The sequence below is a fragment of the Martelella mediterranea DSM 17316 genome (assembly GCF_002043005.1).
In the GTDB taxonomy this organism is placed as follows: domain Bacteria; phylum Pseudomonadota; class Alphaproteobacteria; order Rhizobiales; family Rhizobiaceae; genus Martelella; species Martelella mediterranea.
Map to the genome: position 1 here is coordinate 2,998,518 of NZ_CP020330.1, position 55,372 is coordinate 3,053,889.

At 62.2% G+C, this 55,372-nt stretch carries 58 protein-coding genes and 1 other RNA gene (2 of these 59 only partly in view); 41 read left to right on the forward strand and 18 right to left on the reverse strand.

Annotation, left to right across the window (positions count from 1 at the left end):
* From Mame_RS13995 to cobU, 10 genes are all read left to right on the forward strand, one after another.
* Window positions 1-68: the end of an N-acyl homoserine lactonase family protein gene (locus tag Mame_RS13995; protein WP_018063102.1), read on the forward strand. 736 nt of this gene lie to the left of the window's left edge; only the last 68 of its 804 coding nucleotides appear in the window; the start codon falls outside the window, past its left edge; the stop codon is at window positions 66-68.
* 109 nt (window positions 69-177) lie between these two features.
* A complete protein-coding gene (locus tag Mame_RS14000) occupies window positions 178-504 on the forward strand; it encodes an NIPSNAP family protein (RefSeq protein ID WP_018063103.1) in 327 nt (108 codons plus the stop codon).
* A gap of 65 nt (window positions 505-569) precedes the next feature.
* Window positions 570-1,445: an NAD(P)-dependent oxidoreductase gene (locus Mame_RS14005; protein WP_018063104.1), complete on the forward strand. Its 876-nt coding sequence runs from the start codon at window positions 570-572 to the stop codon at window positions 1,443-1,445.
* A gap of 108 nt (window positions 1,446-1,553) precedes the next feature.
* On the forward strand, window positions 1,554-1,967 hold the full coding sequence (locus tag Mame_RS14010) for a carboxymuconolactone decarboxylase family protein (protein ID WP_026173186.1): 414 nt from the start codon (window positions 1,554-1,556) through the stop codon (window positions 1,965-1,967).
* A 33-nt stretch (window positions 1,968-2,000) separates the two neighbouring features.
* Complete coding sequence (locus Mame_RS14015; RefSeq protein WP_018063106.1) at window positions 2,001-2,957, forward strand: NAD(P)-dependent oxidoreductase; 957 nt, start codon at window positions 2,001-2,003, stop codon at window positions 2,955-2,957.
* Window positions 2,958-2,961: 4 nt separating this feature from the next.
* Window positions 2,962-3,351, forward strand: a complete 390-nt coding sequence (locus Mame_RS14020) for a cupin domain-containing protein (protein WP_018063107.1) — start codon at window positions 2,962-2,964, stop codon at window positions 3,349-3,351.
* 104 nt (window positions 3,352-3,455) lie between these two features.
* On the forward strand, window positions 3,456-4,145 hold the full coding sequence (locus Mame_RS14025; RefSeq protein ID WP_026173188.1) for a GntR family transcriptional regulator: 690 nt from the start codon (window positions 3,456-3,458) through the stop codon (window positions 4,143-4,145).
* A gap of 138 nt (window positions 4,146-4,283) precedes the next feature.
* A complete protein-coding gene (locus Mame_RS14030) occupies window positions 4,284-4,715 on the forward strand; it encodes a hypothetical protein (protein ID WP_018063109.1) in 432 nt (143 codons plus the stop codon).
* Between the two features lie 310 nt (window positions 4,716-5,025).
* Complete coding sequence (locus tag Mame_RS14035; protein ID WP_018063110.1) at window positions 5,026-6,027, forward strand: glycine betaine ABC transporter substrate-binding protein; 1,002 nt, start codon at window positions 5,026-5,028, stop codon at window positions 6,025-6,027.
* Between the two features lie 211 nt (window positions 6,028-6,238).
* The gene (gene cobU, locus Mame_RS14040; protein WP_018063111.1) at window positions 6,239-6,763 is read left to right on the forward strand and encodes a bifunctional adenosylcobinamide kinase/adenosylcobinamide-phosphate guanylyltransferase; all 525 of its coding nucleotides are present in this window, start codon (window positions 6,239-6,241) and stop codon (window positions 6,761-6,763) included.
* On the opposite strand, the gene Mame_RS14045 is transcribed toward cobU, so the two are convergent.
* The gene (locus Mame_RS14045; protein ID WP_026173189.1) at window positions 6,747-7,538 is read right to left on the reverse strand and encodes a TSUP family transporter; all 792 of its coding nucleotides are present in this window, start codon (window positions 7,536-7,538) and stop codon (window positions 6,747-6,749) included. The genes cobU and Mame_RS14045 overlap by 17 nt on opposite strands.
* Window positions 7,539-7,667: 129 nt before the next feature.
* Here Mame_RS14045 and Mame_RS14050 point away from each other — a divergent pair, with 129 nt between their 5' ends.
* Both Mame_RS14050 and Mame_RS14055 read left to right on the forward strand, forming a co-directional pair.
* Window positions 7,668-8,618, forward strand: coding sequence for a nucleoside hydrolase (locus Mame_RS14050; RefSeq protein ID WP_026173190.1), 951 nt, complete (start codon window positions 7,668-7,670; stop codon window positions 8,616-8,618).
* Window positions 8,619-8,734: 116 nt separating this feature from the next.
* On the forward strand, window positions 8,735-9,187 hold the full coding sequence (locus Mame_RS14055) for a L,D-transpeptidase (RefSeq protein WP_026173191.1): 453 nt from the start codon (window positions 8,735-8,737) through the stop codon (window positions 9,185-9,187).
* Between the two features lie 9 nt (window positions 9,188-9,196).
* Here the strand turns inward: Mame_RS14055 and Mame_RS14060 are convergent, their stop codons facing one another.
* A complete protein-coding gene (locus tag Mame_RS14060) occupies window positions 9,197-9,928 on the reverse strand; it encodes a Crp/Fnr family transcriptional regulator (RefSeq protein WP_018063115.1) in 732 nt (243 codons plus the stop codon).
* Window positions 9,929-10,122: 194 nt separating this feature from the next.
* Between Mame_RS14060 and hemN the strand changes: the two genes are divergently transcribed.
* From hemN to Mame_RS14095, 7 genes are all read left to right on the forward strand, one after another.
* Complete coding sequence (gene hemN / locus Mame_RS14065) at window positions 10,123-11,475, forward strand: oxygen-independent coproporphyrinogen III oxidase (protein WP_033409397.1); 1,353 nt, start codon at window positions 10,123-10,125, stop codon at window positions 11,473-11,475.
* Window positions 11,476-11,585: 110 nt separating this feature from the next.
* Window positions 11,586-11,873, forward strand: a complete 288-nt coding sequence (locus Mame_RS14070) for an acyl carrier protein (RefSeq protein ID WP_085986543.1) — start codon at window positions 11,586-11,588, stop codon at window positions 11,871-11,873.
* A 77-nt stretch (window positions 11,874-11,950) separates the two neighbouring features.
* Entirely contained in the window at window positions 11,951-12,436 is a 486-nt protein-coding gene (locus Mame_RS14075; protein ID WP_018063118.1) for a 3-hydroxyacyl-ACP dehydratase FabZ family protein, read from the forward strand.
* 1 nt (window position 12,437) lies between these two features.
* Window positions 12,438-13,640: a beta-ketoacyl-ACP synthase gene (locus tag Mame_RS14080; RefSeq protein ID WP_018063119.1), complete on the forward strand. Its 1,203-nt coding sequence runs from the start codon at window positions 12,438-12,440 to the stop codon at window positions 13,638-13,640.
* A 15-nt stretch (window positions 13,641-13,655) separates the two neighbouring features.
* A complete protein-coding gene (locus tag Mame_RS14085) occupies window positions 13,656-14,936 on the forward strand; it encodes a beta-ketoacyl-ACP synthase (RefSeq protein ID WP_018063120.1) in 1,281 nt (426 codons plus the stop codon).
* A gap of 65 nt (window positions 14,937-15,001) precedes the next feature.
* The gene (locus Mame_RS14090) at window positions 15,002-16,033 is read left to right on the forward strand and encodes a zinc-binding dehydrogenase (RefSeq protein WP_018063121.1); all 1,032 of its coding nucleotides are present in this window, start codon (window positions 15,002-15,004) and stop codon (window positions 16,031-16,033) included.
* An 85-nt stretch (window positions 16,034-16,118) separates the two neighbouring features.
* Entirely contained in the window at window positions 16,119-17,048 is a 930-nt protein-coding gene (locus tag Mame_RS14095) for a lipid A biosynthesis lauroyl acyltransferase (protein ID WP_018063122.1), read from the forward strand.
* A 5-nt stretch (window positions 17,049-17,053) separates the two neighbouring features.
* On the opposite strand, the gene Mame_RS14100 is transcribed toward Mame_RS14095, so the two are convergent.
* Window positions 17,054-17,497: a hemerythrin domain-containing protein gene (locus Mame_RS14100; protein ID WP_018063123.1), complete on the reverse strand. Its 444-nt coding sequence runs from the start codon at window positions 17,495-17,497 to the stop codon at window positions 17,054-17,056.
* 267 nt (window positions 17,498-17,764) lie between these two features.
* On the opposite strand from Mame_RS14100, the gene glmU reads away from it, so the two are divergent.
* Genes glmU through Mame_RS14115 form a run of 3 tightly spaced genes read left to right on the forward strand, consistent with a single transcriptional unit; the run spans window position 17,765 to window position 21,460 of the window.
* Window positions 17,765-19,132 carry a bifunctional UDP-N-acetylglucosamine diphosphorylase/glucosamine-1-phosphate N-acetyltransferase GlmU gene (gene glmU / locus Mame_RS14105; RefSeq protein WP_018063124.1) on the forward strand — a complete coding sequence of 456 codons (1,368 nt, stop codon included), beginning with the start codon at window positions 17,765-17,767 and terminating at the stop codon, window positions 19,130-19,132.
* Between the two features lie 4 nt (window positions 19,133-19,136).
* Complete coding sequence (glmS, locus tag Mame_RS14110) at window positions 19,137-20,963, forward strand: glutamine--fructose-6-phosphate transaminase (isomerizing) (RefSeq protein ID WP_026173193.1); 1,827 nt, start codon at window positions 19,137-19,139, stop codon at window positions 20,961-20,963.
* A complete protein-coding gene (locus Mame_RS14115; protein ID WP_018063126.1) occupies window positions 20,960-21,460 on the forward strand; it encodes a GNAT family N-acetyltransferase in 501 nt (166 codons plus the stop codon). Before glmS ends, Mame_RS14115 begins: the two co-directional genes overlap by 4 nt.
* 25 nt (window positions 21,461-21,485) lie before the next feature.
* On the opposite strand, the gene Mame_RS14120 is transcribed toward Mame_RS14115, so the two are convergent.
* From Mame_RS14120 to ssrA, 4 genes are all read right to left on the reverse strand, one after another.
* Entirely contained in the window at window positions 21,486-21,698 is a 213-nt protein-coding gene (locus tag Mame_RS14120; RefSeq protein WP_018063127.1) for a ribbon-helix-helix domain-containing protein, read from the reverse strand.
* Window positions 21,695-21,889, reverse strand: coding sequence for a DUF4169 family protein (locus Mame_RS14125; protein WP_018063128.1), 195 nt, complete (start codon window positions 21,887-21,889; stop codon window positions 21,695-21,697). The genes Mame_RS14120 and Mame_RS14125 overlap by 4 nt, the downstream gene beginning before the upstream one ends.
* A gap of 7 nt (window positions 21,890-21,896) precedes the next feature.
* Window positions 21,897-22,373, reverse strand: a complete 477-nt coding sequence (locus Mame_RS14130; RefSeq protein ID WP_018063129.1) for an SspB family protein — start codon at window positions 22,371-22,373, stop codon at window positions 21,897-21,899.
* A gap of 98 nt (window positions 22,374-22,471) precedes the next feature.
* Window positions 22,472-22,830, reverse strand: a transfer-messenger RNA (tmRNA) gene (gene ssrA / locus Mame_RS14135).
* A gap of 134 nt (window positions 22,831-22,964) precedes the next feature.
* On the opposite strand from ssrA, the gene thyA reads away from it, so the two are divergent.
* On the forward strand, window positions 22,965-23,891 hold the full coding sequence (gene thyA / locus Mame_RS14140; RefSeq protein WP_018063130.1) for a thymidylate synthase: 927 nt from the start codon (window positions 22,965-22,967) through the stop codon (window positions 23,889-23,891).
* Window positions 23,892-23,947: 56 nt separating this feature from the next.
* On the opposite strand, the gene Mame_RS14145 is transcribed toward thyA, so the two are convergent.
* From Mame_RS14145 to Mame_RS14155, 3 genes are all read right to left on the reverse strand, one after another.
* The gene (locus tag Mame_RS14145; protein ID WP_018063131.1) at window positions 23,948-25,318 is read right to left on the reverse strand and encodes an aspartate aminotransferase family protein; all 1,371 of its coding nucleotides are present in this window, start codon (window positions 25,316-25,318) and stop codon (window positions 23,948-23,950) included.
* 55 nt (window positions 25,319-25,373) lie between these two features.
* Window positions 25,374-26,864 carry an NAD-dependent succinate-semialdehyde dehydrogenase gene (locus Mame_RS14150; protein WP_018063132.1) on the reverse strand — a complete coding sequence of 497 codons (1,491 nt, stop codon included), beginning with the start codon at window positions 26,862-26,864 and terminating at the stop codon, window positions 25,374-25,376.
* 149 nt (window positions 26,865-27,013) lie between these two features.
* Complete coding sequence (locus Mame_RS14155) at window positions 27,014-27,502, reverse strand: Lrp/AsnC family transcriptional regulator (protein WP_018063133.1); 489 nt, start codon at window positions 27,500-27,502, stop codon at window positions 27,014-27,016.
* Window positions 27,503-27,565: 63 nt separating this feature from the next.
* On the opposite strand from Mame_RS14155, the gene ehuR reads away from it, so the two are divergent.
* The gene (ehuR, locus tag Mame_RS14160; protein WP_026173195.1) at window positions 27,566-28,954 is read left to right on the forward strand and encodes a MocR-like ectoine utilization transcription factor EhuR; all 1,389 of its coding nucleotides are present in this window, start codon (window positions 27,566-27,568) and stop codon (window positions 28,952-28,954) included.
* Window positions 28,955-29,121: 167 nt separating this feature from the next.
* On the opposite strand, the gene Mame_RS27530 is transcribed toward ehuR, so the two are convergent.
* The gene (locus Mame_RS27530; protein WP_018063135.1) at window positions 29,122-29,244 is read right to left on the reverse strand and encodes a hypothetical protein; all 123 of its coding nucleotides are present in this window, start codon (window positions 29,242-29,244) and stop codon (window positions 29,122-29,124) included.
* Between the two features lie 2 nt (window positions 29,245-29,246).
* On the opposite strand from Mame_RS27530, the gene Mame_RS14165 reads away from it, so the two are divergent.
* The 8 genes from Mame_RS14165 to doeA all read left to right on the forward strand — a co-directional run bounded on the left by Mame_RS14165 (window position 29,247) and on the right by doeA (window position 36,729).
* Window positions 29,247-30,269: a TRAP transporter substrate-binding protein gene (locus Mame_RS14165; protein ID WP_018063136.1), complete on the forward strand. Its 1,023-nt coding sequence runs from the start codon at window positions 29,247-29,249 to the stop codon at window positions 30,267-30,269.
* A gap of 84 nt (window positions 30,270-30,353) precedes the next feature.
* Window positions 30,354-30,935, forward strand: coding sequence for a TRAP transporter small permease (locus Mame_RS14170; RefSeq protein ID WP_018063137.1), 582 nt, complete (start codon window positions 30,354-30,356; stop codon window positions 30,933-30,935).
* 10 nt (window positions 30,936-30,945) lie between these two features.
* Complete coding sequence (locus tag Mame_RS14175) at window positions 30,946-32,229, forward strand: TRAP transporter large permease (RefSeq protein ID WP_018063138.1); 1,284 nt, start codon at window positions 30,946-30,948, stop codon at window positions 32,227-32,229.
* Between the two features lie 16 nt (window positions 32,230-32,245).
* Entirely contained in the window at window positions 32,246-32,683 is a 438-nt protein-coding gene (locus Mame_RS14180; RefSeq protein ID WP_018063139.1) for a universal stress protein, read from the forward strand.
* 36 nt (window positions 32,684-32,719) lie between these two features.
* Window positions 32,720-33,514, forward strand: coding sequence for an aspartate racemase/maleate isomerase family protein (locus Mame_RS14185; RefSeq protein WP_026173196.1), 795 nt, complete (start codon window positions 32,720-32,722; stop codon window positions 33,512-33,514).
* Window positions 33,511-34,509 carry a hydroxyectoine utilization dehydratase EutB gene (gene eutB / locus Mame_RS14190; RefSeq protein ID WP_018063141.1) on the forward strand — a complete coding sequence of 333 codons (999 nt, stop codon included), beginning with the start codon at window positions 33,511-33,513 and terminating at the stop codon, window positions 34,507-34,509. Before Mame_RS14185 ends, eutB begins: the two co-directional genes overlap by 4 nt.
* 1 nt (window position 34,510) lies before the next feature.
* Complete coding sequence (eutC, locus tag Mame_RS14195; RefSeq protein ID WP_018063142.1) at window positions 34,511-35,509, forward strand: ectoine utilization protein EutC; 999 nt, start codon at window positions 34,511-34,513, stop codon at window positions 35,507-35,509.
* A 32-nt stretch (window positions 35,510-35,541) separates the two neighbouring features.
* Window positions 35,542-36,729 carry an ectoine hydrolase DoeA gene (doeA, locus tag Mame_RS14200; RefSeq protein ID WP_018063143.1) on the forward strand — a complete coding sequence of 396 codons (1,188 nt, stop codon included), beginning with the start codon at window positions 35,542-35,544 and terminating at the stop codon, window positions 36,727-36,729.
* A gap of 74 nt (window positions 36,730-36,803) precedes the next feature.
* On the opposite strand, the gene Mame_RS14205 is transcribed toward doeA, so the two are convergent.
* The 4 genes from Mame_RS14205 to Mame_RS14220 all read right to left on the reverse strand — a co-directional run bounded on the left by Mame_RS14205 (window position 36,804) and on the right by Mame_RS14220 (window position 41,452).
* Window positions 36,804-37,841 (reverse strand): zinc-dependent alcohol dehydrogenase family protein, encoded by a 1,038-nt coding sequence (locus Mame_RS14205; RefSeq protein WP_018063144.1) that lies wholly within the window; start codon window positions 37,839-37,841, stop codon window positions 36,804-36,806.
* Between the two features lie 392 nt (window positions 37,842-38,233).
* Complete coding sequence (locus tag Mame_RS14210) at window positions 38,234-39,727, reverse strand: FGGY-family carbohydrate kinase (protein ID WP_018063145.1); 1,494 nt, start codon at window positions 39,725-39,727, stop codon at window positions 38,234-38,236.
* Window positions 39,728-39,745: 18 nt separating this feature from the next.
* A complete protein-coding gene (locus Mame_RS14215; protein ID WP_018063146.1) occupies window positions 39,746-40,546 on the reverse strand; it encodes a BtpA/SgcQ family protein in 801 nt (266 codons plus the stop codon).
* Window positions 40,547-40,600: 54 nt separating this feature from the next.
* Window positions 40,601-41,452, reverse strand: a complete 852-nt coding sequence (locus Mame_RS14220; RefSeq protein WP_026173197.1) for a DeoR/GlpR family DNA-binding transcription regulator — start codon at window positions 41,450-41,452, stop codon at window positions 40,601-40,603.
* 177 nt (window positions 41,453-41,629) lie between these two features.
* On the opposite strand from Mame_RS14220, the gene Mame_RS14225 reads away from it, so the two are divergent.
* The gene (locus Mame_RS14225; RefSeq protein ID WP_018063148.1) at window positions 41,630-42,409 is read left to right on the forward strand and encodes an SDR family NAD(P)-dependent oxidoreductase; all 780 of its coding nucleotides are present in this window, start codon (window positions 41,630-41,632) and stop codon (window positions 42,407-42,409) included.
* Window positions 42,410-42,462: 53 nt separating this feature from the next.
* Complete coding sequence (locus tag Mame_RS14230; protein ID WP_018063149.1) at window positions 42,463-43,632, forward strand: ABC transporter ATP-binding protein; 1,170 nt, start codon at window positions 42,463-42,465, stop codon at window positions 43,630-43,632.
* Window positions 43,633-43,708: 76 nt separating this feature from the next.
* Here Mame_RS14230 and Mame_RS14235 read toward each other — a convergent pair whose 3' ends face one another.
* From Mame_RS14235 to Mame_RS14245, 3 genes are all read right to left on the reverse strand, one after another.
* On the reverse strand, window positions 43,709-44,527 hold the full coding sequence (locus tag Mame_RS14235; protein ID WP_018063150.1) for a carbohydrate ABC transporter permease: 819 nt from the start codon (window positions 44,525-44,527) through the stop codon (window positions 43,709-43,711).
* A complete protein-coding gene (locus Mame_RS14240; protein ID WP_033409455.1) occupies window positions 44,524-45,417 on the reverse strand; it encodes a carbohydrate ABC transporter permease in 894 nt (297 codons plus the stop codon). Before Mame_RS14240 ends, Mame_RS14235 begins: the two co-directional genes overlap by 4 nt.
* A gap of 135 nt (window positions 45,418-45,552) precedes the next feature.
* A complete protein-coding gene (locus tag Mame_RS14245) occupies window positions 45,553-46,833 on the reverse strand; it encodes an ABC transporter substrate-binding protein (RefSeq protein ID WP_018063152.1) in 1,281 nt (426 codons plus the stop codon).
* 208 nt (window positions 46,834-47,041) lie between these two features.
* Between Mame_RS14245 and Mame_RS14250 the strand changes: the two genes are divergently transcribed.
* The 7 genes from Mame_RS14250 to Mame_RS14280 form a co-directional block, all read left to right on the forward strand.
* A complete protein-coding gene (locus tag Mame_RS14250; protein WP_018063153.1) occupies window positions 47,042-48,496 on the forward strand; it encodes an NAD(P)-binding domain-containing protein in 1,455 nt (484 codons plus the stop codon).
* An 18-nt stretch (window positions 48,497-48,514) separates the two neighbouring features.
* Window positions 48,515-49,546, forward strand: a complete 1,032-nt coding sequence (locus Mame_RS14255) for a questin oxidase family protein (RefSeq protein WP_018063154.1) — start codon at window positions 48,515-48,517, stop codon at window positions 49,544-49,546.
* Between the two features lie 9 nt (window positions 49,547-49,555).
* Window positions 49,556-50,746 (forward strand): amidohydrolase, encoded by a 1,191-nt coding sequence (locus tag Mame_RS14260; RefSeq protein ID WP_018063155.1) that lies wholly within the window; start codon window positions 49,556-49,558, stop codon window positions 50,744-50,746.
* Between the two features lie 4 nt (window positions 50,747-50,750).
* Entirely contained in the window at window positions 50,751-51,992 is a 1,242-nt protein-coding gene (locus Mame_RS14265; protein ID WP_018063156.1) for an amidohydrolase family protein, read from the forward strand.
* A gap of 81 nt (window positions 51,993-52,073) precedes the next feature.
* Window positions 52,074-53,072, forward strand: a complete 999-nt coding sequence (locus Mame_RS14270) for a LysR family transcriptional regulator (protein WP_018063157.1) — start codon at window positions 52,074-52,076, stop codon at window positions 53,070-53,072.
* A gap of 181 nt (window positions 53,073-53,253) precedes the next feature.
* Window positions 53,254-54,069, forward strand: coding sequence for a creatininase family protein (locus tag Mame_RS14275; RefSeq protein ID WP_018063158.1), 816 nt, complete (start codon window positions 53,254-53,256; stop codon window positions 54,067-54,069).
* Window positions 54,070-54,073: 4 nt separating this feature from the next.
* Window positions 54,074-55,372, forward strand: partial view of a CocE/NonD family hydrolase gene (locus tag Mame_RS14280; RefSeq protein ID WP_018063159.1) — the 5' portion only. 315 nt of this gene lie beyond the right edge of the window; 1,299 of the gene's 1,614 nt are visible here — the first part of the coding sequence; it begins with the start codon at window positions 54,074-54,076; the stop codon falls past the right edge of the window.

Genomic DNA, 55,372 nt, shown 5'->3' on the forward strand with positions numbered 1-55,372 from the left:
CATTCAGCGAGCAAACGGCCAGTTTCGCTGTCAGGCTTGATGAGGATGAACGTTTACCAGGCAGCTAGTTTCAGTCTGTGAAATGTGCCGACTTAACCGCGAAATCAATGATTGTATTATTGACATAATATCATAGCAAAAATAGACTCAAAACCGACCAAAAGAAGGAAATCTCGAATGATTGTGGAGCTCCGGATTTACTATTGCGCGCCGGGTCGCCTGCCGGCGCTTCTCGAGCGTTTCCGGTCAACGACGCTGGGCTTTTTCGACAAATACGGCATTGAGCAGATCGGCTTCTGGACGACTACTATCGGCCCCGACAACCATGCTCTGACCTATCTGCTGAAATGGGACAGCATGGCCGAGCGAGAAAAGCGCTGGAATGCATTCCAGGCGGATGCCGACTGGATCGCCGCGCGCGCCGAATCCGAACGCGAGGCGCCGATCGTCGCGCGGGTCGAAAACAGCTTTCTCGCGCCCACCGACTTTTCGGCATTGCGGTAAATCATCGCCACGGAGGGCGTATCGGGAATGGAATTCTGGTCCTTGAAACGCGAGGCGGCCAAGTTATGAACATACAAAAAGTCGGTTTCATCGGACTTGGCATGATGGGCGCGCCGATGTGCGCACGCATCGCGGGAGCCGGTCACACGCTGTATGTCGCGGATGCGGACCCGGCGCGCGTCGAGGAGATTTGCGGGAAACTCTCCGCCGCGCCGTTGACGGAGGCTGCGGCGAAAGACCTCGACGTTCTGACCACCATGCTCCCGAACTCATCCATCGTGGAATCCGTTCTGCTGGATGAGGGCTGGGCCGATCGGTTGACGCCTGGTGCCCTGGTGATCGACATGAGTTCTTCGGAACCGGTGCGTTCGCGCGAGCTTGCGGAGACGCTTGCCGGACGCGGGCTTCACTATCTCGATGCGCCGGTTTCCGGCGGCGTTAAACGGGCCGAAAACGGCACGCTGGCGATTCTTGTGGGTGGGGAGCAGGCGGAAATGGATGCCGCGCGGCCGCTCCTGGAAACCATGGGCCAATCGATCCTGTTCATCGGGCCCGCCGGCTCCGGTCACGCCGCCAAGGCGCTCAACAATCTGGTCTCGGCCTGCGGGCTGATGATCACGGTCGAGGCGCTGCATGTCGCAAAACGTTTCGGCATCGCCGAAGACGTCATGACCGACGTGCTGAATGCCTCGAGCGGCCGCAGCAATACGTCGGAAAACAAGGTCAAGCAGTTCATGCTTTCGGGCACCTTCGGCTCCGGCTTCTCGCTCAAGCTGATGGACAAGGACCTTTCGATCGCGGGCAAGCTTGCGGAATCGGTCGGTTACACACTGAGCTTCGGCGCCTATGGCATCGATACCTGGCACCGGGTTGCCGAAGGGGTTTCGCCGACGACCGATCACACTGAGATGTACCGCCTCCTTTCGGAAGACGCGCAATGAAGGACGACGCCCGGCGTTATATCGACGGTAGACGAGGCGGGGCGGTGACGATTGCCCTTGTGGTTTTGGGAATTGGACGACCGCGCGGAGCGGGGGAGAATGGATATCATGCCGAGTGAAAGCGAAATGTTCGAAAAGGGGTTCCGGAACCGCAAGGCGGTGCTGGGCGCCCCGCATGTCGAGAAGTCCTGGGAAAATGCGGATTCCTTCAACCGCCCCGCACAGAGGCTGGTGACCGAATACTGCTGGGGCGAGGTCTGGGGCGATGAAACGCTGCCGTTCCGCACCCGCAGCATGCTGAACCTTGCGATGCTGACCGCGATGAACCAGCATCATGAATTGGCCGTCCATGTCAGGGGCGCGCTCAACAATGGCGTTACGCCGAAGGAAATCCAGGCGGTGCTGTTGCAGGCGATGGTCTATTGCGGCGCGCCGGCAGCACTTTCCGCCTTCAGAACCGCGAGCGCTGTTCTGAAGGAGTGGTCCGCAGAGCAGGAAAAGCAGGACGGCGCGGCGGAATAAGTTTTCGCGTCACTCTTTCATCGGCACGGAACGATGGCCGGTGCGGTCGTCGCGCATTTTGAAAACGGTAGGTTCAGCAAGGGTCGCTACATTATGGCAATCGATACGGTAGGGTTTATCGGACTTGGAAACATGGGCGGGCGGATGACCCGCTGCATCGTGGCGGGCGGGGTCAAGGTGCTCGGGTTCGATATGGACGAGACCGCCGCCGACCGTTTCGGCGCGACGCGGGCCTCCTCTGCCAGCGAGATCATGGAACAGGCCGACATCGTTTTTCTTTCCCTGCCCGACAGCACGGTGATCGAGAAGGTCGTGGAAGGCGAGGGCGGCTTGCTGGATAACGTCCGTCCTGGACAGATCGTCGCCGACATGAGCACCGCGTCTGCGGCCTCCACCCGGGGGATCGCGGCGAAATTTGCCGAGAAGGGGGCTTTTTATGTCGACGCCGGCATTTCCGGCGGCGCGGTTGCGGCGGAAAAGGCCGCGCTGACGCTGATGGTCGGGGGCGATGCTGGCGCGATCGCGCGGCTTGAGCCGGTCTTCGCGTTGATCGCCAAAAAGGTCATCCTCATGGGCGAAAGCGGCGCGGGCCACACCGCCAAGCTGTTGAACAATTTTCTCAATGCCGTCAGCCTGTCCGCCACGGCGGAAGTGATGGTCGCCGGCAAGAAGGCCGGTCTCGATCTCCATCGCCTGCTCGAGGTGCTGAACGCCAGCAGCGGCGTCAACTTCGCCACGCTGAACCGCTTCCCGAAGATCGTCGACGGTGATTACCTTGAGGGCGGGCTGACCTCCAAACTGATGACCAAGGATGTGTTGCTCTATTGCGACCTGCTGCACGAGCTCGGCGTTTCCTCGCTGAACGCATCCGGGCCGATGGCAAGCTTCGGGCTTGCAACCGCGCTCGGCTATGGCGATGTCATCAGCAACCGCGTCGTCGATGCCATCGGCGATATTTCAGGCAAAGTTCGTCTCCACGAGAAGGATTGAAGATATGAAGGTTTTCCATGGCCGGCAGACCGGCGCTCCATCGGAAGTGAAATCGGATACTTTCACCGGGACGGTTCACGCCGATCCCGTGATGCCACCAACGGATGGCGTCGTCATCAACAACGTGTTCTTTTCGCCCGGCGCGCGCACCTATTGGCATACTCATGAAACCGGTCAGGTCCTGACCGTCATTGCCGGCAAGGGCTGGGTCTGCAAGGAAGGCGAGGCTGCCCAGGAACTCAAGGCCGGAGATACCGTCTGGATCGCTACCGGTGAAAAGCACTGGCACGGCGCGGCCGCCGACAGCTATCTGCTGCACACCGCCATCTCGATCGGCAGGACCGACTGGCTGGAGGAGGTCGGCGAGACCGACTATCAGGCCGCCGGGAAGTAGCGTTTTCGCCAACGGGCGAGAGTGGCGTGTGCGGCGGAAAGCTTGTTGCGCAGCGGTGTTTCGTGTTAATGGCGGATAGTCATAATGTAATACGGGAAGGCTTGATGAGCTCACGTGGGACAGCGCTGCAACCGGACACTTTGCGTCGACAGATTGAGAACGCCGTCCGTCAGGCAATCACCTCCGGCCGGTACAAGCCGGGAGCGCGCCTTGTGGAGCGGGAGCTTTGCGAAGAGCTCGGCGTGAGTCGCACATCGCTGCGTGAAGCCCTGCGCAAGCTGGAAGCCGAAAAGCTGCTCGAGATCGTTCCCCACAAGGGACCCGTCGTCGCCGTCATTTCGCTGGAAGAGGCGAAGGAGCTATACGCCCTGCGCGGGGTGCTGGAAGGCTTCGCGGCGCGGGAATTCGCGCTCAACGGCTCCGATGAAGCCATACGGCAATTTTCGAAGGGCGCCGAGGCGCTTCGCGAGCACGCTCTCTCCGGCGACAAGGCGGAGGTGCTGGAAGCCAAGAGCCGGCTCTACAACATCATGCTCGGCAATTGCGGCAACAACCTCGCCCGCGAGGTGCTGCAAAGCCTGTTTTCCCGGATCAACATCCTGCGCGCCACCTCGCTGATGCATCCCGCGCGAATCGACGAAAGCCTTGCCGAGATCGACGCGCTTGCGGCCGCGCTGGAAAAGCGCGATGCGGAGGAAGCTGCGCGAATTGCGTCTCTGCATGTGCAGAACGCCTGCGTCGTCGCCCTTCAACTGTTGAAGGAGCAACGTGACGAGGCGGCCGCCGAAGCCTAGAGTCGGTCGCCGTCATTGTTATCGAACACCAGCGCTCACAAACCGCGCCGCAAATTTGCGGCGCTCGCGTTCTGCTGCCTTGTTTGAGGCGCATTCGCGCGGAAGATGTATTCAGCCCTGAAACGAGTGAGGTGATTCATGCAGGCGGCGTTGATTGCGATGACGATTTTCGGCTGTGATGACAGCCTGAACCAGTGCAGCTATATCGATATGGCCGAAACGCGCTACGCCACCGTCCAGGCCTGCGACAGCGAGATTGAAAACAGGCTCTCGGTCTATGAGGACAGCGGTTTTCCGACGATCATCGCCGTCTGCCGGGAGCCGGGCGAGCTCGTCAATGCCGCGCTCGGGCGAAACCCGGATGCCGCCTTGCCCTTGTCCGCGTCCGTGCCCGAAACGAAAGTTGCCGAGACGCCGCCCGAAGCGCCGGGTCGCCTTCAGCGCCTGACAAGAGGGTCGATGGCCGCGCTGATGGGTATCGTGCCGACGCGCCAGCAGCTCACCAACGCCTTTACGGCGCCGCTGCATGTGGTGACAGACAGCTATTCCTGGGTGGTGAAGAAAATCTAGAGCCGAAGCTCGGCTCGACGCGGCGGTTGCATACGCAATACCTGAAACGGCACTCCCGGAAACGCGAAACTGATAAAGCCGGGAGGACATTTGCCGCGCAACCGTCCGCTGACACCCGTTCTAGCGGCAGAACGTTACTGGTTGGTTAGCGTTTCCGAATAAAGGCGGAAACCGGTCTGATTTCACCGCAAAAGCCGCGTCTTGCGGTTTGTTATTTTAGCGCGGCAGACGTATTCTTGACCGAGTTGGGCGGTAGTGCCCTCTGGCGGCAGCAGTCCGCCGAATGTGGTTACCGGAGGAGGCAACAACAATGAAGTCCTGTGTCGTCGCGTTGTCACTGGCCTCGGCCGTTGCCTTGTTTTCCGGAGCCGCCGCAGCCGAGACCGACTGTCGCGATCTGACGATCGCCGAGTTGAACTGGCCCTCGGCCGGGCTTGCGGCCTGGGTCGACAAGCTGATCATGGAAACTGGCTACGGCTGCACGGTGACGCTTGTCGAGGGCGACACCAACAGCGCCGTCGCTTCGATCGCGAAAGACGGCAAGCCTGAAGTCGTGCCGGAGTTCTGGTTCGAAAGCATGTCGCCGGCGCTTGAGGAGGCGGTCGCCGACAAGCGCGTGGCCTTCGGGGCGGCGTTGCTGAACGAAGGCGGGGTGCAGGGCTGGTGGATGCCGAAATATATCCTCGACGCCAATCCCGGCATGACAACCGTTCAGCAGGCTTTGCAGCATCCGGAACTTTTCATGCCGGCCGAGGAGGGCGGCAAGCCGGCGGTGTTCAACTGTCCAGAGGGCTGGGCCTGTCGCGCCTCGACCGAAAACCTGTTCCGCGCGCTCGATGCGGAAGCGGCCGGCTTCGCGCTCCACGATGTGAAGGACGCCGCCGCCCTCGACGAATCGATCATCGAGGCCTTCGAGAACAAGGAAGGGTGGCTGGGCTATTACTGGGCGCCAACGGCCCTTCTCGGCAATCATCCGATGGTCAAGCTCAGCTTCGGCGTCGAGTTCAGCAAGGAGGAATGGGACAATTGCACCATCGTGCCGGATTGCCCGGCCCCCAAGCTCAACACCTATCCGGTCTCAGCCGTCTACACGCTGATCTCGGGCGATTTCGTCGATGAAAATCCCGAACTGATGAACTATTTCAATACGCGCTCCTGGAGCAACGGCACGGTAAGCGAAGTGCTGGCCTGGATGGATGAGGAGGAAGCCGGCAATGAGGCCGGCGCGCGGCATTTCCTCGCCAAATATCCCGATGTCTGGAAGGCCTGGCTGCCGGAGGACATCGCCGAAAAGGTCGCCGACACGATCTGACCGGCGACGGTTATTGCACTGCCGACCCGTCGCCGCTATCATCGCGGCGTGCCGGCAGGGCCGCAGTCGGGGATGGTCCCCGTTCGGTCATCGTGACCGTGGCGATCAACACAGCGGACGCCTCCATGAACTACGAATCGTCCGCTTTCGCCAAACTGCCGCCCGCCGGCGCCTTCTCCTTCCGAGCAAACAGCCGAGCGGGCGCGGCCGGATGAACGCTGCCTGCCTCGTTCTCGGCGGCGCGCGCTCTGGCAAGTCCCGTCATGCCGAAATGCTGGCCCGCCGGCATGGTGGAAGCCTGCATTATATCGCGACCGCCGAAAACAGAGACGACGCCGAGATGGCGGCGCGGATCGCGTGGCACAGGGCTGATCGCGGCAGCGACTGGATTACCCATGAAACGCCATTCGCGCTTGTCGAATGTCTCGAAGCTCTGGAGCGGGAGAATGCGCCCGTGGTGGTGCTCGACTGCCTGACGCTGTGGCTCAGCAACCTGCTGCTGGCGGAGCGCGACATCGAGGCCGAAGGCGCGCGGCTTGCCGATTTCGTCGGGCGCTGTCCCTACCGGCTGATCGTAGTCAGCAATGAGGTGGGGCTCTCGATCGTGCCGGACAACGCGCTTGCGCGGCGCTTTCGCGATGCCGCCGGTATTTTGAACCAGCGCATCGCGGCGGTCTCGGCGGAGGTGGTGTTCATGGCGGCTGGCCTGCCGCTTCACCTTAAAACTGCATCATAAGCCATTGATAGGTCGGGTTCTTCTCATCCAGGAACACTTTGACGGCCATTGCCATGCAGGACAGCACCAGCAGCGGGCGGATGATTTTCGCGCCATTCTTCATGGCGAGATTGGAGCCGGTGCGGGCGCCCAGAAACTGGCCGAGGCCCATGACCAGCCCGACCTTCCACAGGATCGCGCCGCCGAACATGAACACCGCGAAAGCGCCGATATTGGTCGACAGGTTGAGGAATTTGGTGTGGGCGGTGGCCTTCAGCATGCCGAAGCCGCCGAGCGTGACGAAGGCGATCATGAAGAACGATCCGGTTCCGGGGCCGAACAGGCCATCGTAAAAGCCGATCGCGGGCACGACCAGCGCGGCGAAGAGCGGGGTGGAGAGCCGCTTCTCGCGGTCGCTGTCATCAAGCCCGGTGCGCAGCGCGAAATAAAGCCCGATCGCGACCAGCAGGAAGGGGAGCGCCGCGCGCAGCGCATCGCCGGAAATCAGCGTGGCGACCAGCGCGCCAAGCGCGCCGCCGGCAATCGCGATCAGCGCCATCGGCCATTGCCGCAACGGCTCCACCCGGCCGGCGCGGGCATAGGAGATCGTGGCGGAAGCCGCGCCGAACATGCCCTGCAGCTTGTTGGTGCCAAGCGCTTGCAGCGGCGGCACGCCGGAAATCAGAAGCACAGGTATGGTGATGAGGCCGCCGCCGCCTGCGATCGAATCGACGAAGCCCGCGATATAGGCGGCCGCGAACAGGATCAGCAACAGTTCGATACTGGCTTCAAACACGAAAACATCCTTTGCAGGGCCATCGCCGCGCGGACCTGCGGCGTTTCCTTTTTTCTCCGGATCGTGTAGGGCCTTTCTCGATCCGGCGCAAACGCCGTTACCATATTTCCGAGAACAGGATGCGCTTTCATGCACAAGGTAATTTTCGACACGGACCCCGGTATTGACGATGCCATGGCTCTGCTCTTCCTGGAGCGCCATCCCGATATCGAACTCCTCGGCATAACCTCTGTTTTCGGCAACGCCTCCGCCGATACGACCACGCGCAACGCGCAGTTTCTGAAGCGCGAATTCGGCATAAAGGCCCCGGTCGCCCGCGGCGCGGACGTGACCTTCGATCCGGGCCGGCCGATGGCCTCGTGGCCGACATTCGTGCATGGCGTCAACGGGCTCGGCGATATCGATGTGCCGGAGACGATCGAAGATGTGCCGCTCGATCCGCGTCCGGCCTTCCAGTTCATCATCGACACGGTGCGCGAACATCCCGGCGAGGTCGAGATCGTTGCCGTCGGCCGGATGACCAACCTCGCCATGGCGCTGGCGCGCGATCCGGAAATCGCCGGCCTCGTCAAGCAGGTCGTCGTTATGGGCGGCGCCTTCGACACCAACGGCAATGTGACGCCGGCCGCGGAAGCCAATATCCACGGCGACCCGGAGGCGGCCGATGTCGTTTTCACCGCGCCGTGGAAGGTTGTGATTATCGGCCTCGACGTCACGCTCCAGACCGTGATGACCCGCACGATGATGAAGGATCTGGCCCTGCGGGGCGGCCCGGCGGTGGAACTGCTCGCCAGGATTTCCGACCCCTATATCGATTTCTACAGCCAACAGGTCGAGGAGGGCATGGTGGTGCATGACAGCTGCGCCTGCGCCTATGTGGTGGCGCCAGAGCTCTTCGGCCTCAGGTCTGGCTCCGTGCGCGTGGTCTGCGGCGGCGTTGCCGATGGTCTGACGTTGCAGAAGCCCGCAGGCCGGGCGTTCGGCCCGAGCCCGTGGGACGACAAGACCGAGCAGAAGGTGGCGATGACCATCGAGGCGGAGAAGGTCGTCGACCTGATCGCCGCCACGCTCGCGCCCTGACGCAGGAACAGACCGGTCTTGTGCCGGTTGTGTTTACCTTAAAATCAGTATCGCGTTGATAGTAACCCCCGCTGCACATATCGTTCATTAGAAACATATGTGTGTCGGGGGTGGATATGCGTAACATACTGTTGGCGTTACTGGTGTTGCTTGGCGCGGCGTCGGCTGCGAATGCCGCCCGCAAATCCGGCGACGAGATTTTCGATCCAGGCAAGGTGGTGGCGGCCGTCAGCCTGACGACCCAGACCATGAAGGTCATCATTGGCGGCCATGAGCGCTATGAATGGCCGGTCTCGACCGGGGCAGGGGGCTATTCGACGCCGCGCGGCATATATGGCGCGGAATGGCTGTCGAAGAACCACCGCTCGCGCAAATACAACAATGCGCCGATGCCCTACGCGATCTTCTTTCATCACGGCTATGCCGTGCACGGCACGGACCAGTTGGCGCGGCTTGGCCGTCCCGCCTCGCATGGCTGTGTGCGCCTTCACCCGGACAATGCGGCGCTGCTGTTCGAACTCGCGCAGACGATGGGGCTGGAAAACGTAACGGTGGTGATCGGCGACTGATATCGAGAATCAGTCGTTGCCGGCGGCCGCGCTCAGCCTGTCGATATCCGGCACGCTGACATGGCGGTTGTTTTCGACGATGATGATCTTCTCATTGCGCAGCTTGGTCATCTGGCGGCTGACCGTTTCGATGGTCAGCCCGAGAAAATCGGCGATGTCGGCGCGCGACAGCGGCAGGTCGAAGGTGAAGCCATCATCGGCAAGCGGGTCGATATGGGTGGCAATCAGATACAGAAATGAGGCGACCTTTTCGCGCGCGCTCTTGCGGCCAAGCGTGAGCATCCAGTCGCGGGCTTCATCGAGTTCCTTCAGCGACTGGTTGTAAAGCTTGTGCTCGAGTTCAGGCGACTGCTCGATCATCCGTTCCAGCGCGGCGCGCGGGAAGGCGCATATTTCCGTTTCCGTCGCCGCTTCGGCGGTCAGCGCACTCTCGTGCGAAAACGGGCGACCCATGAAATCGGGCGCGAACTGCAGGCCGACGATCTGCTGGCGGCCATCGGCCATCATCTTGGAAAGCTTCACCACGCCGCGCAGGATGTTGGAATAACTGCCGACGCTTTCGCCCTGCCCGACAACTTCCGCTCCGCCCTCGATCGTCCGGCGCGAAGAATGCTTGTTGAGCTGCACCAGTTGCTCGTGCGTCAGGACAGAACAGATGCCGCCATGCCGCGACTCGCACGCACGGCATACGTGCGGAACAATGTCGTCGCCCTCATAGGATCTATGGGTGTTGTCGGTCATAGCGTGTTCTCGATTCGCCGTGGCGCGGAACCACCTGAATTCAACTCTGCGATGTCGAACGATATGTCTTCGTGCCCGCCACAACTGCATTCGTTCGTACACAGCTACTCTGCAACCAAACTTGATCAAAGTCAAAGCTGCGACCGCCCCAAGGGGCTATCCCGTTCGCATTATCAGTCAGGAAGGGGCGCGTCATGACGTCGCAACAACAATTGTTGGCCAGGTTTTCGGAGCCGGTTCCGCGTTACACCAGCTACCCGACGGCCCCGCATTTCCATGACGGGGTGGATCCGACAACGGCGAGACAATGGGTTACGGCGCTTGGCGCCGGCCAGACGCTCTCGCTTTACGTGCATGTTCCCTATTGCGACCGGCTTTGCTGGTTTTGCGCCTGTCACACCAAGCACACCCTCAAATACGAGCCCGTCGCGGCCTATCTCGAAAGCCTGAAGTGCGAAATAGAGACCATGGGGCGATTGGTGTCGCCCGATGTAATCGTGACCGGCCTGCATTGGGGCGGCGGCTCGCCGACCATGCTGAAGCCCGAGGACATGCATCGCCTGATGGGCTGGCTACGGGCCGCCTTCACGTTCGCCGAGAATGCCGAGATCAGCGTCGAGATGGATCCGAACGATCTTGACGAGGCACGCTATGATGCGCTGGCCGAAATTGGGGTGACGCGGGCAAGCCTCGGCGTTCAGGACTTCGACCCCAAGGTGCAGAAGACCATCAACCGCCTGCAGACCTTCGAACAGACGGCCGAGGTGATCGCGGCGATGCGCAAGCGGGGCGTGAGGTCCGTCAATTGCGACCTGCTCTACGGCCTGCCGTATCAGACGCTCGATACGATGGCGAAGACCGTCGCCGATATCATCAGCCTGAAACCCGACCGGATTGCGCTGTTCGGCTATGCCCATGTGCCGTGGATGAAGAAGCATCAGGCGCTGATTCCCGAGGATGCGCTTCCGGATGCGGAGGAACGTTTCCGCCAGATGTCGCTGGCGGCCGAGATGCTTGCCGAGGCCGGCTATGAGCCGATTGGCATCGATCATTTCGCGCTTGCCGGTGACACGCTTGCCAAGGCGGCCCGCACCGGCAGGCTGCGGCGCAATTTCCAGGGCTACACCGATGAAAGCGCCGATGCGCTGATCGGGCTTGGCGCTTCGTCGATCAGCCAGTTGCCTGAGGGCTACTGGCAGAACATGCCGGCGACCGGTGAATATCGACGCATGGTCGAAAGCGGCGATCTGGCGGTGGTTCGCGGCGTTGCTCTTCAGCCGGAGGATCGCGCGCGCGCCTTCGTGATCGAGAGAATCATGTGCGCCTATGGCTTTTCCGCCTGCGAGCTGAAAGCGCGATTCGATGCCGGAACGGACGAAATCATCGCCGAGGCCCAAGCCTATGCCCGCGAAAATCCTGAGGTCTGTGACTATGACCGGTTCGGATTTCGGCTGAAAAATGAGGCTTTTCCGTTCGCGCGCTCTGTTGCTGCGGTTTTCGATACCTATCTTGGGCGCGGCAAGGGTCGCCATTCGGCGGCCGTCTGAGTTATACCAAGGGTATTACAATCGAAAAATTGCCCTCGTGCAACCTGTGGCCATTGGCTTTTCGCCAATCATTGCCTATGAGGAGGGCACACTTGAAAGATGAAGAGGTAATAGGCGTGAGCGCTACATTTGATAAAGTTGCCGATATCATCGCGGAAACGAGCGAAATCGACCGCGACCAGATTACGCCGGAAAGCAATACGATCGACGATCTCGGCATCGACAGCCTCGATTTCCTCGATATCGTCTTTGCGATCGACAAGGAATTCGGTATCAAGATCCCGCTCGAAAAGTGGACGCAGGACGTCAACGAGGGCAAGGTCGATGCGGACGAGTACTTCATTTTGAAGAATCTCTGCGCCAAGATCGACGAGCTGAGAGCGGCAAAGCAGTCTTAAGGGCGGTCGGCTTTATGACCGGCATCTCAGCCCGCCTGGCTTCGCTGCGGAACTGATGCAGGGGCTGAAAGCATTCAATGCTGCTTGAATATTTCCAGATGATTGATCGGATCGTGTCGGCGGATATCAACGCCGGGACGATCGTCGCGCGTTCCACGGTTCCGGAGAAAAGCCCGGTATTCGAGGGGCATTTTCCGGGCATGCCGCTCGTTCCGGGCGTGCTTTTGATCGAAACCATGGCGCAGGCATCCGGCATGCTGCTGCTCGGCATCAATGACTGCACGGCGATGCCGTTCCTGATGATGGTCGACAGCGCCAAGCTGCGCGGCTTCGTCGCGCCCAATGCGGTGCTCGATATCGAAGCGCAACTGGAGCACGAGGGCTCTGGCTTTGCCGTTACCAAGGCGAAGATCGCGTCCGGCGGAAAGCCGATCGCGAGCGCCCAGCTCAAATTCCGCACGATGTCGTTCGATGACAATGAACTAGCGCCGCTCGTGAAGCGGCGCGCCGAGGAAGTCGGCCTGTTTGCGGCAATCGCCGGGCAGGCCGCGGAGAGGTCCTGACATGGCGAAATCCTCCAATGATGTGGTCGTGACCGGTATTGGTCTGGTCACGAGTTTCGGCGTCGGCATCGAGCCCCACGTCGCGATGCTCACCGGCGGCCAACCTGAAGTCCGGATCGATTCCGAGGTGTGCGCGCCTTATCCGGTCCATCCGCTGCCGGAAATCGACTGGAAGGACCAGATCCCCAAGCGCGGCGACCAGCGCCAGATGGAAAACTGGCAGCGCCTCGGCGTCTATGCCGCAGGCCTCGCGCTCGACGATGCGGGCATGAAAGAAAACGAAGAGCTTTGCGCGACGATGGACATGATCGTCGCGGCCGGCGGCGGCGAGCGCGATATCGCCGTCGACAGCCTGATCGTCAACGAGGCGCGCCAGCGCAATGATCGCGAGATCCTGCTGAACGAGAAGCTGACCACCGAACTGCGTCCGACGCTGTTTCTGGCCCAGCTCGCCAATCTGGTTGCCGGCAATATTTCCATCGTGCACAAGGTTGCCGGCTCCTCGCGCACCTTCATGGGCGAGGAAGCGGCGGGCATTTCCGCCGTCGCGACCGCTTACGCGCGCATTCTGGCTGGCCAGTCGAGCCATACGCTGGTGGGCGGCTCATTCGTCGCCGAACGCCGCGATATCCTGCTGATGATGGAATCGGTGCACGCGCTTTCGCGCGGAGACTGGGCCCCGCTCTGGGACCGGCCTGCGAATGAAGACGGCGGCATGATCATGGGCACGGTCGGCGCCTTCGTGGTGCTGGAATCGCGCGAACATGCCGAAGCCCGCGGCGCGCATATCTATGCAGTACTTTCCGGCGTCGAAGGCGATCGCGGCAAGCGCGACGACGGCCGTTTCGAACAGCGGCTCGAGCGGTTGTTCAAGGATGCCGGGTTTACGGGCGCGTCCAACGAGGCGATCCTTTCCGGCGCGACCGGCCTCACCGACATCACGATGCGCGAGGCCGCTTTCGTGAAAGAACATTTCCCGTCAGCGCCGCTACGCGGTTATACCGGTGTCACCGGCCATGCCATGGAAGCGAATTTCACGCTCGGGATCGCGCTCGCAGCCTTGGCGCTCGACAAACAGGCCGTGCTTCCCGTCTTCAATTCCGGTGGCGAGCAGCCGATGTCGGCCCCGGCGGAAAAGATCGCGGTAACCACTGTCGGCCATCAGCGCGGCGAGGGCGTCGCCGTGCTCTCGGCCGAGAAATAAGGAAGGACCGGACAGATGAGCAATGCCTATACAGATCATCTCGGTCGCCCGCTCGTCGCCGTCACCGGCATGGGCGTGGTGACCTCGCTCGGTCGCGGCCTTGAGGACAACTGGAAGAAGTTGACGGAAGGCGTGTCGGGGATCCATCAGATCTCGCGGTTTCCGACCGAGCATCTTTCCACCCGCATTGCCGGCACGGTGGATTTCATTCCGTCGGAAGACAATGCCGTCTCGCGGTCCTATGCCTTCGCCGAGGCGACCATCGAGGAGGCGCTTGCCGCAGCCGGCCTTTCCGGCGATTTCGATGCGCCGCTGTTTCTGGCGGCCCCGCCGGTGGAGCCCGAATGGTCGATGCGTTTCGCGCTGACCGATCGCTCCGGTCCGCCTGTGGAAGACAATGACGCCTATGTCCGCTTCCTCGCCGCGATGCGCGAGAAGGGCGATCCCGCGTTTCACGAAGCGGTGCTGTTCGGCTCGATCTCGGAGCGGATCGCCGACAAGTTCGGCACGCGCGGCCTGCCGGTGACGACATCGACGGCCTGCGCCTCGGGCGCGACCGCGATCCAGCTCGGCGTCGAGGCGATCCGCCAGGGCCGCACGGAGCGCGCCATGACGGTTGCCACCGACGGTTCCGTCAGCGCTGAATCGCTGGTGCGCTTCTCGCTGCTGTCGGCGCTTTCCACCCAGAACGACCCGCCGGAGAAGGCCTCCAAGCCCTTCAGCAAGGATCGCGATGGCTTCGTGATCGCCGAGGGCGCGGCAACGCTGATCCTCGAATCGCTCGCCTCCGCCGTCGCCCGTGGCGCGAAGGTCTACGGCATCGTGCGCGGCTGCGGCGAAAAGGCCGACCATTTCCATCGCACCCGGTCCTCGCCCGATGGCGCGCCGGCGATCGCGACCGTGCGCGCGGCGCTGGAAGATGCGGGCCTCGATATCGACGGCATCGACTATATCAACGCCCATGGCACTTCGACGCCGGAAAACGACAAGATGGAATATTCCTCGCTCAACGCCGTCTTCGGCGAGCGGCTGAAATCGATACCGCTTTCGTCCAACAAGTCGATGATCGGCCATACGCTGACAGCGGCAGGGGCCGTCGAGGCGGTGTTCTCGTTCCAGTCGATGCAGACCGGCGTGTTGCCGCCGACCATCAACCATGTCAATCCTGATCCGACGATCGAGCTCGATGTGGTGCCGAATGTGAAGCGATCGGCGAATGTCGCGTCCGTGTTGTCCAATTCGTTCGGATTCGGCGGCCAGAATGCCTGCCTGGTGATGACGCGAGAACCGGCGTGAGCCTGTTCTTTTGACAGTCTAGTTTAGTTAGTAGATCTAACATATTGAATATGAAGGAATGACCCATGCGCGCCTTGCAGCTGACCGATGACCGCAAGATCGAATTGCGCGACGTGGCCGAGCCCGACGCGCCGGCGCCCGGCGAGGTGACGCTGCGTTTGAAGGCGGTCGCGCTCAACCATATCGATGTCTGGGGCTGGCGCGGCATGGCGTTCGCCAAGCGCAAGCTGCCGCTGACGATCGGCGCGGAAGCCTCGGGCGTGGTCGAGGCGATCGGCGCAGGGGTATCGAACGTGCTGCCCGGCGATCTGGTGGCGATCTATGGCGCGCGCATCTGCGGGCGCTGCAAGGCCTGTCGCGAGGGCCGTGACAATCTGTGCGAACATGTCGGCGGTGTTCACGGCTTTCATCTCGACGGCTTCGCGCAGGAGAAGATCAACATCCCCGCCCGCCAGCTCGTGGCAGCCCCCCCCGGTGTGGACACGATCGGGGCGGCCCTTGCGCCCGTCACCTTTGGCACCGTTGAGCATATGCTGTTCGATAACGCCAAGCTCCAGCCGGGCGAGACGATACTGGTCCATGCCGGCGGCTCTGGCATCGGCTCGGCGGCGATCCAGCTTGCCAAGAAGACGGGCTGCACCGTGATCACCACGGTGGGCTCGGAAGACAAGATGGAAAAGGCCCGCGAACTCGGCGCCGATCATGTCATCAACTATCGCGAGGACCGGTTTGAGGGCGTGGTGCGCAAGCTCACGAAGAAGAAGGGCGTCGACGTCGTGTTCGAACATGTCGGCGCCGATACATGGGCGGGCTCGATGCTGGCGATGAAGCGGGGCGGCCGGCTGGTCACCTGCGGTTCGACCTCGGGCGTTTCCACCAACATCAACCTGATGATGCTGTTCCAGCAGCAGCTCAAGCTGCTCGGTTCGTTCGGTTGCCGCATGGAAAACATGGCAAACGCCATGCAGAAGATGGCGCAGGGCGTGGTGCATCCGGTGATCGATACGCTGGTAGACTTCGACGGCATCGACAAGGCGCTGGAGCGCATGGAAACGCGTCAGGTCTTTGGCAAGATCGTGCTCAAGGTCGAGGGTTGATCGCGACTTGGCTTCAGCGACTTTCGCCGATAAAAGACGGACGCGCGGCATTTGCGCCGCAAAGTTCTAATATGGGCCCGATCCGTTGAAATCCTTCATAACCCGCGTCGTTCTGAAAGCCCGCCAGTTCCAGCAATGGCTGGTGGCCTATCTGATTTTCGCGCTGCTTTCGGTGCTCAAGCTGTTTCCGGCGGATGGTTCGATCCGCTTTGCCGATTGGGTGATGCGCAGAATCGGACCCCATACCGGCCGCCACAAGCTGATTCTCGAAAACCTGCGGAAGGCTTTGCCGGAAAAGGATGAGTCCGAGATCGAGCGCATCGCGATTGCAAGCTGGGGCCATATCGGACGACTGGCCGCGGAATATGTGTTTCTCGACGAGTTGTTTGACTTTGATCCGGAGGCCGACAGCCATGGCCGGATCGAGGTTGAGGGTGTGGAGCGGTTTCTGACGCTGCTCGATCGCGATCGGCCGTTCATCGTGTTCACCGCCCATACCGGCAATTTCGAGTTGCTGCCGGTCGCCGCGGCGTCCTTCAACCTCCATGTCTCGGTGCTGTTCCGCCCGCCGAACAACCCCTATATCGCCAAGAAGGTGTTCCGTTTCCGGCGCAAGCGCATGGGCGATCTGGTGCCGTCCCATGCGGGATCGGCCTTCGCGCTGGCGGGAACGCTTGATCAGGGCGGCGGCGTCGGCGTGCTGGTGGACCAGAAGTTCAAGCGCGGCACGCACTCGACCTTCTTCGGGCAGGAGGTGCAGACCAACCCGCTGCTCGGCAAGCTTGCCCGCCAGTTCGACTGTGCGATCTATCCCGCGCGCTGCATCCGCCTGCCGAACAACCGCTTCCGTCTGGTGCTGGAAGACGAAATCACGCTGCCGCGCAATGAAAAAGGCGCGATCGATATACCGGCGACCGCCCAGGTGCTAAACGACAAGGTTGAAAGCTGGGTGCGGGAATATCCCGAGCAGTGGCTCTGGTATCACGATCGCTGGAACCGACGTAAACGGGGATAGCGGCTTTACGACTTCGTGGCTTGCAGACTTTCGAGAAAGTCCTTTTCGAACACGATATGCCGGCGCAACGTCGTGAAAAGGCCGCGCAGCAGATAGCCGGTTGCCTCGGTATTGACCTCTTCACCCCGGGCGAGCCGTCCCAGCGCCTCGCTTGCCTCCTCGGCGAAGCACAGATCCTCGAAATGCTCCTGATGAAGCCGGTCGAACATGGCCGCCGCCCCACCTTTGCGGCGCAATGGCGGAAACACCTGTCTTTCCTCGCGTTGCTGGGCGAGCTTCAACAGGGGCATCAAGGTCTCGGACAGACATTGGCAACTGTGCCGGTCGATATTGCCGGGCAGCGAATCGGCCACCGCCTCCAGCGCATCGCAGAGCCCTGAAATCGTGCCATGTGTCGATGAGAGCGCCGAGAACGGCGCCAGGTTTTTGACCAGCATATGCTTGTTCACAACTGTTTCCCGGGTGCAGTCATTCGGCCTTCCGCGCGACCGTTCTGCCGCTATTAGAGTTTAATGCCTCTCGCGCTTCATTGACCTGGGTCAAGACGGCTTCCAGGACGTGGCGGTGTTCGTCGCGGGGCAGGGGCGGCGCGCGGCGAAAAATGTGTCGCATGGCGGATCCGCACATAAAAATTATTCACATTTTTTGAATAGGTCTCGGTCAGGATTCGGCTACAAGCGATATCTTATAGACCGGCGAAAACGGAAGGGGATTTCATGTCACGCAGCGCACTGGCAATCGTTCTGGCGGCGGGCGATGGAACGCGGATGAAATCATCCAGGACCAAGATGCTGCATGAGGTCGCCGGCCGTGCGATGGCGGCGCATGTGGTGGACACGGTTTCCCGTTCCGGCGTCGATGCGGTGGCGCTGGTTGTCGGCCGCGATGGCGAAAAGGTTGCTGAAGCTTGCGCTCTGCCCGGCGTGGCGCTGGAGACCTATGAGCAGCGCGAACGGCTTGGCACCGCCCATGCCGTGCTTGCAGCCCGTCCGGCGCTGGAACGCGGTTATGACGACGTGATCGTGACCTATGGCGACACGCCGCTGGTGACGGGGGAGACGCTCGCCACCGCGCGGGCGGCGCTCGAAGCGGGCGACGACGTCGTGGTGATCGGCTTTGAGACCGACGAGCCGACAGGCTATGGCCGGCTCCTGACCCGCGACGGCGCGCTCTATGCCATCCGTGAGGAAAAGGACGCCAGCGACGAGGAGCGCAAGGTTACGCTCTGCAACAGCGGGTTGATGGCGTTCAACGGCAGGCGCGCGCTCGAGCTCCTCGACGCGATCGGCAACGGCAATGCCAAGGGTGAATACTATCTGACCGACATCGTCGAGGCGGCGCTGGCCAAGGGTGGTCGCGCCGGCGTGGTGATGGCAGACGCGGATGAGGTGCTCGGCTGCAACAACCGCGCCGAGCTTGCCGAACTGGAGCGGATCTGGCAGGCCCGCCGTCGCCGCGAACTGATGCTTGACGGCGTCACGATGATCGCGCCTGAGACCGTCTTCCTCTGCCACGACACCGTGATCGGCCGCGATTGCCTGATCGAGCCCAATGTTTTCTTCGGCCCCGGCGTCGAGATTGCGGACAATGTCACGATCCACGCCTATAGTCACATCGAGGGCGCGAAGGTTGCGGCTGGCAGCAAGGTCGGGCCGTTCGCGCGGCTGAGGCCGGGCGCTGTGCTGCACGAGGATGCCAAGGTCGGCAATTTCTGCGAGGTGAAGAACGGCGATATCGGCGTGGGCGCCAAGGTCAACCACCTGACCTATATCGGCGATGCCAGCGTCGGCGCGCGCGCCAATATCGGCGCGGGCACGATCACCTGCAATTATGACGGGGTCAACAAGTTCAGGACGGAGATCGGGGCGGACAGTTTCATCGGCTCCAATTCGTCGCTGGTGGCGCCCGTGCGCATCGGCAACCACGCCTATGTCGGGTCCGGCAGCGTGGTGACGCGCGATGTGCCGGACAATGCGCTTGCGCTTGCGCGCGGACGCCAGGAAAACAAGGAAGGGCGTGCCGAAATGCTGCGCGCCCGCTCGCTGGCCATCAAGGCGGCGCGCAAGAAGGACGGGGGCAAGTGACCATATGTGCGGAATAGTGGGGATCGTTGGCGTTCGGCCGGTGGCCGGTCGTCTTGTCGATGCTTTGAAGCGGCTTGAATATCGCGGCTATGATTCGGCAGGCATTGCCGTGATCGAGGAGAGCGAACTGGTGCGCCGCCGCGCGCCGGGAAAGCTCGAAAACCTGCGGATCTGCCTGGCCGATGATCCGGTCGACGGCGTCACCGGCATTGCCCATACCCGCTGGGCCACGCATGGCGTTCCCAACGAGGCCAATGCCCATCCCCATATCGCCGGCGATGTCGCCGTCGTTCACAACGGCATCATCGAGAATTTCGCGGAGCTGCGCGCCGAGCTGACGGCCAAGGGCGTGAGTTTTTCGAGCGATACCGACACCGAAGTGGTTGCCCGGCTCCTGGACGATTACCGCAGCAACGGCATGGCCCCGCGCGATGCGGTGCTGGCGATGCTGCAGAGGGTCAGCGGCGCGTTCGCGCTGGTCATCCTGTTCAAGGACCGGCCGGATACGCTGTTCGTCGCCCGCTACGGCCCGCCGCTCGCCATCGGTCACGGCGAGGACGAGATGTATGTCGGTTCCGATGCGATCGCGCTTGCGCCGCTTGCGACCGGGATTTCCTATCTGGAAGACGGCGACATGGCGATCATTGATCGCGACGGCGCGGTGTTTTGCGATTTTGCCGGCGAGCCGGTGCGCCGCCAGCGCCAGCCGCTGCAATTGTCCGCGATGCTGATCGACAAGGGCAATCACCGTCACTTCATGGAAAAGGAGATTTTCGATCAGCCGGAAGTGATCTCGCATACGCTCGGCCGCTATTGCGATTTCGCCGCGGAAAGATCGGCGGTCGCCGATGACGGCATCGATTTCTCGAAAATCTCACGTCTCACCATCGCCGCCTGCGGCACGGCCTACCTTTCCGGCCTGATCGGCAAGTACTGGATCGAGCGCTATGCCCGCCTTCCGGTGGAGATCGACGTCGCCTCGGAGTTCCGCTATCGCGAATTGCCGATATCGGATGACACGCTTGCGCTGTTCATCTCGCAGTCCGGCGAAACCGCCGATACGCTGGCGTCGCTGCGCTATTGCAAGGAGCAGGGCGCGAAGACCGGCGCGCTCGTCAATGTTACCGGCTCGACCATCGCGCGCGAGGCCGATGCGGTGTTCCCGATCCTGGCGGGGCCGGAAATTTCGGTGGCATCGACGAAGGCATTCACCTGCCAGCTTGCGCTGATGGCATCGCTTGCGCTGCGCGCCGGGCGCGAACGCGGCACGCTGTCTCCGGCGGACGAAAAGGAGCTGGTGCACGCGCTTTCGGAAGTGCCGCGACTGATGAGCCAGGTGCTGCATGCCGTGCAGCCGCAGATCGAAAAGCTCTCCCGCGAACTCTCGCATTTCCATCACGTTCTCTATCTCGGCCGCGGCACCAGCTTCCCGCTGGCGATGGAAGGCGCGCTCAAGCTCAAGGAAATCACCTATATCCACGCCGAGGGCTATGCCGCAGGCGAGCTGAAGCACGGGCCGATCGCGCTGATCGACGAAAATATGCCGGTGATCGTGATCGCGCCCCATGACCGGTTCTTCGAAAAGACGGTGTCCAACATGCAGGAAGTCGCCGCGCGCGACGGCAAGATCGTCTTCATCACCGATGAGAGCGGCGCGCGGGCTTCCGAGTTGAAAACCATGCAGACCATCGTGCTGCCGGACATGCCGGAATTCATCGCGCCGATGGTGTTCTCGCTGCCGATCCAGCTTCTGGCCTATCATACCGCGGTGTTCATGGGCACGGATGCCGACCAACCGCGCAATCTCGCCAAGGCGGTGACCGTGGAATGATCATCCGCCGGGAACGCCTGGATGATGTGGCCGCGATCTACAGGCTGGTGGCCGCCGCCTTCGCGGGCATGCCCTACAGCGATGGCAGCGAGGCCGACATCATCCGCCGGCTGCGCAGGGCGGGCGCCCTGTCGCTGGCGCTGGTGGCGGAGGAGGAGGGGCGGCCCGTCGGCCATATCGCGTTCTCGCCGGTCGGTATCTCGGATGGGACGGATGGCTGGTTCGGCCTCGGGCCGCTGGCCGTCGATCCCGTATTCCAGCGCCGGGAGATCGGCACCTCGCTGGTGCTCGGCGGGCTGGAGCTCCTGAAGGACGAAGGCGCGCGCGGCGTTGTGGTGCTGGGCGCGCCCCAATTCTACCAGCGCTTCGGCTTCCGCCACGAGCCGGCGCTGACGCTGGAGGGGGCTCCGCCGGACCATTTCATGGCGCTCGATTTCGATGGCCACGTTCCAAGGGGCAAAATCGCCTATCACCGGGCGTTTTACGGCGAGGTCTGACGGCGCTTTAGGCAGCGGCTCGGTTTCAGCGTCTCGCCTTTACCTCGGCAAGCACGAAAAGCCGGATTGCGGATGACAGGTTGATCTCGCCATCCCTCGCGTCGTCGATTTCTGCGATAAGGGCAGCGAGGCTGAGATCGCGGGCGTCCGCGATTCGGGTCAGTTCCGTGTAAAAATCATCTTCCAGGGAAAAGCTGGTGCGGTGGCCGTGAAGGCTGACGGAGTGCTTGCGGATCACGCCTCGTCGCCGCCGCGCTCGCGCCGCCCCTGATCGAACCGGCGCTCAGCCTTGTCGCGCTCAAGCTTCTCGCGTTGCTTCTCGCCCTTGGTGAGGCCGTGAAGCGCGCGATTTTCAGCGGCTTTCTGCTCGGATTTGCGGCGTTCGTTGCGTTTGCGCTGCTGCCGCAGATTGACGATCTCGGCGCACATCGAACGTTCAGTGCTTCTTGCGGAAGGCGTCGAGCGAGACAACGGAGGCGCCGTCATCGCCGCCGGGGCCGTCGTCGCCGTCATTCATCGGCGGATCGGTCGGCGTCTCGTCCTCGACATCGAGGGTCGCGACGTCGAACTCGAGCTCGAAGTTCACCGAAGGATCGTAGAAGCCGACGATGGCGTTGAAAGGAATGACGAGGCGCTCCGGCACGTCGGAGAAGGACAGGCCGATCTCGAACAGCGCGTCTGTCACTTTCAGGTCCCAGAACTGGTGCTGGATGACGATGGTCATCTGCTGGGCGTATTTTTCCTTCAGCGCCGGCGAGATTTTCACGCCCGGCGCGCCGGTCAGGAAGGTGATGAAGAAATGATGTTCGCCGGGCAGGTGGCCGGTTGCGGCCACTTCGGCCAGAACCTTGCGGATCATGCCCCGCAATGCATCCTGCGCCAAAACGTCGTAGCGAATATGGTCCTGCCCCATCAAATCTTCCTGCCTCTCGCCCGGTTGCTGCGTTCCCCACAGCCATAAGTCGGCTTTTCGGAAATCGCAATCATTATAGGGGATTTTGTTCAAAATCAGGTGGAGGCTTCTGTTGCCAGGTGCCTCCGGACCCCGCCTTACGGTGCTACCCGCAAGGACTTGATTTGGGTTTCTGGAACCGCCATTAGGCAGCTACAGCGTAACCCTGAGCTTTGTTGTCATTTGCAACTACTCGTTTGACCCGATAACGGTGGTATCATGCCGGGTAAAAGGTCAATCTTTACACTCTTGTCGATCCTGTTTCGCCCCCATCAAAATCAGGCCTTTCCGCCTGATCATGGTGGAGGCGCCGGGTACCGCCCCCGGGTCCAATGAGCTTATTGCATTGCCGTTTATCACCATAGCCGGTCAAGCCGGCAGACCTGATATAAGTGTTTCAAAAGCTTCTGGAAAGGGGCGGGGACAGAGAAATTCCGGTCCCGGGCCCGCTGCCGCCGCATTCCGGTGGGCAACCGGCCGAATTCGGCACCGATATCTTGCCTTGGCGGCGCGCTGTCTTCAGACTTGCGGCACGATTCCAAGGAGCTTCGCATGGCGCGTCATCCCGAATACCAATATCTCGACCTGCTCGAGCACCTTTTGGAAAAAGGCGACCGCCGGATAGACCGCACCGGCGTCGGCACGTTGTCCGCCTTCGGCGCGATGATGCGCTTCGATATCTCCGACGGCACGTTTCCGGCGTTCACGACCAAGCGCGTCTACTGGAAGACCGCGATCAAGGAGATGCTGTGGTTCCTGACCGGCCAGACCAATATCCAGTCTCTCTTGAAGGAAAACGTCCGCATCTGGACCGACTGGCCGCTGGAGAAATACCGCAAGGCGACAGGCGAGCAGATATCGCAGGAAGCCTTCGAGGAACGCATTCTCGCCGATGACGATTTTGCGCTTAAGTGGGGCGATCTCGGCCCCGTCTATGGCAAGCAGTGGCGGCGCTGGCTTGATGCCAATGGCAAGGAGCATGACCAGATCGCCACCGTCATCGAGACGCTGAAAACCAATCCGGCAAGCCGGCGCATGCTGTTCCACGCCTGGAATGTCGGCGAGTTGGACCAGATGGCGCTGCCGCCCTGCCACATGACCTATCAGTTCCATACCTCGGAGAACAAAGGCGCGGGCCCTGGCGAACCCAGGTTGAAGCTCTCCATGCTGCTGTTCCAGCGAAGCCTCGATGTCGGCCTCGGCGCGCCCTTCAACTGCGCGGCCTCGGCGGCGCTGCTTACCATGGTGGCGCAGCAGGTCGACATGGCCCCCGGCGAACTGATCTGGATGGCGGGCGACTATCACCTCTACCTGAACCATCTCGACATGGCCCAGCAACTGATCGCGCGCGAACCGCGCCCGTTCCCCAAACTCTGCTTGCTCCGCCGCCCGGCCTCCATCGACGGCTACCGGATCGAAGACTTCGAGGTAACCGATTACGATCCCCACCCGGCGATCGCCGCGCCGGTGGCGGTGTAATAGCCGAGCGCGGGGCCTTGCGATCCCGCGCTTTCGCTTCAGGCGGCGACAACATTCTAGCCGAGCACTTCCTTCACCGCGTCGACGGTGGCCGAGACGATGGTGTCGGCTTCCGCACGGGTCAGGCAGAAGGGCGGGGCGTAGCCGATGATATCGCCCTGCGGCATGGCGCGGGCGATGACGCCACGCTTGAGCATGGCGGCGGAAACCGACGGTCCGACCTTCTTCGACGCGTCAAAGAAGGTGCGGCTGTCGCGGTCCTCGACGAATTCGACGGCGCACAGCATGCCTTCACCGCGGATCTCGCCGACATTGGCGTGGTCGCCGAGCGCGTCCGCCATGGCCTTGTTGAGATAGGCGCCGGTCTCGCCGGCATTCGAGATCAGGTTCAGCTTGTCGAGAAGCTGTAGGTTGGCGACGCCCGCCGCCGCGCCGATCGGGTGCGCGGAATAGGTCCAGCCATGGCCGATCGGTCCGTTCTCGTCGGTGCCCTGTTCGAGGACCTTCCACACCTTGTCGGAGATGATCGAGCCCGACAGCGGAGCATAGGCCGAGGTCAGGCCCTTGGCGATGGTGATGATGTCAGGCTTGATGCCGTAATGGTCGGAGCCGAACATGGTGCCGAGACGGCCGAAGCCGGTGACCACTTCGTCGGCGATCAGCAGGATATCGTGCTTCTTCAGCACGTTCTGGATGGCTTCCCAGTAGCCGGCGGGCGGAGGCACGATGCCGCCGGTGCCGAGAACCGGCTCGCCGATGAAGGCCGCGATAGTGTCCGCGCCTTCCCGCTCGATCAGGGCTTCGAGTTCACGGGCGCAGTGCGCGACGAAGTCTTCTTCCGACATCGTCAGGTCGGCGCGGCGGTAATAATAGGGCGCCTCGGTGTGGATGACGGTGTCGAGAGGCAGGTCGAATTTCTTGTGAAACAGTTCGAGCCCGGTCAATGAACCGGTCATCAGACCCGAGCCGTGATAGCCGCGCCAGCGGGAGATGATCTTCTTCTTCTCGGGGCGGCCGAGGATGTTGTTGTAGTACCAGACGAGCTTGATGTTGGTCTCGTTGGCATCCGAACCCGACAGGCCGAAATAGACACGGCTCATGTTGTCGGGCGCGCGGTCGATGATCATCTTGGCGAGCGTCACCGAGGCTTCGGTGCCGTGGCCGACATAGGAGTGGTAGTAGGCGAGCTCCCTGGCTTGCTCGGCGATGGCATCGGCGACTTCCCGGCGGCCGTAGCCGATATTGACGCAGTAGAGGCCGGCGAAGGCGTCGAGCAGCCTGTTGCCCTCGCGGTCCGAGATATGGACGCCTTCGCCACCGGTGACGATCCGATTCTTCATTTCACCACGGGCGAACTGGCCCAGATGGGTCGAGGGGTGGAAGAAGTGGTCGTGGTCCCACTGGTCAAGCTGGTCGTTGCGAAGCATCGGCTTTCCTTTCGATTATCGGTCGTGCGTGTTGTTGCAAGGTTCCGCCGCGGGCTCACGCCCAGTCGCGGCAGACATATTTGACTTCGGTGAAGGCTTCCATGCCGAGACGCGAGCCTTCGCGTTCGAGGCCGGACTGCTTCATGCCGCCAAAGGGGATCGGCGCACCGGTGACCTTGGTGCGGTTGACGGCGACCATGCCGAACTGCAGCGCCCGGCTGGCGCGGTAGATGCGGCGCGGGTCCTGTGTGTGAAGATAGGCGACGAGGCCGTATTCGGTGTCGTTGGCGCGGGCTAGCGCTTCCTCTTCGGTGTCGAAGGGCGCGATCGCGGCCACGGGGCCGAATGTTTCCTCATGCATGATGAGGGCGTCGGCGGGCACATCGGCAAGCACCGTCGGCTCGAAGAAGAGATCGCCGGCCTCGTGACCCTTGCCGCCGGTCAGCACGCGCGCGCCTTTCTTCACGGCGTCCTCGACATGCTGGCGCTGTTTGGCGACGGCCTTTTCGTTCATCAGCGGCCCGATATCGGGGTCGTCCATGCCAATGCCGACCGAGAGCATGGCGGTGCGGGCGGCGAATTTTTCGCAGAAGGTCTTATAGACCGAGCGTTCCACGAAAAAGCGGTTGGCGCCAAGGCAATCCTGGCCCGAGGTTGCGAACTTGGCCTTGATCGCCTCGGCGACGGCCTGGTCCATGTCGGCATCGGCAAACAGAATGAAAGGCGCATGGCCGCCGAGTTCAAGCACGAGGCGCTTCACCGTGTCGGCGGAGCGCCGGTAGAGATGCTTGCCGATCTCGGTGGAGCCGGTGAAGGACAACGCGCGAACGCGGGCATCGTTGAGCCAGGGCTCGACGATCGTGGCGGCATCCCCGGTGACGACGTTGAAGACGCCGGCGGGAAGGCCTGCGCGTTCGGCAAGCTCGGCCAGCGCGAGTGCGGAGAACGGGGTCTCGGCGGAGGGATGAACGAGCACGGTGCAGCCGGCGGCAAGGGCTGCCGCCGCCTTGCGGGTGATCATCGCCGAGGGGAAGTTCCACGGCGTGATGAGCGCTGCGACGCCGAGCGGCTCGCGCCATACCTCGACTTCGGCATCACGCAGGTGCGAGGTCACGCTCTCTATGTTGGGGCGCTTGGCTTCCTCGGCATAGAAATCGATGAATGCCGCAGCATAGTCGATCTCGCCGCGTGCTTCCGAGATCGGCTTGCCCTGTTCGAGCACCATGATGCGGGCCAGATCCTCGCGGTGTTCGCCCATCAACTGGAACCAGCGCCGCAGCATTGTCGAGCGCTCCTGCGGCAGGAGGGACGCCCATGCGGGGAAGGCCGTCTGCGCGGCGTCGATTGCGGCGGCGCTGTCGTCACCGCTCAGCGCTGCGATTTCGCCGAACTCGGAACCGTCAGCCGGGTTGGTCACGCTGATCGCGGCGCCGTCGGTTGCCGCCGTCCACTTGCCGTCAATGTATGAGAAGCTGCGCAGGAGTTTGGGATCGTCGAGACGGGACATGTCCCGACGGTCGGTATCGATGCGGTGCGCTTCTGCCATGTCTCTCTCCCGTTTTGTCCGTGACGGATCGCCGCTCAGGGGGGCGATCGGATGCGTCGAGACTATCGGGCGGCTGGCAGTCGGATCCTCTTATCGAAATGTCCCGGGCAGAGAATTCCTCTTTTTTGCGGGGTTGAAAGGGAGAAAAATCAACCCTTGCCGCGTGGCGGCAGCAGGGCCTCGAAGGGAATGCGGCCAGATTTTACGGGCTTGGTGACGACATAGGTGAAGTAGCGCGCAAAGCCCGCGCCTTCGCCGAGCAACTGGTCGATCATGCGCTGATAGGTGTCGATGTCCCTGCAGACGACATGCAGCAGATAATCGTAGCCACCCCCCAGCGCCCAGCAATTGACGATCTCGTCGTAGCGCTCGACAGCGCGCTCGAAACCCTGCATGGTTTCGACCCGGTGATTTTCGAGTTCCGCCATCACGAAGACCTCAACATGGGCGGCGATTTTCTTCAGGCTGATTTCTGCACGGTAGGCAGAAATGATGCCTGCCTTCTCCAGCCGTTGAAGCCGCTCCCCGCAGGGCGTGGCCGACAGGGAAACGCGCTTGGCGAGCTCCGTCTTGGAGATGCGCCCCTCGCGGTCGAGAACGGACAGGATCTTGATATCGCGGTCGTCGAGCTTGATCATTGCGGGTTTCCACAGAATGGCGAGGGGCTTGTCAATTGCCCCTTTTTCGGGTCACACTAAATCATGACAATATGGCCTCCACAACCCGGGACGCTTCGTCGTCCCGCCTATCGTTCGCTGGCCGACGCGGTTATGCAAGCAATTGAAAGCGGTCAGCTCAAGCAGGGTGACCGTCTCCCCACCCATCGCAATCTCGCCTACGATCTCGGGCTGAGCGTGCAGACGGTGGGGCGCGCTTATGACGAACTGATCAGGCGCGGCGTCATCAGCGGCGAAGTGGGGCGCGGCACCTTCGTGCGCGCCACCGGCAACGAGACCCGCACGCCCTATCTGCCGCGTAATCCGGACGGCCCGATGATCGATTTGTCGCTGCTGAAGCCGGTGCTCGAGCCGATGCATGCCGAGGTGATGAAGCAGGCGCTGAGGGATCTCGCCGACAATCTGCCAACCACAATCTACGCGTCTTTCAGGCCGGCCACCGCGCTCGGGAAATACCGCGAGAACGCCATCAAGTGGCTGAGATATTGCGGAATCGAACTGCAATCGCAGGGGCTTATGATCACCAACGGGTCGAGCCCGTCGATGGCGCTGGCGGTCCTGACGGCGGCCAATGGCGGAGACCTGATCGCAGCCGAGACACTCACGCACCATACGCTCAAGCCCCTTGCCGGCTATCTCGGCTATCGCCTTCGCGGCGTGCCGTCCGACGACCACGGCATGATCCCCGAAGCGCTTGAAAGGTTGAGCCTGCGCGAGACCGTTCGCGCAGTCTACCTGATGCCGGCAGGCCTTGGCCCGCAAGCCCGGATCATGCCGGAAGAACGGCGTCGCGCGCTCGTCGAGGTCGCCCGGCAACGGGATATCATCATCATCGAGAACGATGCCTGGGGGCCAATGCAGGCCAAGCGCCCGGCGCCGATCGCCAACATCGCGCCTGAGCGGACCTTCTATTTTACCGGGCTGACCAAATGCGTGATGCCAGGCCTGCGGCTGGGCTTTCTCGTTATGCCCGAGGGGCTGGAGGCCGCGACCGCCAACCGCCATCTGGTTGTCAACTGGATGGCAACGCCCATGCTTGCGGAAATAGCCGCACGTTGGATCGAGGACGGAACCGCCGAGAAGCTCACACGCTTCCAGGCAGAGGCCTTCGCCAAACGCAACCGGCTGGCCGAGATCATTCTGGCGGGCGTCCCCTTCAGGTCCTCGCCGAATGGCATGCACATCTGGTTGCCGATGCCTCCCGGCTGGGGCGAGGACGATTTCGTCTCCCATGCCCGCCAGCAGGGCGTTGCGGTTGCGCCGGGAGAGGCGTTCGCGATTGCAGATGATCATACGGAGCCGGCTGTGCGCGTGTGTCTCGGAGGGCAGTCGATCGAGACGCTGGAGAGCGGTTTGAGGGTCATCAGCCGGCTTGTCCGAAGCCGCTTCGAGCCGGCGCTTTTGACCAATTAGGGTGGCCGCCGGCTGCCAGTCCGTTCGTTCCGAGGTCAAGCCAGGTCAGCCGCCCGTCCTTCCTCGAAATTGTAATGATTTAATATAATCATTGACTCTAAATTGTCATTGTTTCACCGTTACCAAATCAGAACAATAATAAAAGTAGAGCGGGAACACCGGCACGATCAATTCGGATCGTCGAAGCCGGAGACAACGCAGACCGAATTGAAGGCATATTCCTGCCCGGTATCGCCGCGGCAGGCCCCTATGCCATTGCGGTCGCGCACCAACACAATGGGAGCAACCATTTATGCGCATCAACAAGCAAATCCTTTTCAGTTCCATTGCTGCGACCGTGGTCGCCGTCGCCGGTATCGGCAGCGCGCATGCGGCCACCTGGAAGTACGCCTTCGAGGAAGCCATGGAGGAAGTGCAGGGCAAATACGCCCAGAAGTTCAAGGAAGTCATCGAGGCCAATTCCGATCACGAGGTCCAGCTCTTCCCGTTCGGCACGCTTGGCGAATCCGCGGACATCATGGAACAGGCCCAGTCCGGCATTCTCCAGTTCGTTGACCAGTCGCCTGGCTTCACCGGTTCGCTGATTCCGGAGGCTCAGGTCTTCTTCGTGCCGTACCTGCTGCCGACCGACCAGGAACAGCTTGCGCGTTTCTACAAGGACTCCAAGGCCGTCAACGAGATGTTCCCCGAGCTCTATGCCGAGCAGGGTCTTGAACTCCTCACGATGTTCCCCGAAGGCGAAGTCGCCATGACCACCAAGGAGCCGGTGGAATCCTGTGCCGATCTCGAGGGCGTGAAATTCCGCGTCATGACCAACCCGCTGCTGGTTGAGAGCTACAAGGCCTTCGGCGCGACGCCGACTCCGCTGCCCTGGGGCGAGGTCTACGGTTCGCTGCAGACGAACATCATTCAGGGCCAGGAAAACCCGACCTTCTTCCTGTATTCGACGAAGCTCTATGAGGTGACCGACTACATCACCTATGCCGGCCACAACAACTTCACCACGGCGGTGATGGCCAACAAGGACTTCTTCGACGGGCTGGGCGAGGAAGACCAGGCCCTCATCGAGAAGGCCTCGACGGAAGCCTACGACTACATCGTCGACTACCAGAAGGGTCTGGCCGATTCCGAGCTGAAGAAGATCACGGACGCCAAGCCCGAAATGACGGTGACGGTGCTTAATGAAGAGCAGCGCGAATGCTTCAAGGAAGCCGCCGCGGACGTGGAAGCGACCTTCATCGAGATGACCGGCGAGTCCGGCCAGAAAATTCTCGACCAGATGAAGGCCGACCTGAAGGCTGCCGAAGAAGGTTAAGGCCCGATACGTCCGGCCTCATCAGGAACAGGACCGGGCGGGTGAGAGCCCGCCCGGTATCTTTCAGTATCGGGAACATATGAGATGACCGACAGCGGCGACAGTATCGACCGGCATGAATCCAGCCTACCCGGCGTTCTGGGCGTGATCGACACGACCATCAGCCGGATAGAATCCTTCTTTCTCGCCACCGGCGTCCTGCTGATGGCACTGAATACGGTCGCCAATGTGGTGGGCCGTTTCGCGTTTCAGCAAAGCATCTTCTTCTCCGAAGAACTCAACCGCATTCTCATCATCCTCATCACATTCGCGGGCATCTCCTATGCAGCGCGGCACGGACGCCACATCCGAATGTCGGCGATCTACGATGCCCTGCCGAGCAATGTCCGCAAGCCGCTGATGATAGGCATCGCGCTGGTGACCGCGCTGTTCATGTTCGGGCTCTGCTATTACTCGATTGGCTACCTCCTGACGCAGGCATCGCGCGGCCGCGTCCTTCCCGCCCTTCAGATTCCCGTTTGGATCACCCTCGTCTGGGTGCCGATCGGCTTCTTCATGACCGGTGCGCAATATGTGCTGACCGCCATCAAGAACATGACGTCGCGGGACATCTATCTCTCGACCAGTGTGCTCGAGGGATATGAAGAAGACGAATTAGAGATCTGAGGACGCAGCCATGGCAGCTACAATTTTCATCGCGATGATCGTCCTCCTGCTTCTGGGTTTCCCGATGATGATCCCGCTCATCGTCGGCGCCTTCATCGGGTTCTTCACGATGTTCGGCGGAATGGGGCAGATGGAAACCATGGTCCAGCAGATGCTGGCGGGCATCCGTCCGGCGTCGCTGATCGCGGTTCCGATGTTCATCTTCGCCGCCGACATCATGACGCGCGGGCAGTCGGCCGGACGTCTGATCGATCTTGTGATGGCCTTTGTGGGCCACGTCCGCGGTGGTCTCGCGATTTCCACCGCCGCAGCCTGTACGCTTTTCGGCGCGGTTTCCGGTTCGACGCAGGCGACGGTGGTGGCCGTGGGCTCGCCGCTTCGGCCGCGTATGCTGAAGGCAGGATACAAGGACAGCTTCATCCTGGCGCTGATCGTCAACGCCTCCGACATTGCCTTCCTGATCCCGCCGTCAATCGGCATGATCATCTACGGCGTCGTGTCCAATACCTCGATCGCCGAACTCTTCATCGCCGGTATCGGCCCGGGCCTGCTGATCCTCGTGCTGTTCTCGATCTACAGCTACATCTACGCACTGCGCAACAACGTGCCGACCGAGGAGCGGGCAACATGGTCCGAGCGCGGCAGGGCATTGCTTGCGGCCCTCTGGCCGATGGGCTTTCCCGTCATCATCATCGGCGGTATCTATGGCGGCGTCTTCAGCCCGACCGAAGCCGCCGCGGCCTGCGTGCTTTATGCCTTGCTTCTCGAAGTGGTCGTCTTCCGTTCGATCACGGTCGGCGAGGTCTACCAGACCGCCAAGTCGACCGGCCTGATCACGGCGGTTGTGTTCATTCTGGTGGGCGCAGGTGCTGCCTTTTCATGGGTGATCTCGTTTGCGCAGGTGCCGCAGGCGATCCTCGGCGCCATCGGCATTACCGAGATGGGGGCGATCGGCGTGCTGTTCGTCATTTCGATCGCCTTCTTCGTCGGCTGCATGTTCGTTGATCCGATCGTCGTTATCCTCGTTCTGGTGCCGATCTTCGCGCCGGTCGTTGACGCAGTCGGTCTCGATCCGGTGCTTGTGGGCGTCATCATCACGCTACAGGTTGCGATCGGTTCGGCCACGCCACCGTTCGGCTGTGATATTTTCACGGCGATCGCGGTGTTCAAGCGCCCCTATATCGAGGTGATCCGCGGGACGCCGCCCTTCATCTTCATTCTCATAGGTGTCGCGGTGGCCCTGATCTTCTTCCCGCAGATCGCACTCTTCGCGCGCGATCTGGCATTCAGATAAACCGGGAGGAAAAGGAATGTTCAAAACGATTGTCGTTGCCGTCGACGGGTCGGAAGGCTCGAAGAAGGCCATCCGCTACGGTGCGCAGATGCAGGCTCAATATGAGGGCGAGCTTCTGATGCTGACCGTATTCCGACACCACTCATTGCTCGAGGGTTCGATGTCGATGGTGCGTCCGCAGACCCCGGAGAACATCGATGACGCCATGCGCGGCTATGCCAGGGAAGTGGCGGACGAGGCCAAGGTGCTGGCCAAGGAAGCCGGCGCCACCAGGTTTCGCGCCTTCATCAAGAGCGGCCAGCCGGCGCGCACCATCGTGAAGTTCTCCGCCGAGCACAACGCCGATCTGATCGTCGTCGGTAGCCGGGGCATGGGCGATATAGAGGGTTTTCTGCTGGGCAGCGTCTCCCATAAGGTGACGAGCCTGGCGTCGTGTCCAGTACTGGTCGTCTGACGCCGCTTCGCGTCTGTGCGTTTCCCGGAGAGCGTGATGGCAGAGCCACAAGTTTCCATGTCGCCACAAAAGATCGGCTATGAGAGCCTAGGCGCAACTGTGCGTTTCGGTCTCATCGCCCTTGCGACCGACATGACGACGGAGCCGGACTTCGTGCGGATCTTTCCGCCCGAGGCGATCGTGCACACGACGCGCGTGCAGTACGCCAATCCGACGACGCCGGAAAACCTGCGCAAGATGGCGCCGCTTCTCACCGATGCTGCGGCACTGATCACGCCGGGCGTCCCGCTTGTCGGTATCTGCTATTCCTGCACGTCCGCCGCGGCCACAATCGGGGTCGAGACGGTCGAGCGGTCCATCCATGCCGCGCGGCCTGGCATCCCGGTGGTGCTGCCCACCGGCGCCGCGGCGCTCGCTTTCAAGGCGCTTGGCGTGAACCGTATCGCCATCGTCACGCCCTATCTGCCGGAAGCAAGCGAGGCTGTCGCCGGATATTTCGCTTCGCAGGGCTTCGATGTCGCAAGCCATCACTGCCTGGGGCTGGCTGATGATCGCGACATGGCGAGGCTTTCGAAGCACACGATCGTCGAGGCGGCGATTTCTGCCGATGGCCCCGATAACGAGGCGATATTCCTCTCGTGCACAGCCATGCCCGCGGTCGGTGCGATTTCCGAGATCGAGGAGCGAACCGGAAAGCCGGTGGTGACATCCAACCAGGCGAGCGCCTGGGAGATGCTGCGCCGCGGCGGGTTCAGGGACTGGCACCCCACCGAATACGGGCGACTGTTCACGCTGCAGCTCGACGGCGTGAACGCAGGGTTTGCAGCATGACACAAACAAATTTCATCGGTATCGGGGAAATCGAGGCGGCGCGCGAACGCATTGCCGCGACCATCCGTCTAACGCCGGTCAATGTCTCCGACACGCTTTCGACGATTGCCGGCGTGCCGGTGCATCTCAAGCTCGAACATCTGCAGCATACCGGCAGTTTCAAGCTGCGCGGAGCGGCCAATGCGGTTTCCCTTCTGTCGGACGAGGAGCGGGCGGCAGGCGTTGTCGGCGTGTCCACCGGCAATCACGGCCGGGCTCTGGCGCATGCCGCGAAGGCCTCCGGCGTGCGCTGCGTGATCTGCATGTCGCGACTGGTGCCACAGGTGAAAGTCGACGGCATCCGGGCGCTTGGCGCGGACGTCCGCATCGTCGGCAGGTCGCAGGACGAAGCCCAGGCCGAAGTCGACAGGCTGGTCGCCGAGGGCATGACGATGATCCCGCCCTTCGATCACCCCTCGGTGATCGCAGGGCAGGGAACGCTGGGCCTCGAAATCGTCGAGCAGATCCCCGATGTCGATACCGTCGTCGTGCCGCTTTCCGGCGGCGGGCTGATTGCCGGGGTGGCGGCCGCCTGCAAGGCGCGGAACAAGGATATTCGCATCGTCGGCATCACCATGGAGCGCGGCGCCGCGATGATCGCAAGCCTGAAGGCAGGGGCGCCGATCGAGGTCGAGGAACAGCCGACGCTGGCCGATTCCCTCGGCGGCGGGATCGGGCTATCGAACCGCTATACCTTCGCCATGACCCGCGATCTTGTCGATGAAACCTGGCTGATCAACGAAGCCCAGATCGCCGCCGGCATGCGCCACGCTTACTGGCAGGAGCGGCAGATCGTCGAAGGGGCCGGTGCGGTGGGGATTGCCGCGGTCCTCGCGCAAACGTTCAAGCCGCAAGGACCGGTCGCGCTCATCCTGTCCGGCGGCAATGTCGACATGAAGCAGCATTTCCGGGTCATCGGCGGCGAGGATGTCGACCTCATGAAAGAGCTTGCCTGAAATGCCGAAGATCAAGATCCTCACCCAGTCCGATCTGATGAAAGCCGTGCCGCTTGACGGCGAAGCGGTCGATTGCGTCGAGAACGCCTTTGCGGCCCTTGCCGGCGGAAAGGTGGTCATGCCGCCGATCCTGAGCCTCGCGATCAGGGAAGCGAATGGCGAAGTCGACGTGAAGACGGCTTATGTGCCCGGTCTCGACAGTTTTGCCATAAAAGTCTCGCCCGGCTTCTTCGACAATCCGAAGATCGGCCTGCCGAGCACGTCCGGGCTGATGATGGTTTTCTCAGCCAGGACAGGGGTTCTCGAAGCGTTGCTCCTCGACAACGGTTATCTGACCGACATGCGCACGGCGGCCGCCGGCGCGGTCGCGGCGAAGCACTGTTCGCGCGCGGATTCCGCGACGGTCTGCGTTTTCGGCGCGGGCATGCAGGCGCGGCTTCAATTGCAGGCGCTGATGCTCGTCCGTCCGCTGAAAAAGGCGCTGATCTGGGCGCGCGATATCGCCAAAGCCGAGGCGCTGGCCGAGCGTGTCGCCCGTGAGAACGGCATTGCGGCTGTGGCAGTGGCCGATCCGGAAGCGGCCGTCAGTGCGGCCGATATCGTGGTCACCACGACGCCCGCGACCGAGCCCGTCCTGAAAGCGGATTGGCTGAAACCCGGCCAGCACGTCACCGCCATGGGCTCGGACCAGCATTCCAAGAACGAGATCGAGCCGGCCTGTCTGTTGAGGGCCGATGCCTATGTACCCGACCGCCAGTCGCAGACCGCGGAACTCGGCGAACTGCGTTCGGCGATCGAGGCGGGCGTCGTGCCCGCTGAAAAGAAGTTCGCGGAACTCGGAGACATCATCACGGGCGCCGCGAAGGCGCGTCTCACGCCGTCCGACCTTACCATTGCCGACCTGACCGGAACCGGAGTTCAGGACACGGCCATCGCAACGCTCGCCCTCAAGAGGGCAGCTCAACTGGATCTCGGCGTCGCGTTCGACTCCGACGCATGATCGGCAGTCATACGGCATAGGAATCAAAAGACATGTCCTCACCGCAACTGGCCTTTTCACGCAGCGAGTTTGCCGAGCGCATCGAGAAGACGCGCAAGGCCATGGAAGACCGCGAGGTGGATGTCCTGATCGTCTCAGACCCGTCCAACATGGCCTGGCTGACGGGTTATGACGGCTGGTCATTCTATGTGCATCAGTGCGTCATCGTCGGTCCGGACGGCGACCCCGTCTGGTTCGGTCGCGATCAGGACCGCAATGGCGCCAGGCGCACCTGTTTCATGTCGGAAGACGACATGATCGGCTATCCGGATCATTATGTGCAGTCGGATGTTCGCCATCCGATGGATTTTCTCGCCGCGCGGCTTGAGGAGCGCGGCTGGGACAAGACGCGCATCGGCGTGGAGATGGACAATTACTGGTACACCGCCCAGGCCCATGCCTCGCTGCGGCAGCATCTGCCCAATGCCGCCTTCGTCAACGCCAACAGCCTGGTGAACTGGCAGCGCGCGGTGAAGTCGGATCAGGAGCTTCTCTACATGCGGCGTGCGGCCCGCATCGTCGAGCGCATGCACCAGCGGATCTTCGACAAGGTCGAGCCCGGCATTCGCAAATGCGATCTGGTGGCCGATATCTACGACGCCTCGCTCAGATTCGACGATGATCTCGGGTTCGGCGGCGACTATCCAGCCATCGTGCCGCTCCTGCCGTCGGGTATCGACGCATCCGCGCCGCATCTGACCTGGAGCGACGAGCCGCTGCGGCTGGGCGAAGGCACCTTCTTCGAGATCGCCGGCGTGTATCGCCGCTATCACTGCCCGCTGTCGCGCACGGTCTTCCTCGGCAAGCCGACCGAGACCTTTCTCAATGCGGAAAAAGCCGTGCTGGAGGGCATGGAGGCGGGGCTCGAAATGGCGCGCGCCGGCAATCTCTGCGAGGATGTCGCCAACGCCTTCTACGGCGTCTTGAAGAAATACGGCATCACCAAGGACAATCGCACCGGCTACCCGATCGGCCTCTCCTATCCGCCGGACTGGGGCGAGCGCACCATGTCGCTGCGCCCGGGCGACAAGTCGGTGCTCGAGGAGAACATGACCTTCCACTTCATGACCGGCCTGTGGATGGAAGACTGGGGCTTCGAGATCACCGAGAGCCTCGTCATCAAGGAAGGCGGACCGGAGTGCCTCGCCAACGTGCCGCGCAAATTGTTCGTGAAGGGCTGATGATATGGCGATCAGTCCTTCCGCGATCGCAGCGGCCATATTGCAATTGCCGATGCATGTAATTTCTGCTTGGCTCAGAAACGGGTAATGACCGTGGCGCCGATGGACTGGAACCTGTCCATGGCCATCAGCGCTGCGGGTGCATCCGCGAGAGCAATCCGATCGCCCACCAGACGCGCCGGATCGAGCTTTCCGCTCGTGATCATATCCAACATCGCTCCGTATCGGTGCGCCTGCATTCCGTGCGAACCGAGCAACTCGATCTCCTGTCCGACAATCCTGGACATGGGAACGGCGGGAGCGGCGTGCTCGCCGAGCATCAAGCCCACCTGGATGTGCTTGCCCCGCGGCCGCAGGCAGAGGATTGAATTGTTCATGGTCGTGGGGTGACCGAGCGCGTCGAGCGAGACATGCGCGCCGCCGCGGGTAATGTCCCTGATAGCCTCGGGCACGTCGGCCTCCCGGCCGTCGATCACGGCGACCGCGCCGAGTGCGCGAGCCAGATCCAGCTTCGCCGGATTGAGATCCACGCCGATGACATTGGCGCCCGCTGCCGCGGCGATCATGACTGCGGACAGGCCAACGCCGCCGCAGCCATGAACGGCCACCCATTGGCCCGCGCTGACCTTGCCCTGGTCGATGACCGCCCGGAAGGACGTCGCGAACCGACATCCGAGGCTTGCCGCCGTGGCGAACTCCATGCTCTCGGGCAGCGCCACGAGGTTAAGGTCGGCCTGGTGAATAGCAACGTATTCGGCGAAAGACCCCCAGTGGGTGAAGCCCGGCTGTTCCTGGTGCAGGCATACCTGCTGATGTCCGGCGTTGCACTCGGAACAACTGCCGCAGCCACAAATGAACGGCACGGTGACCTTGTCGCCGACCCTCCATCTGGTCACGTCCTTGCCCACGGCCTCGATGACGCCAGCCAATTCATGACCCGGAACATGGGGCAGGGTGATGTCGCCGTCGTGTCCCATCCACCCATGCCAGTCGCTGCGGCAGACGCCCGTCGCCGCGACCCGCAGGACGACGCCATGCGGGTCGGGTGTCGGGTCCTCTACAGTGACCAGCTTGGGTTCTTCCCGGAATTTCTCGAACAGGACGGCTTTCATGGCAGGGCTTTTCGTTATGGATTTGGATTGAGGAGATCATAGCCTCCCGCTGAGAAATCACTGTGTCATTCGTGTCGAAATTCGATCAACTGAGGACAGGTGCTGCTCATTTGCACGCATGATATTTGGTTTTAACCTGTACCTAACTTTGAAGCCGTCAATGCCCCGATTCCTGCCATGCTGCAAGAGGACGGTGCGTGACCAATGCGACGCTACACAAACGGCTCGAGGTCAGCGAAACGCATGCTGGCGTTGCCTGAAACAGATCGAGAAATGCGGGATCATCGAGGGCCGCCAAGCCCTTCCAAACCGCCGCAAGTTCGGCTGGGCATGCTGGACCTGATTGCCTTTTGCCGCAAGAGCCTCTTCCTGAGCGGGGGGTGCGGCCTGCCTCAGGGGGAGGCATGTGGCCGGTAGAGCGCGCGAAAGCGGGCATAGCCGTCATCATAGATCGCTCGGTTCGACACATCGGGCCTGATCGTGACGCCGTGTCCGACAAAGGCCGTAACGCCCGCCCAATCATCGACGAGCCCGGCGCCCATGGCCGCGGTCCAGGCAACGCCGAGGCAAGAGCCTGGATGGCCGGTCAGGCATTGCGCGGGCTGCTGCAGCACATCGGCAACGATCTGCATCCAGACCCCGCTCTGCGCCCCGCCGTCGGAGACCAGGAAACGGGTGGTTTCAAGGCCCATGTCGTTGAGCACATCAACGTGATGTCTGAGCGCATAGGCATAGGATTCCAGGAGCGCCCGCCACAGATGGCCGATATCGTGGGACAGGGTGAGGCCCGAGATCAGCCCGCGCGCATCGGGATCGTGGATCGGCGTTTTCTCGCCCAGAAGATAGGGCAGGATCACCACGCCCTCCGCACCCGCCGGTCGATTTTCCGCCAGCCGGTCGAGATAGCGATAGGTTGATATGCCCTCGGCTTCGGCAGCTTGCTGTTCCTTGCCCGCAAAGGTGGCGATGAACCAGTTCAGCGCCGAGCCGCCGGTCGACATGCAGCCGTTCGGCATATAGAGGCCGGGGATCAGGTGGTAGTCGAGAAAAAGGCGGGGATCGGGGCGCACCTTGTCGGTTGCCGTCAGGATATCGACCGCGCCGCCGAATTTCAGAAGAACATCGCCGGCTTCCTGCACGCCCGCGCCGAAGGCTGAAGCCACCATATCGGCAGCACCGCCGACAACCGGCGTTCCCGCGCGAAGGCCGGTGAGGGTCGCGGCCTCCTCGCTGACGGTGCCGAGCACTTCATGCGAGGCGAACTTGGGCGGAATGGCGCCGGGCGGAAGGTGGGCCCAGCCTATCAGGTCGTCATCAAGTTCGCCGCGCGCGACATCGACGAAACCCGCTTCCAACGCCCAGTTCTGCTCCACGGCGCGTTTGCCGGTGAGCTTGAAGTTGATGAAATCATAGGAGCCGAACACCGTGGCAATGCGGGCAAAGACATCCGGCTCGTGGTTTTCGATCCAGCGCAGCTTGGCGGTCACAAGCTGCTGGTTGATGCCATTGCCGGCCTTGGCGATGAAGGCGGCCTCGTCGCGCTCCTGGCGCATGGCCTCGACCTCGCGCCCGGAGCGTCCGTCGCTTTGCTGAATGCTCGGTCGCAGCACGGTTCCGGCTTCATCCAGGAGCACCACGGCCGGCAACATGCCGGTGACGCCGACAGCACCGATAGCGGCCGGGTCGGTGCCTTCCAGCGCCAGCAGTTCGCGGGTGATCGCCTGGACGTTGTCCCACCACTCTGCCGGATTTTCCTCCGCCCAGCCATGATGCGGCGAGGTGAGCGTGACGGGTCTCGAGGCGACCCCCACGACCCGGTCAGGCAGTTCGATCAGAATGCCGATCGTGGATGTCGTCCCGATATCGAGACCGATCACATAAGCCATGCAAGCCTCCGGGCGCGGTCAGCGCAGGTTTGCGACCTTGTCCATGAAGCGGCTGACGCGGTCCTGGTCGACCGGATTCCAGGTGTCGCCATCGACCTTGAAATGCGTGCCGATGATGCAGCCGTCGGCAACCGACATGACGTCGGTCACATTGTCGATATTGACGCCGGTATTGGCAAAAACCGGCACGTCTTCGATCGTCTCACATACGGTTTTCAGGTCCGACTGGTCGGCGGGCTGACCGGTGATCGGGCCGGAGACCAGAATGGCATCGGCCATCGACGAAAAGACCGCGCTCTTGGCGCGCAGCGCGATCGGCCGCTGGTCGAGCGGATGCGCGAATTCGGCGTTGATGTTGAACAGCAGTTTCATGTCTTTTGCGCCGAGATTGGCGCGCAGCCGCGCGGGGGTGGCGCAATCGGGCGCCCAAACGCCCATGTCGGAAGCGAAAACGCCGGTGAAGATCTCGCGCACGAAGCTTGCGCCGGTCACCGCGCCGATCGCGACGCTGGCTTCCGGATCCCAGAGGTAGTTGACCCCGAAGGGCACCTTGAGTTCCGGTTTCAACGCCTGCACCACCGCGGTCATTGCGGAAATGCCCTCGACGGGGGCCTTCTTCACATAGGGGCGGTCGTTCTCATTGCCGAACATGATCGCGTCGACGCCGCCGGCCTGCAGTTTCTCGATATCGGCGAGGACATCAGCGATCAGCTTGTCGAGGCCGCCATCCTTGTCATATTGCGGAGAACCGGGCAGCGCGCCGATATGGGCCATGGCGATGACTGCCTTCTTCTTGGCGCCGAAGAACTCGAAAATCATTGAAGTACTCCATTTGAGAAAGCAGGCTGGCGGGCAGGGGCCGCAGGCTTGCGGTCAGGATGCCATTTTGCGCGCGCGGCCGGCGATGCGGACTTCGACCTCGGCGGCCGCGAGTGCTTTTGCGAGGTCGGGCGGCGGCTCGACATCGGTGATCAGCACATCGAACTGTTCAAGGTCGGCGACATGGACCAGCGATATGCAGGAAAACTTGGAGGCGTCGCACAAAACGACTTTCCGCGTCGAGCGGCTCAGGAACACGCGCTTCATCTCGGCGTCGTCGAAGGAGTAGTCGTATATCCCCTGGGGGGTGAGGCCGGAAATTCCGATGAAGGCGATGTCGAACCAGAGCGCGCTGAAATCGGCGATTGCCGCAGGGCCGGAAATCGACATTTCGTCCCCGCGCATGCGCCCGCCCGGCAGATAGACCTCGGCCAGGCCCTCGCCGAGGAAGAAGGCGTTGCGCACCGAACTGGTGAAGATCTTGGTGTGTTGACGGTCCTGCAGCCTTCTGGCCAGCAGTAACGCTGTGGTGCCGACGTCGAGCGCGATGGTGCGCGCCCCGGCGCTAAGCGCCTCAGCTTCAGCGGCGATGGCCTGCTTGGCAAGCGCGTTCTTGACGGTCCTGAGCTGGAATGACGGTTCGCCGGGAAGGGTTGCCGGGGCGGCGGCAGGTTCCGCGCTCTGTTCGGAGCGCACGGCGCCTCCATGGGTGCGGGCAAGCTTGCCTTCCTTTTCCAGTTCGGCAAGATCGCGTCGGACCGTCATCTCGGAAACGCCGAGTTGCCCCGCGACATCGGAGACCGAGAGCGCCCCGATTTCGGCCAGAACATCAAGGATGCGCGCATGACGCACCTGCGCGAGAACCTTGGTTTTCTCTCCGGTCTTTTCTCCCTGGCCACCCTGCAAGACGGATCCTTTCGGCACGATTGAGGCTTCGAACAGGCAAAGCGTATTCTGACGCAAGCCGATCTAGACTGAACCTCATGACTACCAGCAGGTTCGAACAAATTCAAACATTATTTTCTCTTGTTGTGTATGTTTTTGTTGATATATGATCGAACCAACCAAAAAGGGGAACGAAAAATGACACACCCGGTCTTTCCGGAGCTTGAGGGCCGCAAGGCCGTGGTAACGGGCGGCGCCACCGGTATCGGGCGGGCCATCGTCGTGGCGCTGAGACGCCAGAAGGTCGATGTCGCGCTGTGCGATATCAATCCTGAAACGGCGGAGAAGACGGCAGCCGAAACCGGTTCCGTTGCCATCGCGATCGATGTACGCAAGCGGGCTTCCGTGGAAGCGGCATTCGCCGAGGCGGAAGAAAAGCTCGGCGGTTTCGACATGCTGTTTGCCAATGCCGGCGTCTCCTCCATGCAGCACGCGCTTGAGCTGACGGATGAGGAGTGGGATTTCAATTTCGACGTCAATACGCGCGGCATCTTCCTCACCAATCAGACCGCGGGCCGTCGTTTCAAGGCCAATGGCAGGGGCGTGATCGTCAACACCGCCTCGCTTGCCGCCAAGGTCGGCGCGCCGCTGCTGGCGCATTATTCGGCGAGCAAGTTCGCCGTTCTCGGCTGGACCCAGGCGCTGGCGCGCGAGCTTGCCGGCGACGGCATCCGCGTCAACGCGATCTGCCCGGGCTTCGTCAGAACCTCGATGCAGGAGCGCGAGGTCGAGTGGGAAGCCAGCCTGCGCGGCATGACGCCGGAAGAGGTGATCGCGGACTACGTCTCGCAGACCCCGCTTGGCCGGATCGAGACGCCCGAGGACGTCGCCGATGTGGCGATCTTCCTCGCCAGCAACTCCGCCCGCTTCATGACCGGGCAGGGCGTGAATGTGACTGGCGGCGTCTACATGACCTGAAGCCCGCGTTGCGGCAGGCACTGAACTGACGAGGCAAAAGCGGGAAGCGCAAAATGGCGGACATTATTTTCGACGGTATCGGCAAGCGCTATCCGGATGGGTATGCGGCAATTGCCAATCTCGATCTCCATATCAGGGACGGCGAGTTTCTGGTGCTTGTCGGGCCGTCCGGTTGCGGCAAGTCGACCGCGCTCAGGATGATTGCGGGCCTTGAGGACATTACCGACGGGCGGCTGATCATTGACGGCGTCATCGCCAACAATCTTGCGCCGCGCGATCGCGACATCGCCATGGTGTTTCAGTCCTATGCGCTTTATCCGCATCTGAATGTCGAGGAGAATATCGGCTTCGGTCTCAGGGTGCGCGGCGCGGACAAGCAGGTGCTGGCGAAGAAGGTGCGCGAGACGGCCGAACTTCTGGAGCTTTCCGAGCATCTGAAGCGCAAGCCCGGCCAGCTTTCGGGCGGTCAGCGGCAACGCGTTGCCATGGGCCGTGCGCTGGTGCGCGATCCCAAGGCCTTCCTGATGGACGAGCCGCTTTCCAACCTCGATGCCCGGCTGCGCGGCCAGATGCGCACCGAGATCGCGCGGTTGCAGAAGCTCACCGGCGTCACCACCGTCTATGTCACCCATGACCAGGTGGAGGCGATGACCATGGGAGACCGCGTCGCCGTCATGCGTCATGGCGTTCTCCAGCAACTCGATACGCCGCGCGCGCTTTACGACACGCCCGCCAACCTCTTCGTCGCGGGCTTTATCGGTGCGCCGTCGATGAATTTCATGGCGGCCGATCTTGTCGCGATCGAGGGCGGGATCGAAGCCCGCCTCGGACCGTTTGGCTTTGTCTTCGGGGCGGGCGATCTCGCCCGTCGACCGGGCCTCAACCGCTCGATCGGCGACCGCGTGATCCTCGGCATCCGTCCGGAAATGTTCACGCCGGTCGCAGCGTCCGAGAGCGCCGCCAATACGGTGACCGGCGAGGTCGTGTTCGTCGAGGATCTGGGGGCAACGCTTCTGGCCCATATCGACATCGGTCCCGCCGATGACAGCCTGCGCGAAATCGGCCATGACGGCGAGGGTGACGGCGCGCTGTCCGCGCCGCGCCTGCGCGTCGTTCTGGATGGCCAGATGCGCATTCGGGCCGGCGAGACCATCACGCTTGCCGTGGATGCCGGAAATATCCATGTCTTCAATGCGCAGACGGAAAAAGCGATCCGAGATTGAGCGGGTCACAAGGCCGGCGTGAGAACAGCGCCGGACCTTTCGTCTTGGAAAACGGCCAGCCTTTCAGCCGCGCTTGTCAGTGAATCCCCTTGGTCAGCCCCTGCACGAAATAGCGGTTCAGGAACAGGATCACGATCACGATCGGGATGGTGGAGAAGTGCGCCAGTGCGCCGAGCGTGCCCCAGGTGATGTCCTTGGTGCCATAGGCCGACAGCAGCGCCACGGAGAGCGGTTTTGATTCCAGCCGGGTCAGGAACATCGGGTAGAGAAAATCATTCCAGGAAAACATCAGGCAAAACAGCACGCAGGCAATAATTCCGGCCATCACGGCGGGCAGCGCCACCTTGAAGAAGGCGCCGAACTGGGTGCAGCCATCCGTCAGCGCGGCTTCCTCAAGTTCCGGCGGAAGCCCGCGGAAATAGGAAAACATAAGCCAGGTGACGAAGGCCGAGTTCAGCATCGAGTTGATCAGCACGACGGACATCCAGCTTCCCAGAAGCCCGATATCGCGCATCATCAGGTAAAACGGGATGAGGGCCGCCACCGACGGAATCATCCGGATCGCCATCAGGAAATAGGCGATGCCCATGGCATAGCGGCTTTTCGAACGCGCCAGCGCATAGCCCGCCGGAACGCCGAGCGCCAGCGACAGAATGACCGAGCCCGTGGCGATCAGCACGCTGGAGCGCAGCAGGCTCCAGACATCGAACAACCGAAAGATCGTGCGAAACTGGTCCAGCGTGGGCGAGAAGGCGAATGTCGGCGGTATAGAGAAGATCGCGCTTGAGGGCTTGTAGGCGGTGGTCGCCAGCCACAGGAAGGGCGCCAGAAAGAACGCCAGCATGATCAGAAGGAAGGCGCGGCGGCCGGTCTGAAGCCAATGGCGTGTGGTCATTTCCCGTTGGCCTTCCTGTCGGCATGCCGGATCATCATAACAAAGCCCGCGGCAATCAGGGCAATGATCAGCAGGGTAAGGTTGGCGATTGCCGAGGCCCTGCCGATATTGAAGAATTCCAGCCCCTGTTTGACCGCGTGCAGCATCAGCGTGTTGGTGGCATTGCCCGGCCCGCCGCCGGTTGCCACATAGACCGTGTCGAACACGCGGAAGGCATCGACGGTGCGCAGGATCAGCGCCAGGAGAATCGCCGGCAGCATCAGCGGGATCACGATGATCCTGAGTTTCTGAAACCCCGTTGCGCCATCGACGGAAGCTGCTTCCAGGATGTCTGAGGGTAGCGCCTTCAGGCCCGCCAGCAGGATCAGCGCCACCAGCGGCGTCCATTCCCAGACATCTATGAAAATCAGCGTGGCCAGGGCGGCGTGCTGGTCCGCCAGGAGGCCGCGCGGATCGGTCAGCCCCCATTGGGCGAGGAAATAGCCGATCATGCCATAGTCGGCGGCCAGAAGCCCCTTGAAGATCAGGCCGACGACCAGCGGTGTGATGGTCACGGGGATCAGGATCAGCGCTAGCGCCAGCCGGTTGAACCGGTCATCGCGCCATAGCGAAAGCGCCAGCGCAAAGCCGAGCAGAAGTTCGAAGAACACCGCGCCGACGGTGAAGATCGCGGTATTGATCAGGGCCTGTCGGCTTACCGGATCGGTGATGATTTCGATGTAATTGTCGAGGCCTGCGAATTTGGTCCGCTGCGGGCGGATCAGATTGTAGTCGTAAAGGCTGTACCAGATGCCCTGCGCCAAGGGCCAGATGCCGACAACCAGAACATAGGCGACGACCGGCACGGCCATGATGGCGAGAAAGAGTTTTCGTCTCGTGGCAAAGGCCATTCCCTTGGGCTCGATCAGCCCGGAGGGCAGGGGGTCTGCGATCGCACTCACGCGCGTAACCTCGATTTCAAGAAACATGCAAAAGCCGGACCGCGCGGCATGATGGCGCGCGGTCCGCAGAGCTCAGCGCAGGGCTCAGAACAGGTCTTCGGCCTGCGCCTGCGCGGCATCCAGCGCTTCCTTCGGATCGGCATCGCCGACCAGAACGGAATTGACCGCCGTGCCGAGGAAATCCTGGATCTGCGGATATTCCGGAATGCGCGGACGGTAGTCATAATTGCCGTTCTCGAAGGTTTCGGCAAGCACCGGCAGGAACGGGAATTTCGCCATCAGGTCGGGATCGGTCATCTCGCTCTTGCGCAGGAAGCTGCCGGCGCCGAGCATGTTGAATTCCTTGTGGATTTCAGGACTGGTCAGCCATTTGATGAAAGCCCAGGCGGCTTCCTGTTCCTCCGGGGAGACATCGGCGTTGATCGCCATGCCCCAGCCGCCAATGCCATAGCTCGGCGCCACATCGCCCGGATGCGGGGCGGTGGTGATGGCGACATCGTCGACGACCTTGGAGATTTCGGGATTGTAATAGCCCGGCGCGCCGACCGACCAGGTCTGCATCAGCGCCGCAACGCCCTGGCGGAAGCTTTCCTCGCGGCCGCCCCAGTCATAGCCGGCTGCTCCCGGAGGGGCCGCATTGCGGAACAGGTCGCGATAGACCTTCAGGCTTTCCACATTGGCATCCGAATTGAGCGTCGGCATGCCGTCCTCGCTCATGATCGAGCCGCCCATTTCGCTGTTATACTGCATCCAGTCCTGGGCGCTTGCCGGGCCCTTCTGGCCGTTGGCGACGAAGCCGTAGAGGCCGGCGGCAGGATCGGTCAGCTTTTCGGCGGCGGCGACGAATTCTTCCATCGTCTTCGGCGGTTCAAGCCCGGCCGCGTCAAGGCGGGTCTTGTTATAGGCCAGAACGTTGGCATAGCCGGCAAAGGGGAAGGCGATCTGCTGGCCTTCGTAATTGCCGAGACCCATCATCAGGTTGGGATAGATGTCATCGACGTCGATCTCGTCGGCATCGCGTTCGATCAGTTCGGAAAGCTCAACCGAATAGCCGTTTTCGGCATATTCACCCGCCCAGACGATGTCCATGGTGACGAGGTCGTAGCCTTCGGTATCGCCGATATAATCGGCGGTGGTCTTGGTCAGAAGCGAGCCGTAGTCGAGGATGTCGACCTTGACGGTTGCGCCCGTTTCCGCCTCGAATTTGGGCGCCAGTTCGGCGATCACCGGTGCGAACTGGTCGTTCTGCGAGGCGATGGTAAGCGTGATGCCGGAAAAAGGCTTGTCCTGCGCAAGGGCCGTCGAGCCCATCAGGCAGGCAAGCAGCCCGGCTGTCGCATATTTTGCGGCGTTTGCGTTTCTCATTCTGTTCCCCTTTATATCATGCATCCGTTGTTCTCATAAATGTCATGATCGATAAGCACTATACATCAAACAAAAACGCACTCAAGCGCACTTGACAAAAAAACAATTGAAGTAAAAAATCACAAAAAAGAACATAATCGCCCAAATTTCAGACAAAAGCGGCCGGTTTTGCCTGGAATTTGAGCAAACGCCTGATCGGGAACCAAATATGCAGCGCCTCACCGACAACCAGCCGTCGTTTTCCGGCGGGATCGAGCATCGACTCGAACAACTTGCCGCGCGTGCGGCCTGGGAGATGGGGTGTATCGAGGCCGAGGCACCGATATGGCTGAAGAAGCCACAGCGCGATGCGCATTATAATGTCGCCATCGTCGGCGGCGGGCTGAACGGCCTGTCCGCGGCCTTCGCGCTCAGACGCCGCGGGATTGAGGGCGTTCTCGTTATCGATCAGGCGGAGGCGGGGCGCGAGGGGCCTTGGATCACATCGGCGCGCATGAAGACGCTGCGCTCGCCGAAAACGCTGGCCGGCCCCGATTTCGGCATACCGAGCCTCAGCCCGCGCGCCTGGTACGAAACGGTCTATGGCGCGGAAGCCTTCGCGGGGCTGGAGAAGATCGACCGCGAGGATTGGATGCGCTACATGCTCTGGTTTCGCAAGGCGAGCGGCATCACGGTCCATAACCGGACGCGGCTGGAAGCCGTGGCAGAAGCCGAAGGCGGCGTGCGGCTGACGATCTCCGGCAATGAGGCGCTGCCCGGCGAAATCACCTGCCGCCGGCTGATCATGGCCAACGGCATGGATGGCTGCGGCGGGCCGTATGTGCCAGACGATGTCGCGGCCCTGCCGAAGGGATTCTGGACCCACAGCGCCGAAGAGACCGATGACAGCCACCTCAAGGGCAAGGATGTCATCGTGCTCGGCTCCGCCACATCCAGCTTCGACTGGGCGGTCACCGCGCTGGAAGCCGGCGCCCGGCGCGTCACAATGGTGGCGCGGGCAAAGGAACTGGCCTGCACCGAGGTGCTGGCCTGGACCAATTTCCCTGGCTATCTCGGCAGTTACGCCGAGCTGCCGGACGCGGAAAAATGGCGTTTCTCGCAGCACTATTATGATCTGAAGGTGCCGCCGACGCAGGATCAGTATGATCGCGCCACATCCTATGCCAATTTCGTCATGGAACTCGGCAGCGGCGTCACATCGCTCGTCATCGAGAGGGGCCGCATCCGCGCGGAGACGAAGAACGGCACGATCGAGGCCGATCATATTCTGCTTGGAACCGGTTATGGCGTCGATTTTTCCATGCGGCCGGAGCTTGCAGCACTTGAAGGGCGTTTTGCCCATTGGCGCGACCGTTTCACCCCGCCTGAAGGCGAAACGTGTCCGCCGGTCTTGCAGGCGCCGTATCTCGGGCGCACATTTGAATTGACCCCGATGGACGCGGAGCGGGACCGGTGGGTGTCGCGCATCCATATGTTCAATGGCGGCGCGGTGCCGAGCCTCGGTCCGATCAGCAACGGCATTACCGGGGTCAAATATGGCATTGCCCGCATCGCCGACGGCATGACGCGGGCTTTCTTCCTGGAGGATGCCGCGCATTTTCGGGAAGAGCTTGCGCATTATCGCGAGCAGCATTTCAATCCGCGCGACAGAATCTCGGCCTGACGGGCCTGGGAGGGCAATATGACCACACCACTGACACTCGATGCCGTTCTGGCAAAGGCCCAGACGCGCAGCTTCGAATTTCCCTATCTTCTGGCCAACCACGTACCGATGGTGCTGATTGCGCTCGACCGCCTCGGTGCCTCGCCTGAACGGCTCGACGAGTGGTACGAGACCTATCGCGACGCCCATGCCGTGCCGCTGATTGCCGCGCCCGTCGCGCCGATCAACCCTGGTAACTGGCAGGAAGCACTGGGCGATCGCGCCCGCGAGGCGGATTATCGCGGCTTTTTCGTCGGCGAGGTGCAGCGGCTCGGCATCGACAAGGCGATCCGCACCTATCTTCCAGCGATGACGCAGGGTGTCGCCGCAAGCGCCACCCACCCCTTGATGCGGCTTGCCTACGGCGTGTTGAAGAATGACGCCCGCGAAGTGGGCCACGCGCTCGGCTACTGGGCGGCCACCTATCTGCCGTTGCCCGGCCCCGGCAAGTTCGAGGCCGATACGGACGATCCGGCGGAAGTGCTCGCCGGCATCGCCGATATCGAGGGTATCCGTGACTACGAAACGGAAACCGATCTGCTCTGGCATAATATCCGCGCCGTCGGGGCGCTGCCGGGCTTTGCCCCGGTGATCGACCGGCTGCGCTTTCATGACAACACGGTGCGGCGGATGACCGAGGTCTCGCTCGTCGCCTTCTCCTTCACGCTCGATTTTTCGGCCCTTCATGCGGTGACCGGCATGCATTGGATGCGCCTTGTTGCGCCGCATGTGGATGAGGACAAGGTTGAGCCGCTCTACCGCGCCTTCTGGCAGGTGATCGCGTCGCTCATTCCCAAGATCGGGTTTCCGGTGTTCCCGTCGGCGGATGAGGTGCAGGACATGCGCGAACGCGACGCGCCCGAATGGCCGGAGATCAAGGCGGCGGCGATTGCGTCTTATGACGAACACGACGTCAGCCTGACCTTTTCCGCCTCCGAGGAGCAGAAAGCATGGGGTGGCGACAGACTCTACCGCGTCGCCGCCGCCCGCCGCCTTCGCCTGATCGACTGAGGAAAGCCCTTGCCCGCACAGATCGCCGTTGAAAATATCCGCAATGCGAAGGGTGAGCCCGTCACGCTCCTGATCGAGGACGGGCAGGTTGCCGGTCTCGTGCCCGCCGGAACGCTTGGTATTCCGGAGATGGCGGAGCGCGTCGATGGCGGCGGGAAGATGATCCTGCCGGGACTGGTCGATGGCCATATCCATCTCGACAAGACGCTGATTGGTCTCCCCTTCATTCCGCATATTCCCGGCGAGACCGTTGCCAAACGCATTGCCGCCGAGCGCAAGCTGCGTCGCACGGTGGCGCTTCCGGTGGCGGCGCGCGGCGGGGCGCTGATCGAGAAGATCGCAGCACTTGGGACGGTCGCCATCAGAAGCCATGTCGATATCGACACCGAGATCGGGCTGAAAGGTCTTGAGCAGGTACTGTCGCTCAGACAAAGCCATGGCCATCTGATCGACATCGAAATCGTCGCCTTTCCGCAATCGGGCATCATGCGCGATCCGGGCACGGCGGCCCTCCTGCACGAAGCGGTGGCGGCCGGCGCGGATCTCGTCGGCGGGCTGGACCCGGCGGGCATCGACGATGACGTCAATGGACATCTCGATGCGGTCTTTGCCGTTGCCGCAAAACACAATGTCGGCGTCGACCTGCATCTGCATGATGGCGGGGCGCTGGGTGCCTTCGAACTGCGCCAGATCGCCGAACGCACGATCGCGCTTTCGCTTCAGGGCCGGGTGGCGGTCAGCCACGCCTTCTGTCTTGGCGAACTGGATGACGCGGATTTCGGAAGGACGTCGGAGCTTCTGGCGCGTGCCGAAATCTCGATCATGACCAATGGGCCGGGTCCGGTTCCGATGCCGCCGGTCAAACGGCTTCAGGCGGCGGGCGTGCGCGTCTTTTGTGGCTCCGACAATATCCGCGATGCCTGGTCGCCCTTCGGCAATGGCGACCTGATCGAGCGCGCCGGCATCATCTGCGACCGGCAGGATTTTCGCGCCGATGATGATCTGGAGCGGGCCTTCGCGCTGGTAACCGAAGCCTCGGGCGCGGTGCTTGGTCGGGCGGAGCCGCTTTCTATAGGTGCGCCTGCCGATTTCATTCTGGTCGATTGCGGCAGCATCGCCGAAACGCTGGCCGAGCGCCCTGTGGCCCGCACGGTGTTCAAGGCAGGCCGCAAGATCGCCGAAGCCGGGCGGCTGGTGTGAGTTGATGACCGAAATCGATTTCCTGATCCGCAATGCCCGCCTCGCAGGACAAGAGACGGCGGTGGATATCGCCTTTGCCGGCAGCCGCATCGCAACCGTTGCAGGCGGCATTACCTGCGATGCGCCCTCCTTCGATGCCGGCAGCAGGCTCGCCACGCCCGGTCTGACCGAAACCCACATCCACCTCGACAAGGCCGGGATCATCGGCCGCTGCGCGCTGTGCGAGGGCACGCTTGCCGAGGCCGTGCGCGAAACCGCGAAGGCCAAGGCCGCTTTCACCGAAGAGGATGTCTACGCCCGCGCGGCAAAAGTGGTCGAGCAGGCCATCGCCCACGGCACGACGGTGATGCGCACCTTCGTGGAGATCGATCCGCGCGCGGGTTTTCGCTCGTTCGAGGCGATCAAGGCGATCCGGCGCGATTATGCCGATTCGATCGAGATCATCATCTGCGCCTTCGCCCAAGAGGGGGTGACGAACGATCCGGGCACGGAGGAGATGCTGGCCGAAGCGCTGGCCAACGGCGCCGATCAGGTCGGCGGCTGCCCCTATACCGATGCCGATCCGGCCACCCATGTGACAAAGATTTTCGATCTGGCCGAGCGCTTCGGCGTCAATGTCGATTTCCACGTCGATTTCGACCTGGAGCCGGAGGGCTCCAATCTCGGCGTGATCCTCGCCGAGACGAAGAGGCGCAGCTATCAGGGCCGTGTCTCTGTCGGCCATGTGACCAAGCTTTCAGCCTTTGCGCCGGAGGCATGCGCGGCGGCCTTCGCCGAACTTGCCGAAAACGGCATCGCGCTCACCGTGCTGCCGGCGACCGATCTCTATCTGAACGGGCGGGAATTCACCCATCTGGTGCCGCGGGGGGTGACGCCGGGCCACAGGCTGATCGCGGCAGGCGGCGTTGCAACGCTCTCGACCAACAATGTGTTGAACCCCTTCACGCCCTTCGGTGATGTCTCGCTGATGCGGATGGCCAACCTCTACGCCAATATCGCCCAGCTCGGCACGCCGGATGATCTTGCAGCTGTCTACGACATGATAAGCGGTCATGCGGAACGCCTGCTTGGGCGCGAGCCTTCGCGGGTTGCTGCGGGAGCGCCCGCCACCATCGTGCTGTTCGATGCCGAGACCCCTGCGGAAGCCGTGGCAACCATCGCGCCGGCGCTTTGCGGCTGGCGCAATGGTCGAAGGGCTTTCGAGCGACCCCGCCCACGGCTGTTCTGCACACCCGAAGGGCGTTGAGTTCCGAAGTCCGCCGCGCGGCACGGGAATTGCATGACAGTCTCTCGGGAGACCGTTTTGTACTTGTGAAAGGCTATTTGCATGATCACGGATCAGAACGGCACGATAGATGTTCGATTTTTACGCACGACCTTCCTTCTGTTAAGCGAACAGAATGTCTCGCGCGTTGCCGGAAAGCTCGGCCAGAGCCAGCCCTCGGTGAGCGCGGTTCTCAAGCGCGCGCGCCATGTCTTCGATGATCCGCTTCTGGTCAGGAGCGGGCAGGGCATGGCCGTCACCGAACGCGGCGAGGCAGTGCGCGCTTCGCTTTGCCGCATCCTTGCCGAACTCAGCGAAACCATCAGCCCCGAAGAGGCGTTCGACGCCGCCACCACGGCGTTTGCCATGCGCGTTTCGGCGATGAGCTGTTTCAACGGCTTTCTCATACCGCCGATTGCCGAGCGGCTGCGCAAGGAAGCGCCGATGGCCTCCATCGATTTCTTTGCACCCGCCGAGAGCGACGACCTGACCGAGCAGCTCAGTTCCGGCGCTTCCGACCTGCTTGTCGCCAACTGGCCGTCGCCGCATGAAAGCCTGCGCTCCAGCACGATCTTCGATTGCGAGACCGCCTGCATCGTCAATGCTGATCATCCGTTTGCAGGCGCCGAAGAAATGCCGATGGAGGACTATCTCTCCCTGCCGCATCTGTCGCTCGGCTCCGTCGTGCGTCCGGCCTTCAGTCCGATCGGCGGGCGGCTCAAGCAACTTGGCGTCAATCGCCGGGTGGCGCTTTCCGTGCCTGAATATGCGCTGGTGCCGCCTGTGATTGCCCGCACGGACCTGATCTTCACCACGGCGCGGCCCTATGCGGAGTTCGTGGTGGATCGCTATCCGGATTATGGTCTGCGCGTTGTCGGCGCGCCGCGTGAATTCGGCAATATGCGGCTATATCTCCTCTGGCACGAACGTGCGCACAAGAGCCCGGCGAACAGGTGGGTGCGCGATCTTATCCGCGATGTTTCAAGACGTTATGGCGCCGATCTGCAGGAGCGTCCGACTGCGGCCGGCATGGCGGGGCTGGCCGAGCTCGCGGCGGTATAAGCGCTGGCCTATACCACTTATAAGCCCAGGTGGAATTGTTGAATGTCAAACGGCATGACCATAATGTAGGCATAAAACGTAATTGCATAAAACTTAGTCCGGTTGTTCAGCCGTGCCCGAGCCCTGCCGCTCGTGCCGCCGGCGAAGCTTTGGCCGGACCACGGATGGAAGGAATTCGGAAATGCCGCTGAAATCGCACTGGTGGTGGGATCATACGACCAAGGACTTTACCGACATGGACATGTCGGAATTCGTCGCGATCCTGCCGGTGGCCGCCGTCGAGCAGCATGGCCCGCATCTTCCCGTTCGCGTCGATTCCGCCATCAATGCCGGCATCATCAACCGCGCCGTCGAGATCATGCCGGATGACATGAAGGTTCTGGTGCTGCCAATGCAGGCGGTCGGCAAATCGGTCGAGCATCTGGAATATCCCGGCACGCTGACACTGTCCTACGAGACTCTGGCTCGCCTCTGGTTCGAGATCGGCGAGAGCGTGGCGCGCGCCGGCTGCAGGAAGATCATCTTTGCCAACTCCCACGGCGGCCAGCCGCAGGTGATGGAGATCGTCTGCCGCGAACTCAGGATCAAATGCGGCATGTTCGCCGTCTCGTCCTGGGTGTCCGCCGGTGCCAGCCAGGCCGATCTTTACAGCGCGCACGAGCTGAAACACGGCATTCATGGCGGCGAATCCGAAACCTCGACCATGCTTCATCTCCATCCCGAGCTGGTCGACATGCAGTATGCCGATGACTTCCAGCCCATGTCCGTCGAGATGGAGCGCGGCAATCAGGTGCTGACGGCGGAAGGGCGGATCGGCTTTGGCTGGCAGACCCAGGACCTGCACCCCTCCGGCGCCTGCGGCAATGCGGCGGCAGCCGACGCCGAGCGCGGCAGGATCCATGTCGAGCGCTCGGCGCAAAGCCTTGTTGCGCTGGCTGAGGAGGTTCTCGCCTTCCCGATGGAACGGCTCACCCAGAAGACCATGTTCAAGGGCTGATCGCTTGCTGGCACGAAACCCGACATCCGCGATCTCAAGGAGCATCGAGCGCCTCACCCTGAAAGACGGTGTTGCTCTGGCGGCGGATGTCTACCGGCCGGCGGGCGAGGGGCCGTGGCCCGTCCTTTTGATGCGCCAGCCCTATGGCAAGCAGATCGCCTCCACCGTCGTTCTCGCACACCCCTCCTGGTATGCCCGCCACGGCTATGTCGTTGTGGTGCAGGATGTGCGCGGCATGGGCGCGTCTGAAGGCGATTTCGACTGCCTGCGTCAGGAATTGAGCGATGGCGCGGAAACGGTGGCGTGGGCGAGGGGTCTTGATGGCGCGAACGGAAAGATCGGGCTTTACGGCTTTTCCTATCAGGCGATCACGCAGTATCTGGCGCTTGCCGGCGGCGCGGAGGTGGATGCCATGGCACCGGCCATGGGCTCTTTCGCGCCTGATAGGGATTGGGCCTATGAGGGCGGTGCATTGCGCTATGCCGGCATGGTCGGCTGGGCGCAGCAGATGGCCTTGCTCAAGGCTCTCCATGATGGCGATCGCGAGACCCATACCGAACTTTCCGCCCTCAAGGGCCTCCCGGAGACGGCCCGCTACCTCACCGAACGCCCGGCGCTTTCGCACCTGAAGCGCTGGATCGACAATGCCGAAAGCGATTGGGATCAGGTCTCCCCGGAACGCCTGCTGAAGGACGTTTCGCTGGATATCCCGGTGCTGCACACCGGCGGCTGGTATGATTTCATGCTGGAGGGCACGCTTGCCGCCGACCGGGCCTTTCGCAAGGCCTCGCCGGAGACCGCGCATCTCGTCATCGGCCCGTGGGCGCATATGCCATGGAATGGCGCAAGCGGCCAATCGCGCATGCCGGAAGCGGAGACCTATTCCGTTGATCGCGCCAATATCGCCTTCTTCGATTTCTACCTGAAGAATCGGGGCAATCCGCCGCCGGCTCTCACGCTGTTCGATATGGGGGAGCGTCGCTGGAGGACGTTCGACCACTGGCCGGAGACCCTGGAGAAACCGCTGGCGCTCGCTTCCGGCGGGCTTGCCGCGACGCTTGCGAATGATGGCCGGCTTGCCGACACGCTGGAGGACGATGCGGATGGCGAGGATGTTCTCGTCAGTGATCCCTTCCGCCCGGCGCCGCTTGTCGGCGGTCATATGGGCGAACCGTCAGGCTTCGCCGATCGGGTGGCGAGCGACGACCGTTCCGACGTCGCCGTCTATACCACAGCGCCCTTTGCGCAGGACTTCACCCTTTGCGGGCCCGTCAGGGCCGACCTCGCCATCGCTACTGAAGCG

Excerpts from the sequence above, each read along its gene's own strand:
- Mame_RS14265 (WP_018063156.1), top strand. The coding sequence starts at position 50,751 with ATGACCGAAATCGATTTCCTGATCCGCAATGCCCGCCTCGCAGGACAA.
- Mame_RS14165 (WP_018063136.1), top strand. The coding sequence starts at position 29,247 with ATGCGCATCAACAAGCAAATCCTTTTCAGTTCCATTGCTGCGACCGTG.
- Mame_RS14255 (WP_018063154.1), top strand. The coding sequence starts at position 48,515 with ATGACCACACCACTGACACTCGATGCCGTTCTGGCAAAGGCCCAGACG.
- Mame_RS14185 (WP_026173196.1), top strand. The coding sequence starts at position 32,720 with ATGGCAGAGCCACAAGTTTCCATGTCGCCACAAAAGATCGGCTATGAG.
- Mame_RS14245 (WP_018063152.1), bottom strand. The coding sequence starts at position 46,833 with ATGAGAAACGCAAACGCCGCAAAATATGCGACAGCCGGGCTGCTTGCC.
- Mame_RS14000 (WP_018063103.1), top strand. The coding sequence starts at position 178 with ATGATTGTGGAGCTCCGGATTTACTATTGCGCGCCGGGTCGCCTGCCG.
- Mame_RS14090 (WP_018063121.1), top strand. The coding sequence starts at position 15,002 with ATGCGCGCCTTGCAGCTGACCGATGACCGCAAGATCGAATTGCGCGAC.
- glmS (WP_026173193.1), top strand. The coding sequence starts at position 19,137 with ATGTGCGGAATAGTGGGGATCGTTGGCGTTCGGCCGGTGGCCGGTCGT.
- eutB (WP_018063141.1), top strand. The coding sequence starts at position 33,511 with ATGACACAAACAAATTTCATCGGTATCGGGGAAATCGAGGCGGCGCGC.
- ehuR (WP_026173195.1), top strand. The coding sequence starts at position 27,566 with ATGACAATATGGCCTCCACAACCCGGGACGCTTCGTCGTCCCGCCTAT.
- Mame_RS14035 (WP_018063110.1), top strand. The coding sequence starts at position 5,026 with ATGAAGTCCTGTGTCGTCGCGTTGTCACTGGCCTCGGCCGTTGCCTTG.
- Mame_RS14020 (WP_018063107.1), top strand. The coding sequence starts at position 2,962 with ATGAAGGTTTTCCATGGCCGGCAGACCGGCGCTCCATCGGAAGTGAAA.
- Mame_RS14215 (WP_018063146.1), bottom strand. The coding sequence starts at position 40,546 with ATGATTTTCGAGTTCTTCGGCGCCAAGAAGAAGGCAGTCATCGCCATG.
- Mame_RS14240 (WP_033409455.1), bottom strand. The coding sequence starts at position 45,417 with ATGGCCTTTGCCACGAGACGAAAACTCTTTCTCGCCATCATGGCCGTG.
- Mame_RS14010 (WP_026173186.1), top strand. The coding sequence starts at position 1,554 with ATGCCGAGTGAAAGCGAAATGTTCGAAAAGGGGTTCCGGAACCGCAAG.
- Mame_RS14060 (WP_018063115.1), bottom strand. The coding sequence starts at position 9,928 with ATGACCGACAACACCCATAGATCCTATGAGGGCGACGACATTGTTCCG.
- Mame_RS14130 (WP_018063129.1), bottom strand. The coding sequence starts at position 22,373 with ATGGGGCAGGACCATATTCGCTACGACGTTTTGGCGCAGGATGCATTG.
- eutC (WP_018063142.1), top strand. The coding sequence starts at position 34,511 with ATGCCGAAGATCAAGATCCTCACCCAGTCCGATCTGATGAAAGCCGTG.
- cobU (WP_018063111.1), top strand. The coding sequence starts at position 6,239 with ATGAACGCTGCCTGCCTCGTTCTCGGCGGCGCGCGCTCTGGCAAGTCC.
- Mame_RS14145 (WP_018063131.1), bottom strand. The coding sequence starts at position 25,318 with ATGCTTCGCAACGACCAGCTTGACCAGTGGGACCACGACCACTTCTTC.
- Mame_RS14005 (WP_018063104.1), top strand. The coding sequence starts at position 570 with ATGAACATACAAAAAGTCGGTTTCATCGGACTTGGCATGATGGGCGCG.
- Mame_RS14225 (WP_018063148.1), top strand. The coding sequence starts at position 41,630 with ATGACACACCCGGTCTTTCCGGAGCTTGAGGGCCGCAAGGCCGTGGTA.
- Mame_RS14150 (WP_018063132.1), bottom strand. The coding sequence starts at position 26,864 with ATGGCAGAAGCGCACCGCATCGATACCGACCGTCGGGACATGTCCCGT.
- Mame_RS14210 (WP_018063145.1), bottom strand. The coding sequence starts at position 39,727 with ATGGCTTATGTGATCGGTCTCGATATCGGGACGACATCCACGATCGGC.
- Mame_RS14125 (WP_018063128.1), bottom strand. The coding sequence starts at position 21,889 with ATGTGCGCCGAGATCGTCAATCTGCGGCAGCAGCGCAAACGCAACGAA.
- Mame_RS14050 (WP_026173190.1), top strand. The coding sequence starts at position 7,668 with ATGCACAAGGTAATTTTCGACACGGACCCCGGTATTGACGATGCCATG.
- thyA (WP_018063130.1), top strand. The coding sequence starts at position 22,965 with ATGGCGCGTCATCCCGAATACCAATATCTCGACCTGCTCGAGCACCTT.
- glmU (WP_018063124.1), top strand. The coding sequence starts at position 17,765 with ATGTCACGCAGCGCACTGGCAATCGTTCTGGCGGCGGGCGATGGAACG.
- Mame_RS14180 (WP_018063139.1), top strand. The coding sequence starts at position 32,246 with ATGTTCAAAACGATTGTCGTTGCCGTCGACGGGTCGGAAGGCTCGAAG.
- Mame_RS14175 (WP_018063138.1), top strand. The coding sequence starts at position 30,946 with ATGGCAGCTACAATTTTCATCGCGATGATCGTCCTCCTGCTTCTGGGT.
- Mame_RS14080 (WP_018063119.1), top strand. The coding sequence starts at position 12,438 with ATGGCGAAATCCTCCAATGATGTGGTCGTGACCGGTATTGGTCTGGTC.
- Mame_RS14115 (WP_018063126.1), top strand. The coding sequence starts at position 20,960 with ATGATCATCCGCCGGGAACGCCTGGATGATGTGGCCGCGATCTACAGG.
- Mame_RS14170 (WP_018063137.1), top strand. The coding sequence starts at position 30,354 with ATGACCGACAGCGGCGACAGTATCGACCGGCATGAATCCAGCCTACCC.
- Mame_RS14230 (WP_018063149.1), top strand. The coding sequence starts at position 42,463 with ATGGCGGACATTATTTTCGACGGTATCGGCAAGCGCTATCCGGATGGG.
- Mame_RS14055 (WP_026173191.1), top strand. The coding sequence starts at position 8,735 with ATGCGTAACATACTGTTGGCGTTACTGGTGTTGCTTGGCGCGGCGTCG.
- Mame_RS14025 (WP_026173188.1), top strand. The coding sequence starts at position 3,456 with ATGAGCTCACGTGGGACAGCGCTGCAACCGGACACTTTGCGTCGACAG.
- Mame_RS14155 (WP_018063133.1), bottom strand. The coding sequence starts at position 27,502 with ATGATCAAGCTCGACGACCGCGATATCAAGATCCTGTCCGTTCTCGAC.
- Mame_RS14250 (WP_018063153.1), top strand. The coding sequence starts at position 47,042 with ATGCAGCGCCTCACCGACAACCAGCCGTCGTTTTCCGGCGGGATCGAG.
- doeA (WP_018063143.1), top strand. The coding sequence starts at position 35,542 with ATGTCCTCACCGCAACTGGCCTTTTCACGCAGCGAGTTTGCCGAGCGC.
- Mame_RS14270 (WP_018063157.1), top strand. The coding sequence starts at position 52,074 with ATGATCACGGATCAGAACGGCACGATAGATGTTCGATTTTTACGCACG.
- Mame_RS14085 (WP_018063120.1), top strand. The coding sequence starts at position 13,656 with ATGAGCAATGCCTATACAGATCATCTCGGTCGCCCGCTCGTCGCCGTC.
- Mame_RS27530 (WP_018063135.1), bottom strand. The coding sequence starts at position 29,244 with ATGGTTGCTCCCATTGTGTTGGTGCGCGACCGCAATGGCATAGGGGCC.
- Mame_RS14075 (WP_018063118.1), top strand. The coding sequence starts at position 11,951 with ATGCTGCTTGAATATTTCCAGATGATTGATCGGATCGTGTCGGCGGAT.
- Mame_RS14275 (WP_018063158.1), top strand. The coding sequence starts at position 53,254 with ATGCCGCTGAAATCGCACTGGTGGTGGGATCATACGACCAAGGACTTT.
- Mame_RS14205 (WP_018063144.1), bottom strand. The coding sequence starts at position 37,841 with ATGAAAGCCGTCCTGTTCGAGAAATTCCGGGAAGAACCCAAGCTGGTC.
- Mame_RS14030 (WP_018063109.1), top strand. The coding sequence starts at position 4,284 with ATGCAGGCGGCGTTGATTGCGATGACGATTTTCGGCTGTGATGACAGC.
- Mame_RS14235 (WP_018063150.1), bottom strand. The coding sequence starts at position 44,527 with ATGACCACACGCCATTGGCTTCAGACCGGCCGCCGCGCCTTCCTTCTG.
- Mame_RS14015 (WP_018063106.1), top strand. The coding sequence starts at position 2,001 with ATGGCCGGTGCGGTCGTCGCGCATTTTGAAAACGGTAGGTTCAGCAAG.
- hemN (WP_033409397.1), top strand. The coding sequence starts at position 10,123 with ATGACGTCGCAACAACAATTGTTGGCCAGGTTTTCGGAGCCGGTTCCG.